49 protein-coding genes (2 of these 49 cut by a window edge) are annotated in these 57,671 nt (G+C 62.1%); 27 read left to right on the forward strand and 22 right to left on the reverse strand.

Annotation, left to right across the window (positions count from 1 at the left end; translation table 11 throughout):
- From BM413_RS24095 to BM413_RS24105, 3 genes are all read right to left on the reverse strand, one after another.
- On the reverse strand, window positions 1–533 hold the 5' portion of the coding sequence (locus tag BM413_RS24095; protein ID WP_244537999.1) for an iron-siderophore ABC transporter substrate-binding protein. Its footprint begins 313 nt before the window's first position; only the first 533 of its 846 coding nucleotides appear in the window; its start codon is at window positions 531–533; its stop codon lies beyond the left edge, outside the window.
- Between the two features lie 106 nt (window positions 534–639).
- Window positions 640–2,817 carry a TonB-dependent siderophore receptor gene (locus tag BM413_RS24100; protein WP_091917403.1) on the reverse strand — a complete coding sequence of 726 codons (2,178 nt, stop codon included), beginning with the start codon at window positions 2,815–2,817 and terminating at the stop codon, window positions 640–642.
- A gap of 148 nt (window positions 2,818–2,965) precedes the next feature.
- Window positions 2,966–3,850, reverse strand: a complete 885-nt coding sequence (locus tag BM413_RS24105; protein ID WP_091917404.1) for a helix-turn-helix domain-containing protein — start codon at window positions 3,848–3,850, stop codon at window positions 2,966–2,968.
- A gap of 172 nt (window positions 3,851–4,022) precedes the next feature.
- Between BM413_RS24105 and BM413_RS24110 the strand changes: the two genes are divergently transcribed.
- Window positions 4,023–4,685 (forward strand): DedA family protein, encoded by a 663-nt coding sequence (locus BM413_RS24110; protein WP_244538000.1) that lies wholly within the window; start codon window positions 4,023–4,025, stop codon window positions 4,683–4,685.
- A gap of 5 nt (window positions 4,686–4,690) precedes the next feature.
- Here BM413_RS24110 and BM413_RS24115 read toward each other — a convergent pair whose 3' ends face one another.
- Window positions 4,691–5,044, reverse strand: a complete 354-nt coding sequence (locus tag BM413_RS24115) for a DUF423 domain-containing protein (RefSeq protein WP_091917451.1) — start codon at window positions 5,042–5,044, stop codon at window positions 4,691–4,693.
- A 201-nt stretch (window positions 5,045–5,245) separates the two neighbouring features.
- Here BM413_RS24115 and BM413_RS24120 point away from each other — a divergent pair, with 201 nt between their 5' ends.
- The 3 genes from BM413_RS24120 to BM413_RS24130 all read left to right on the forward strand — a co-directional run bounded on the left by BM413_RS24120 (window position 5,246) and on the right by BM413_RS24130 (window position 10,964).
- Entirely contained in the window at window positions 5,246–7,561 is a 2,316-nt protein-coding gene (locus BM413_RS24120; RefSeq protein ID WP_091917405.1) for a Tex family protein, read from the forward strand.
- 326 nt (window positions 7,562–7,887) lie between these two features.
- Entirely contained in the window at window positions 7,888–8,856 is a 969-nt protein-coding gene (locus BM413_RS24125) for a sugar-binding transcriptional regulator (protein ID WP_091917406.1), read from the forward strand.
- Between the two features lie 50 nt (window positions 8,857–8,906).
- Window positions 8,907–10,964, forward strand: a complete 2,058-nt coding sequence (locus tag BM413_RS24130) for a bifunctional aldolase/short-chain dehydrogenase (protein ID WP_091917407.1) — start codon at window positions 8,907–8,909, stop codon at window positions 10,962–10,964.
- Between the two features lie 35 nt (window positions 10,965–10,999).
- Here BM413_RS24130 and BM413_RS24135 read toward each other — a convergent pair whose 3' ends face one another.
- From BM413_RS24135 to BM413_RS24155, 5 genes are all read right to left on the reverse strand, one after another.
- Window positions 11,000–11,419, reverse strand: a complete 420-nt coding sequence (locus BM413_RS24135; RefSeq protein WP_091917408.1) for a type II toxin-antitoxin system VapC family toxin — start codon at window positions 11,417–11,419, stop codon at window positions 11,000–11,002.
- Window positions 11,419–11,664: a type II toxin-antitoxin system VapB family antitoxin gene (locus tag BM413_RS24140; protein ID WP_091917409.1), complete on the reverse strand. Its 246-nt coding sequence runs from the start codon at window positions 11,662–11,664 to the stop codon at window positions 11,419–11,421. Before BM413_RS24140 ends, BM413_RS24135 begins: the two co-directional genes overlap by 1 nt.
- Before the next feature lie 106 nt (window positions 11,665–11,770).
- Complete coding sequence (locus BM413_RS24145) at window positions 11,771–12,826, reverse strand: substrate-binding domain-containing protein (RefSeq protein WP_091917410.1); 1,056 nt, start codon at window positions 12,824–12,826, stop codon at window positions 11,771–11,773.
- Between the two features lie 142 nt (window positions 12,827–12,968).
- Complete coding sequence (locus BM413_RS24150; RefSeq protein WP_091917411.1) at window positions 12,969–13,964, reverse strand: ABC transporter permease; 996 nt, start codon at window positions 13,962–13,964, stop codon at window positions 12,969–12,971.
- A 76-nt stretch (window positions 13,965–14,040) separates the two neighbouring features.
- The gene (locus BM413_RS24155; RefSeq protein WP_091917412.1) at window positions 14,041–15,552 is read right to left on the reverse strand and encodes a sugar ABC transporter ATP-binding protein; all 1,512 of its coding nucleotides are present in this window, start codon (window positions 15,550–15,552) and stop codon (window positions 14,041–14,043) included.
- A 143-nt stretch (window positions 15,553–15,695) separates the two neighbouring features.
- Here BM413_RS24155 and mtnK point away from each other — a divergent pair, with 143 nt between their 5' ends.
- From mtnK to BM413_RS24175, 4 genes are all read left to right on the forward strand, one after another.
- On the forward strand, window positions 15,696–16,970 hold the full coding sequence (gene mtnK, locus BM413_RS24160; protein ID WP_091917413.1) for an S-methyl-5-thioribose kinase: 1,275 nt from the start codon (window positions 15,696–15,698) through the stop codon (window positions 16,968–16,970).
- Entirely contained in the window at window positions 16,967–18,064 is a 1,098-nt protein-coding gene (mtnA, locus tag BM413_RS24165; protein WP_091917414.1) for an S-methyl-5-thioribose-1-phosphate isomerase, read from the forward strand. Before mtnK ends, mtnA begins: the two co-directional genes overlap by 4 nt.
- Window positions 18,065–18,207: 143 nt before the next feature.
- The gene (locus BM413_RS24170; RefSeq protein WP_091917415.1) at window positions 18,208–18,447 is read left to right on the forward strand and encodes a hypothetical protein; all 240 of its coding nucleotides are present in this window, start codon (window positions 18,208–18,210) and stop codon (window positions 18,445–18,447) included.
- A 97-nt stretch (window positions 18,448–18,544) separates the two neighbouring features.
- The gene (locus tag BM413_RS24175) at window positions 18,545–20,437 is read left to right on the forward strand and encodes a bifunctional sugar phosphate isomerase/epimerase/4-hydroxyphenylpyruvate dioxygenase family protein (protein WP_091917452.1); all 1,893 of its coding nucleotides are present in this window, start codon (window positions 18,545–18,547) and stop codon (window positions 20,435–20,437) included.
- Between the two features lie 109 nt (window positions 20,438–20,546).
- Here the strand turns inward: BM413_RS24175 and BM413_RS24180 are convergent, their stop codons facing one another.
- Window positions 20,547–21,260 carry a DUF1428 domain-containing protein gene (locus tag BM413_RS24180; RefSeq protein WP_091917416.1) on the reverse strand — a complete coding sequence of 238 codons (714 nt, stop codon included), beginning with the start codon at window positions 21,258–21,260 and terminating at the stop codon, window positions 20,547–20,549.
- 154 nt (window positions 21,261–21,414) lie between these two features.
- Between BM413_RS24180 and BM413_RS24185 the strand changes: the two genes are divergently transcribed.
- Both BM413_RS24185 and BM413_RS24190 read left to right on the forward strand, forming a co-directional pair.
- Entirely contained in the window at window positions 21,415–21,735 is a 321-nt protein-coding gene (locus BM413_RS24185; protein ID WP_244538001.1) for a hypothetical protein, read from the forward strand.
- A gap of 54 nt (window positions 21,736–21,789) precedes the next feature.
- Window positions 21,790–22,686, forward strand: a complete 897-nt coding sequence (locus tag BM413_RS24190) for a sigma-70 family RNA polymerase sigma factor (protein WP_091917417.1) — start codon at window positions 21,790–21,792, stop codon at window positions 22,684–22,686.
- Between the two features lie 51 nt (window positions 22,687–22,737).
- On the opposite strand, the gene BM413_RS24195 is transcribed toward BM413_RS24190, so the two are convergent.
- The 8 genes from BM413_RS24195 to BM413_RS24230 all read right to left on the reverse strand — a co-directional run bounded on the left by BM413_RS24195 (window position 22,738) and on the right by BM413_RS24230 (window position 31,510).
- Complete coding sequence (locus BM413_RS24195) at window positions 22,738–23,547, reverse strand: galactosyl transferase (RefSeq protein ID WP_091917418.1); 810 nt, start codon at window positions 23,545–23,547, stop codon at window positions 22,738–22,740.
- 43 nt (window positions 23,548–23,590) lie between these two features.
- Window positions 23,591–24,598, reverse strand: coding sequence for a polysaccharide pyruvyl transferase family protein (locus tag BM413_RS24200; RefSeq protein ID WP_091917419.1), 1,008 nt, complete (start codon window positions 24,596–24,598; stop codon window positions 23,591–23,593).
- A 60-nt stretch (window positions 24,599–24,658) separates the two neighbouring features.
- Complete coding sequence (locus BM413_RS24205; RefSeq protein ID WP_091917420.1) at window positions 24,659–26,143, reverse strand: lipopolysaccharide biosynthesis protein; 1,485 nt, start codon at window positions 26,141–26,143, stop codon at window positions 24,659–24,661.
- A gap of 667 nt (window positions 26,144–26,810) precedes the next feature.
- Entirely contained in the window at window positions 26,811–28,451 is a 1,641-nt protein-coding gene (locus BM413_RS34045; RefSeq protein ID WP_175544420.1) for a calcium-binding protein, read from the reverse strand.
- 175 nt (window positions 28,452–28,626) lie between these two features.
- Entirely contained in the window at window positions 28,627–28,923 is a 297-nt protein-coding gene (locus tag BM413_RS24215; RefSeq protein WP_091917422.1) for a DUF982 domain-containing protein, read from the reverse strand.
- 142 nt (window positions 28,924–29,065) lie between these two features.
- A complete protein-coding gene (locus tag BM413_RS24220; protein ID WP_091917423.1) occupies window positions 29,066–29,308 on the reverse strand; it encodes a hypothetical protein in 243 nt (80 codons plus the stop codon).
- A gap of 29 nt (window positions 29,309–29,337) precedes the next feature.
- Window positions 29,338–30,504, reverse strand: a complete 1,167-nt coding sequence (locus tag BM413_RS24225) for a hypothetical protein (protein ID WP_091917424.1) — start codon at window positions 30,502–30,504, stop codon at window positions 29,338–29,340.
- 28 nt (window positions 30,505–30,532) lie between these two features.
- Entirely contained in the window at window positions 30,533–31,510 is a 978-nt protein-coding gene (locus tag BM413_RS24230) for an aldo/keto reductase (RefSeq protein WP_091917425.1), read from the reverse strand.
- A 207-nt stretch (window positions 31,511–31,717) separates the two neighbouring features.
- On the opposite strand from BM413_RS24230, the gene BM413_RS24235 reads away from it, so the two are divergent.
- From BM413_RS24235 to BM413_RS24275, 9 genes are all read left to right on the forward strand, one after another.
- A complete protein-coding gene (locus BM413_RS24235) occupies window positions 31,718–32,749 on the forward strand; it encodes a GntR family transcriptional regulator (protein ID WP_091917426.1) in 1,032 nt (343 codons plus the stop codon).
- Between the two features lie 36 nt (window positions 32,750–32,785).
- Window positions 32,786–34,321: an ABC transporter substrate-binding protein gene (locus BM413_RS24240; RefSeq protein ID WP_091917427.1), complete on the forward strand. Its 1,536-nt coding sequence runs from the start codon at window positions 32,786–32,788 to the stop codon at window positions 34,319–34,321.
- Between the two features lie 69 nt (window positions 34,322–34,390).
- Entirely contained in the window at window positions 34,391–35,566 is a 1,176-nt protein-coding gene (locus BM413_RS24245; protein WP_091917454.1) for a M24 family metallopeptidase, read from the forward strand.
- Window positions 35,567–35,615: 49 nt separating this feature from the next.
- Window positions 35,616–36,596, forward strand: coding sequence for an ABC transporter permease (locus tag BM413_RS24250; RefSeq protein WP_091917428.1), 981 nt, complete (start codon window positions 35,616–35,618; stop codon window positions 36,594–36,596).
- 5 nt (window positions 36,597–36,601) lie between these two features.
- Window positions 36,602–37,456, forward strand: a complete 855-nt coding sequence (gene nikC, locus BM413_RS24255) for a nickel transporter permease (RefSeq protein ID WP_091917429.1) — start codon at window positions 36,602–36,604, stop codon at window positions 37,454–37,456.
- 18 nt (window positions 37,457–37,474) lie between these two features.
- Window positions 37,475–38,419, forward strand: a complete 945-nt coding sequence (locus tag BM413_RS24260; protein ID WP_091917430.1) for a succinylglutamate desuccinylase/aspartoacylase family protein — start codon at window positions 37,475–37,477, stop codon at window positions 38,417–38,419.
- A 64-nt stretch (window positions 38,420–38,483) separates the two neighbouring features.
- Window positions 38,484–39,488 (forward strand): ABC transporter ATP-binding protein, encoded by a 1,005-nt coding sequence (locus BM413_RS24265; RefSeq protein ID WP_091917431.1) that lies wholly within the window; start codon window positions 38,484–38,486, stop codon window positions 39,486–39,488.
- Window positions 39,478–40,452 (forward strand): ABC transporter ATP-binding protein, encoded by a 975-nt coding sequence (locus tag BM413_RS24270; RefSeq protein WP_091917432.1) that lies wholly within the window; start codon window positions 39,478–39,480, stop codon window positions 40,450–40,452. Before BM413_RS24265 ends, BM413_RS24270 begins: the two co-directional genes overlap by 11 nt.
- Window positions 40,453–40,475: 23 nt before the next feature.
- On the forward strand, window positions 40,476–41,720 hold the full coding sequence (locus BM413_RS24275) for a metal-dependent hydrolase family protein (protein WP_091917433.1): 1,245 nt from the start codon (window positions 40,476–40,478) through the stop codon (window positions 41,718–41,720).
- A gap of 73 nt (window positions 41,721–41,793) precedes the next feature.
- On the opposite strand, the gene BM413_RS24280 is transcribed toward BM413_RS24275, so the two are convergent.
- The gene (locus BM413_RS24280) at window positions 41,794–42,414 is read right to left on the reverse strand and encodes a TetR family transcriptional regulator (RefSeq protein WP_091917434.1); all 621 of its coding nucleotides are present in this window, start codon (window positions 42,412–42,414) and stop codon (window positions 41,794–41,796) included.
- 85 nt (window positions 42,415–42,499) lie between these two features.
- Here BM413_RS24280 and BM413_RS24285 point away from each other — a divergent pair, with 85 nt between their 5' ends.
- Genes BM413_RS24285 through BM413_RS24295 form a run of 3 tightly spaced genes read left to right on the forward strand, consistent with a single transcriptional unit; the run spans window position 42,500 to window position 47,374 of the window.
- Entirely contained in the window at window positions 42,500–43,657 is a 1,158-nt protein-coding gene (locus tag BM413_RS24285) for an efflux RND transporter periplasmic adaptor subunit (RefSeq protein ID WP_091917435.1), read from the forward strand.
- On the forward strand, window positions 43,657–46,812 hold the full coding sequence (locus BM413_RS24290; RefSeq protein WP_091917436.1) for an efflux RND transporter permease subunit: 3,156 nt from the start codon (window positions 43,657–43,659) through the stop codon (window positions 46,810–46,812). Before BM413_RS24285 ends, BM413_RS24290 begins: the two co-directional genes overlap by 1 nt.
- Before the next feature lie 34 nt (window positions 46,813–46,846).
- Entirely contained in the window at window positions 46,847–47,374 is a 528-nt protein-coding gene (locus tag BM413_RS24295; RefSeq protein WP_244538002.1) for a TetR/AcrR family transcriptional regulator, read from the forward strand.
- 191 nt (window positions 47,375–47,565) lie between these two features.
- On the opposite strand, the gene BM413_RS24300 is transcribed toward BM413_RS24295, so the two are convergent.
- Both BM413_RS24300 and BM413_RS24305 read right to left on the reverse strand, forming a co-directional pair.
- A complete protein-coding gene (locus BM413_RS24300) occupies window positions 47,566–48,687 on the reverse strand; it encodes a porin (RefSeq protein WP_348272932.1) in 1,122 nt (373 codons plus the stop codon).
- 548 nt (window positions 48,688–49,235) lie between these two features.
- Window positions 49,236–50,186: a helix-turn-helix domain-containing protein gene (locus BM413_RS24305; protein WP_091917439.1), complete on the reverse strand. Its 951-nt coding sequence runs from the start codon at window positions 50,184–50,186 to the stop codon at window positions 49,236–49,238.
- 478 nt (window positions 50,187–50,664) lie between these two features.
- Between BM413_RS24305 and BM413_RS24310 the strand changes: the two genes are divergently transcribed.
- Window positions 50,665–51,720, forward strand: a complete 1,056-nt coding sequence (locus BM413_RS24310) for an SEL1-like repeat protein (protein WP_091917440.1) — start codon at window positions 50,665–50,667, stop codon at window positions 51,718–51,720.
- A gap of 67 nt (window positions 51,721–51,787) precedes the next feature.
- On the opposite strand, the gene BM413_RS24315 is transcribed toward BM413_RS24310, so the two are convergent.
- Window positions 51,788–52,372, reverse strand: a complete 585-nt coding sequence (locus BM413_RS24315; protein ID WP_091917441.1) for a TetR/AcrR family transcriptional regulator — start codon at window positions 52,370–52,372, stop codon at window positions 51,788–51,790.
- 78 nt (window positions 52,373–52,450) lie between these two features.
- On the opposite strand from BM413_RS24315, the gene BM413_RS24320 reads away from it, so the two are divergent.
- The 4 genes from BM413_RS24320 to BM413_RS24335 form a co-directional block, all read left to right on the forward strand.
- A complete protein-coding gene (locus tag BM413_RS24320) occupies window positions 52,451–53,452 on the forward strand; it encodes an SDR family oxidoreductase (RefSeq protein ID WP_091917455.1) in 1,002 nt (333 codons plus the stop codon).
- Between the two features lie 143 nt (window positions 53,453–53,595).
- Window positions 53,596–55,671, forward strand: a complete 2,076-nt coding sequence (locus tag BM413_RS24325; protein WP_210188966.1) for a hydantoinase/oxoprolinase family protein — start codon at window positions 53,596–53,598, stop codon at window positions 55,669–55,671.
- The gene (locus BM413_RS24330) at window positions 55,671–57,380 is read left to right on the forward strand and encodes a hydantoinase B/oxoprolinase family protein (protein ID WP_210188967.1); all 1,710 of its coding nucleotides are present in this window, start codon (window positions 55,671–55,673) and stop codon (window positions 57,378–57,380) included. Before BM413_RS24325 ends, BM413_RS24330 begins: the two co-directional genes overlap by 1 nt.
- Before the next feature lie 66 nt (window positions 57,381–57,446).
- Window positions 57,447–57,671, forward strand: the beginning of a protein-coding gene (locus tag BM413_RS24335) for an IclR family transcriptional regulator (RefSeq protein ID WP_244538004.1). The gene runs 576 nt beyond the window's last position; only the first 225 of its 801 coding nucleotides appear in the window; the start codon lies at window positions 57,447–57,449; its stop codon lies off the right edge, out of view.

Here is a 57,671-nt window from a genome sequence, read left to right on the forward strand (position 1 = left end):
CCCGGCATCGAATCGGCACCGAAGGCGCGGAAATGGCGTGCGTCGCCGATGCTGACGACGAAGACCGGGCGGTCGGCATATTCGGCAAGTGCCCGGCGCAGGCCTGCGATCTGGTCGGCGCTTTCGGCGATCAGGCTTTCAGCCTCCGTCTCGTAGCCAAGCGCTTTGCCGAGCGCGCGCGTGGCCTCCTCGGCAAGCGCATAAGGTGGCGTGCCCGGCACATAGACCGGCACGGAAAACACCGGCGCGATGCGCTCCAGGCTGCCGCGCTGGCCTTCGTAGAAATTGGAGCTGAGGATGAGGTCTGGCGCCAGAGTGCGCAGCAATTCGTAATTCGGCGTGCCGCGCAGGCCGATGTCCGCGACGCTTTCGGGAACCTCCGGCTCCACCACGATCTTGCGGAACTGGATGAGTTCGGTCGCAGCGACCGGCACGACGCCGAGCGCAAGCGCGGTTTCCAGGACGGCCCAGTCGATCGCCGCGACGCGCCTGCCGGATGCACGCGCCGCAAGCGGCATGAAAAATGCGCCCATCGCCGCAGCCAGGGCCTGGCGTCTGGTTATCGCAGTCCGGCCTTTTCCATAAGCCATCGGGGACGGTGTTACCCGTCCCCGCGGCAGAGCTTCGGATGATGGCTTGTTACCAGCTGACATTGGCCTTCAGCTTGAACGATCGCCCTTCGGCATAGCCGCAGGAGAGCTCCGTCTGGCAGCTCGCCACATAGGCCTTGTCGAAGACGTTGGTGACGTTGAGGTCGACACCCCAATTGTCCTTCTTGTAGCCGAGCTTGGCATCGAAGACGGTCGCCGACGGCACTTTCAAGGTGTTCTCGTTGTCGGCCCAGGACGAGCCGACATAACGCACGCCGCCGCCGACGCTGAAGCCTTCCAGTGCAGTATCCTGGTCGAAAGTGTAGTCGAGGCTGAGCGATGCCTGCTGCTCCGGCACGATGAAGGGCGTTTTGCCGATTACGTCCGGATTCGTGTCTTTTCTTATCTGAATGTCCATTGCGGTGAAGGCCGCCGTCACCTTCAGATTGTCGGTGATGTTTGCCTTGCCTTCGAGTTCGATGCCGCGTGAGCGGACCTCACCCGTCTGGACTTGCGCGAAGATATTGTTTGGATCGGCAGTCAGAACATTCTGCCGGGTCAGGTCGAACAAGGCGACGGTGAAGAGGCCGTCGAAGGATGTCGGCACATATTTGACGCCGACCTCATATTGCGTGCCGGTTTCCGGCTGGAAAAGCGCACCGGCCGCGTTGGTGCCGATGGTAGGATTGAAGAACGTGGCGATGCTGGCATAGGGCGTGATGCCGTTGTCGAACTCGTAGGCCAGACCGGCACGACCGGACCACTCGCCATCATCACTGTTGATCGTGTTGTTCTGCGTCGGTGCGTAGAATGTCGGACGGTTCTTGGCGTCGGTCCACACTTGGTCATAACGCCCGTTGAGCGTAACCAGCCAGCCGTCTGCGAAGCGCAATTGGTCCTGAACATAGAGGCCAAGCTGGCTCTGCTTGAGATCCTGGTTGAGGTAACTCACGCGAGGGGTTTGCGGCACGCCATAGATGGGGTCGAGAACATCGATCGGCGTGGTCGTGCCAAATATCGCCGACGACTGCACCTGATCGATATTGTAATATTTGTAATCGATGCCGGCCAGGATCGTGTGCTCGATCGCGCCGGTCTGCACCTTCCCCTGTATCTGATTGTCGATGAGGAAGCTGTTGACCTGCGTGTCGTGGCCGAAATTGATCCGGGCGAGTTCGGTGGGGCTGGCATAGCCGTTGGGGTAGAGGCTGACTTCGCTGATGTCGGCGTGGAGGTAGCGGGCGTTCTGCCGCACGGTCCAGTCATTGTCGAAAGTGTGCTCGAATTCGTAGCCGATCGATGCCTGCTTGCGCAGGTAGGAATCGAGGCTCGGCTCCGTGTAGTTGGCGTCACGCGGGATGCGGCCGAACGGTGCATCGACCACGGTGCCGATATAGGGCAGGAAGGCGCCGCCATTGTGAATTTCGTCGATATAGGTGAAGTTCGACAACAGGGTGAAGCTGGTCTGTTCATCCGGCTTCCAGGTCAGGCTTGGCGAAACCGAGCCGCGAAATCCGTCCGCGAAATCCGAATAGGTGTTGCCGCCGGCGATCCGCCCGCTGACCCGGTAATCGACCACGTCGCTGGCCTTGTCGCCGATATCGAAGCCGAGATAGGCATTGCCGGCGTCGTTCACACCGGTTTCGATTTTGCGAAGGCGCTCGCCGGTCGGACGCTTGCTGACATAGTTGATCAGGCCACCCGGATTGCTGCCGCCATAGAGGACCGAGGCGGCCCCTTTGAGCACTTCGATGCGCTCCAGATTGTAGGAGTCGACGAAGACGCCGCCAAAGGCATAGCTGTATTGCTGCAAGCCATCCTGATAGATGCCGGTAGCGGTCGCCTGGAAGCCGCGAATGAAAATCCAGTTGGTGTCGCTGTCCGGGCCGAAGGGCTGGGAGAAGACGCCCGCCGTATAGCGCAGCGCCTCGTCGGCCTTCTGCGCGCCCTGGTCGTCGATTTCTTCGCGGCCGATGACGGAGACCGATTGCGGGATCTCCTTTATCGGCGTGTTGGTCTTGGAGCCGGTCGCCGTGCGCTTGGCGACGTAGCCTTTCACCGGGCCGGTGGCAGAGCCATCCTGCGTCTGCCCCTCGACGACCACCTGGTCGAGGACGATCGCACTATCGGCCTGCTGCGCCGACGCTGCCATTGGCCACAGCGCGGCAAGAGCTGCCGTGCTGCTCAGGAGAACTGTCGCAAAGTTGCGTCTGGAAATGCCCGTCATTGTCACCCACCCCGGAATAGGGCCGAAAGGCCCCGAACCTCTCGAGGGGAACCGTCTGCGGCCTGACTAATATAAGATGAGTGTCTATATCAAGTTATTTGAACGGGATTGAACGTTGCGGGCGCGAATTGAACGTTTTTGGGCTGTTCTATGCAGCGTGACCGCGTTGCCAGCTTGCCGGCGTGGTTCCGACCATGCGCTTGAAAACGCGGGTGAAATGCGCCTGGTCGGCGAACCCGGCAGCGGTTGCCACCTCCGTCAGCGACGTTTCGGGACGCTCGAGCAGTTTTTTCACCCGAGCGATCCGCGCGCGCATCTGCCATTTGTGCGGCGCCATGCCCGTCGAGGCCTTGAAGGCGTGGCTGAAATAGGATTGCGACAGGCCGGTCAGGTCGGCCAGTTCCTGAAGGCGGATGTTGCGCAGGCAATTGTCCTCGATGTAGTCGATCGCACGGCGAAGCTGGCGGGGCGGCAGCTGGCTGCGCTTGCGCTCCTTCCGCTGCCCGATCTGGAGCAAAGCGAAGAACAGCGCCGTCGTCAGCCCATCGCCATAGAGATCGTTGAGGCCGCTTGGATTGGTGCATTCGGCGGCAATCAGCCGGGCGAGGCTCTGCACCCGCTCGTCCGAGAACATCAGGCGCGGCGTCTCGACCGCATAGCCGTCGAGTTCGTCGGCAAAGCGGGTGCCGAGCGTGGCCATGTCGAAATGCAGGTCGAGATGCCTGAGGGCACGAAGGTTCTCCACCCGCGACCAGACCCGCAAGCCGGCCGGAACATAGCAGAGCGGATTGCCGATTTCCGATGGGTTGCCCCGGTAACGGCCCGGCGTCGTCACCACATCGATGCCGCCATCGCCGGTCTTGTCGAGCACGACGATGAGGCGCGGGTCCGGCGAGACATATTCGCCGCCCGCACCCTCAGTGCATTCGACGCTCCAGACATCGGCGATCACCCCGTTCCATGCACGCCAGCGAAGGTCGCCGACGACGGTGATCCCTTCGATCCTGCTCTGCATTTTGGGGTGGAATGTCATTGGCTGCGTTTCCGAACCTGCCTATGTCGATTTTTACTAAAACTAGTGCCTAAAAGTCAAGTTTTTGACTGGCGCATGCGTCCTATAGCGCCTTGACGCGGCGGGCGCGCTTCCCGATTGTCTGCCGCGAACGCGGATCATCCTGGCTCGCGAAACGGCGAGTGGAGAAACAGTGCAGGAATTCGCGGCCGATCTCGGAACCTTCATCGAGGCCAACAAGGCCTGGGCCGGTGTCGTCATGGCCCTGGTTGCCTTCGGGGAATCGACCATCATCGTCGGCGTGCTCATTCCGGCGACGCCGTTCCTGCTGCTGGTCGGCGGCCTGATCGCTTCGGGCGTGATCGATCCGCTGCCGGTCCTGCTTGGCGCTTTTACCGGCGCCGTTGCCGGCGATTTCGTCGGTTATCTGCTGGGCCGCCGTTTCGGCCCCGGCCTCGTCTACCGCTGGCCGCTGTCCAATTATCGCGAAGGCATTGCCAGGGCGCGGCTGTTCTTCCGGCGCTATGGTTTTGCGGCGGTGTTTTTCGGGCGCTTCTTCGGGCCGATCCGGTGCACCATCCCCGTGGTCGCCGGAATGATGGGCATGGACAGCCGGCGGTTTCAGCTTGCCAACATGTTTTCCGCCGCCGTCTGGGCGCCGGTGATGATCGCACCGGGCTTTCTTGCCGTCCATGGCCTGATGGAGGCCAATATCGGCACAATGTCCGAGACGGGCTGGCTCGGCCTTGCCATATTCATGACAGTAGGCGGCACGGTGGCTGCAATCGTCGGCGTAAAGCTTCTTGGACGGCGGCCGACCAGGCGCGCCAAACGTGGATTAGCGCGGGTCGAGTAGGTCGCCTATTCAGTCCTTGTTGGCAGCAGGGCCGACGCCGCGATCAGAACCCAGCCAACAATCAGCAAAGTACCGCCGACGGGCGCTGCGAAGGGAAACAGCCGCCCGCCGAGAAAATCGCGCGCCAGAAGATCGCCGGCAAACAGCACCAGCCCGACCAGAAGCACAATCGCGCCGATGCGCAGGAAACGCCCGCCGGCAAACAGGCCGATCGCGAGAAACACCGGCGCATGCGTCATCAGGAAGGACGACACCGTGCCGGTGAACGCACCGCCGGCATGGGCAGCCGATGCCGCGAGCGCTACGCCGGCGACGCCGCACAGGCCGCCGGCCCCGACTAGAAAACGGTCTTTCTGCATGATCTTTCTCGCTTTCATCGCGTGAGAACGGGTGTCGTTTCAGCTATAGCGTGGCCCCGGGGTGCTGGCACCTGCCGACGAGCGACCACGATGTCGCGGTGCTTTCCTGTGGAGCGGCATTTTGACAGCGCTTTTGCGTGATTGGCTTTCGCCCGCGAACCGACCTATGGTCGCCGCCCCATTGCCGACAGTGAGAAAGACATGGCCGCAGACGTCAAACGCATCGCCGCTATCATCGCCACCGAAGTCAACGCGCGGGCCGAACAGGTCGCGGCAGCCATCGGACTGCTCGATGAGGGCGCGACGGTGCCGTTCATAGCGCGCTACCGCAAGGAGGTGACCGGCGGGCTCGACGATACGCAGCTGCGGCTTCTGGCCGAGCGGCTGATCTATGTGCGCGAGCTCGATGCGCGCCGTGACACCATCATCGAATCGATCCGCAGCCAGGGCAAGCTGACGGAAGAGCTGGAAACGGCGATTGCCGCCATCACCACGAAGGCCGAGCTGGAAGATATTTATCTTCCCTACAAGCCCAAGCGCCGCACCCGCGCCGAAATTGCCCGCGAGCGTGGGCTTGCGCCGTTGGCCGAGGCGATCCTTGCCAATCGAGCGGCGGTGCCTGCGGAACTGGCAGTCGCCTATCTCACCGACGATGTGCCGGACGTGAAGACCGCGCTAGATGGCGCGCGCGACATCATTTCCGAGCAATTCGCTGAAAACGCCGAGCTGCTGGGACGCCTGCGCAACCACATGAAGGAGCGCGCCTTCCTGCGCGCCAAGGTCGTGGACGGCAAGCAGGAGGCTGGTGCCAAGTTTTCCGACTATTTCGAGCACGTCGAGCGCTGGGCGAATGTGCCGAGCCACCGCGCGCTCGCCATGCTGCGCGGCCGCAACGAGGATTTCCTGTCGCTCGACATCGAGGTCGATGCCGACGACACCTCGCCGGTGAAGCCGGTCGAGCGCATGATCGCCGACGCCTATGGCATTGGCCGGGGAGGGGCGGGCGACCAGTGGCTGGCCGAAGTCGCCGGCTGGACGTGGCGGGTGAAGCTGTCGCTGTCACTCTCGCTCGACCTGATGCGCGAGCTGCGCGAAAAATCCGAGGAGGAAGCGATCAAGGTCTTTGCCCGCAACCTCAAGGACCTGCTGCTGGCGGCTCCCGCCGGCTCGCGCGCCACGATGGGGCTTGATCCCGGCATCCGCACCGGCGTCAAGGTCGCCATCATCGACCAGACCGGCAAGCTGCTCGATACCACTACGGTCTATCCCTTCCCGCCGCGCAACGATGTGCGCGGCACGCAGGCCGAACTGGCGCGGCTGATCACAAAGCACAAGGTCGAGCTGGTCGCCATCGGCAACGGCACCGGCAGCCGCGAGACCGAGCGCCTCGTCGCCGACATGCTGTCGGACATGCCGTCGCCCAAGCCGCTGAAGGTGATCGTCAGCGAGGCCGGCGCATCGGTCTATTCGGCGTCCGAAATGGCGGCCAATGAGTTCCCCAATCTCGATGTCTCGCTGCGCGGTGCCGTTTCCATCGCACGCCGCCTGCAGGACCCGCTGGCCGAACTGGTCAAGATCGAGCCGAAGTCCATCGGCGTGGGCCAATACCAGCACGACGTTGACCAGTATCGTCTCGGCCGCTCGCTTGAGGCTGTGGTCGAGGATGCAGTGAACGCCGTCGGCGTCGATCTCAATACGGCGTCCGCCGCCCTGCTGGCGCGCGTGTCGGGCGTTGGTTCCTCGCTTGCCGAAGCCATCATCGCGCATCGCGACGCGACGGGGCCGTTTGCCAGCCGCAAGGACCTCTTGAAGGTCAGCCGGCTCGGCCAGCGCACCTTCGAACAATGCGCCGGCTTCCTGCGCATCCCGAACGGCGCCGAGCCGCTCGACGCTTCCGCCGTCCATCCCGAAGCCTATGGCGTCGCCAAGAAGATCGTTGCCGCCTGCGGCCGCGACCTGCGCACGCTGATGGGCGACAGCGCCGCCCTCAAGGCGCTCGACCCGCGCGTCTTCGTCGACGAGCGCTTCGGCCTGCCGACGGTGCGCGACATCATCGCCGAGCTGGAAAAGCCGGGCCGCGACCCGCGCCCGGAATTCAAGACCGCGACCTTCGCCGACGGTATCGACGACATCAAGGACCTGAAGCCGGGCATGGTGCTGGAAGGCACCGTCACCAATGTCGCCGCCTTCGGCGCCTTCGTCGATATCGGCGTGCATCAGGACGGGCTGGTGCACCTGTCGCAGCTTGCCGACCGCTTCGTGAAGGACGCGCATGAGGTCGTGAAGGCCGGCGACGTGGTCAAGGTGCGCGTCGTCGATGTCGACATCAAGCGCAAGCGCATCGGCCTGACCATGCGCAAGCATGACGATGGCGCGGCGAGACCCGCAGCGCCGTCCCGGGATGATCGCTCGCCACCGCGTGGTGGTGGCAAATCGTTCAGCAAGCCGGCTTCATCCGACAAGGGCGGGCAGGGCGCTTTCGGCGCGGCATTGGCCGAGGCGATGAAGCGGAAGTAGGTCACCGGAAGCCTTGGCGTTGCGTGGGTTTCGCGCTCAATCACAGAGCATCCTCTCCGGAAGCACCCCCACCCCTAGCCCCTCCCCGCAAGGGGGAGGGGGACTTTGTTGCACGCCCGACCAGCCTCAATCGTCAACGTTCGTGGTGACTAAAACGACGAAATCGTCCCCCTCCCCCTTGCGGGGAGGGGCTAGGGGTGGGGGTGGTTCCATCCAGCTCGAGCCATCAGACAACGCACATGCGACCACCCTTCGCTCGACAGAAGCGCGGTCGATTGACTTTTGTCAGCCTCGGTGAATAATGTAAAAAATGGGAGAGCGGAGCGATGGCGATCCGGGCGACAGATCAGATCATCCACAAGGCCGCATGGCTCTATTATACGCATGGCCTTCGCCAGGACGAGGTCGCAAAGCAGCTCGGCATTTCGCGCGCGTCTGTCGCCATGTATCTGCGCAAGGCGCGAGACACCGGCATCGTCACCATATCGACTTCGACGCAGCTTTTCAGCCAGGACGTGCTGGCGCGCGAGGTCGAGGACGCCTTCGGCCTCGACACCGTATGGGTGGTTTCACCCGAGCGCGATGCCCCTGATGCCGCTGCCGAAGTGCCGGTGGTGGCGGCGAGCGTCTTTCTCGAACTGGTCCAGCGCGGCCAGCGCATCGGCGTCGCCTGGGGCCGCACGGTTTACTCCATGGCCGACGTCATGCCCTTCGCCGACCTTCAGGACGTAACGGTCGTGCAGCTCTGCGGCAATCTCGGCGCGCCCTATTCCTACCGGCCCGACCAGTGCACCATGGAGATCGCCCGCCGGCTCAACGCCAAGGGCCTGAACTTTTATGCGCCGCTGGTGCTGAGCTCCGAGCGGCTGGCGCAGGAATTGCGCGACGAGCCGGTTATCCGCGAACAGCTGGCAAGCGTGGCCGACTGCGCCTTGGCGCTCTATTCGATCGGCACAGTCGATGAGGACAGCCATGTCGTCAAATGCGGCGCGATGAGCCCGAGCGAGGTGCATGCGCTACGCGACAATGGTGCGGCCGGCGTCGTCGCCGGCCAGATGATCGACCGTCACGGAAAGTTGCTCGACTGCGATTACAATCGCCGGGTCATTTCGGCAGACCTCAATTCGATCCGGGCAATCAGGCGGCGCATGGTGGTGATCCAGGAAGACAGCAAGCTCGAACCGCTGCTCGCAGCCCTTGCCGGCGGCCTGTGTTCCCATCTGGTTATCACCGCTGAGATGGCGCGGCGGCTGCTGGCACGCGCCGCAAAGCCTTCGGTCAGGGCTTCAGCCTGACTCGACAAATCAACGAACCTTCAAGCGAACACGCAATACGGGAAGAGATAATGAAGAACCTGTGGAATGACGCCGACGCCGAGGCGCTTGTCGAGGTCTATGCCAAGAAAGGCGTCGCGCGCGATCTGGCGCTGCGCGTCTACACCACGCGCCTGCTCGGCGGCGAGCCGCGGCTGGTGCTGCATGGCGGCGGCAACACCTCGGCCAAGATGCGGGTCAAGGACCTGATCGGTGACGAATGGGACGTGCTGTGCGTCAAGGGCAGCGGCTGGGACATGGCCGTCATCGAGCCGCAGGGCCTGCCGGCGGTGAAGATGGGATCGCTGCTCAAGGCGCGTGCGCTCGACAAACTGTCCGACGAGGATATGGTGACGCTGCAGCGCGCCAACCTCATCGATCCCTCGTCGCCCAATCCGTCGGTGGAAACGCTGCTGCACGCCTTCCTGCCGCATAAATTTGTCGATCACACCCACTCGACCGCCGTGCTTGCTATCGTCGACCAGGGCGAGAACAGCGAGGCGCTGATCCGCAAGGTGTTCGGCCCGAAGATGGGTTATGTGCCCTACATCAAGCCCGGTTTCGATCTCGCCAAGGCGGCAGCCGAAGTGTTCGAGGCCGATACCAGCGTCGAAGGCCTGATCCTCGACAAGCACGGCATCTTCACCTTCGGCGACAACGCGAAGGAAGCCTACGATCGCATGATCCATCATGTGACGGTAGCCGAGGATTTCATCGCCAAAAGTGGCAAGCCTGCGCCGAAGCCGATCGAGCTTCCGAAGACGCTCGCCAAGCCGGCCGACTTTGCCTCTTTCCTGCGCGGCGCGGTTGCCTTCGACCGTGGCGAGGGCCGCTTCGATCGCATGGTCAGTGACTTCCGCACCTCGCCCGCGATCATCGAATTACTCAACCGGCCGAACCTTGCAGCACTGGCGAAGCAGGGCGTCAGCACGCCCGATCTGTCGATCCGCATTAAGACCGGGCCGATGGTGCTGCCGGCGCCGGACGCGGAAAAACTCGGCGACTACAAGAAGGCGATCCGCGAGCATGTCGCAGCCTTCGAGAAGGATTACCGCAGCTATTTCGACACCAACAATGCGCTGGACGATGTCGAGCGCACCATGCTCGACCCGATGCCGCGCCTGTCTCTGGTGCCGGGGCTCGGCATGTTCGGCCATGGCCGCACACTGAAGGACGCCAAGATCGCTTCCGATGTCGGCGAGATGTGGATCGAGGCGGTGCGCGGTGCCGAAGCCGTCGGCGACTTCCACCCGCTCAGCGCCGCTGAACTGTTCGGCCTCGAATATTGGTCGCTGGAGCAGGCCAAGCTTGCCTCCAACAAGCCGAAACCGCTGACCGGGCAGGTGGTGCTGGTTACCGGCGGTGCGGGCGCGATCGGGGCTGCGACGGCGAAACTCTTCGCGCAGACCGGCGCACATGTCGTGGTCGTCGACCTTGATGCGGCCAAGGCCGCAGAGGTCGCCAAGAAGGCCGGCAACAATTCCATCGGTGTCGGGGGCGACATCACCAGGCCGGAAGACGTTTGCGCAGCCTTCGACGCGGCGGTGTCCACCTATGGCGGCGTCGATATCGTCGTATCGAATGCTGGTGCTGCCTGGGAAGGCGCGATCGGCGACATCGACGATGCGCTTTTGCGCAAGAGCTTCGAGCTGAATTTCTTCGCTCACCAGAGCGTGGCGCAGAACGCCGTGCGCATCTTTAGGGAGCAGGGCACCGGCGGCGTGCTTTTGTTCAACGCTTCCAAGCAGGCAGTCAATCCGGGGGCGAAATTTGGCGCCTACGGCCTGCCCAAGGCGGCGACGCTGTTCCTGTCGCGCCAATATGCGCTAGAATATGGCGCGCTCGGCATCCGCTCCAACGCGGTCAACGCCGACCGCATCCGCTCCGGCCTGCTCACCGACGCTATGATTGTCAGCCGCTCGACCGCGCGCGGCCTGTCGGAAAAGGACTACATGTCCGGCAATCTGCTCGGGCAGGAGGTGACGGCCGAGGACGTGGCATTGGCCTTCCTGCATCAGGCCCTGGCCGAACGCACGACGGCTGATGTGACCACCGTCGACGGCGGGAATATCGCGGCGGCGTTGCGGTAGGGATACAGCGCGGCGGGTGTAGCGAACCCGCCGTCTCAGGCGAGATCAGTCAAGGCGAAGTCGTTTCCCTTGTAGGCAAGGCGGACGTCGAGCGCCTTGGCGCAGGCGTAGGCGAAGCAGTCGCCAAAGTTGAGGTCGGCCGGATGACCGACTGCCTTGCCGTAGCGCATGCTGGCTTTGACGGCGAGCGCGCCGATTTGTGCCGAGACTGGGATCTCTTCGATCCGCAGACGCGCTACAAAAGCGTCGAGAATCAGATCGGCCTCTTCGATCGCCGCAGCCGAAGGCTTGGCTGAATGACTGGCCTGCTTGCGGGCCAAAGCCTGAACGACTTCGAAACGCACCAGCGGCGAGATGTAAAGCGGCGCTTCGTGCGCTTCGAGTCTTCGGAGCGTTATTTCCCAGTCAGATTCTTTGCTTAGGATGGCCACGATTACCGAGGCGTCGACGAACATCAGATATCGCCCCACATTTCGTCGGTGAAGCGCTTCATGTCAAAGTCCGGGTCGCCGGGTCCAAGTGCTGCAACCCTAGCCTGAAGGTCGGCGACCACTTCGGTCAGCGGACGTTGTCGCCGCGCCCGTTCCAACTCATGCTCCAGCGCAATGCGGACGGCTTCCTTCTTGGTCGAGGTCTTCAATGCGTTCTGCACTTCGCTTGCGAGGCGATCTACGGCTTCGTCCCGGATGAACAGCGGCATCGGATATCTCCTTCAGATATCCAGATATATGCTTTGGATATCCAGCGCGCAAGAAAAAGGGACGGCCCGTGAGCCGCCCCTTCTCGTTCCGTTCAGAAAACGCGTCTTACTTCGCGTTCGGGTTCGGCATCCAGGCCGGCATGGCGACATCGGCATGGGCGAATTGCGGCAGCTTGGCCGACAGGTCTTCCATGTTCTTGATGTCGTTGTCGTTGAGGTCCTTCTGGGTAATCAGCGTCGGCGGAACGATGACGCTCTTGCCCGGATCTTCGCCGGCCAGCAGCTGCGCCAGCGCACGCACCGAGACCTGGCCGACGACGGCCGGGTTGGTGGCGGCGGTTGCGGCCCATGCGCTGCCGCTCTCGCGCATCGCGGCGATGTCGGAGGTCGAGATGTCGGCCGAGTAGATCTTGATGTCGGAGGACAGGCCGGCCTCGTCGACGGCGATCTTCACGCCCTTGGCGAACTCGTCATAAGGGGCGAACATCACCTTGATGTCGGGATTGGCGGTAATCACCGAGCGGGCCTGGTTGGCGACCGAATTGGCGATTGGGTTGTCCAGCGTGCCGAACATCGCCTTCTCCTCGATGCCCGGATATTTCTTCTTGAAGTCCACCCAGGTCTCGTTGCGGCGGTCGAGCGGGGCGATGCCGGCGACATAGACATAACCAGCCTTCCAGCTTTCGCCATTGTCCTTGATCGCCTGCTCCAGCGCCAGCCGGGCAAGGTCGCGGTCCGACTGCTCGATTTGCGGGATCTTGTCGTTCTCGACATTTACGTCGAAGGCCACGACCTTGATGCCGGCATCGACAGCGCGCTGTGCCGCTTCCTTCATGGATTCGGTCAGGCCGTGCTGGATGATGATGCCGTTAACGCCAAGCGCGATCGCCTGGTCGACCATGTCTGCCTGCAGGGCGGCGTCCTGCCGGCTGTCGAGCACGCGCAGGTCGACACCGAGTGCCTTGGCCTGGCTTTCCACGCCCGACAGATAGGCCTGGAAGAAATCGCCGGTCGAGAGATAGCGCACCAGCGCGATCTTGACGTTGCCGGGATTGTCGAAGGGCGCGGGTTTGTCCTGGGCCATGGCCGGCAATTGCATAAGGCAGGTGGCGCCGACCAGGCCCATTGCCATTTTACCGAGAGTTCTGCGATCGATCTTCATGACTTTCCTCCACTGAAAACCTGATTTCAAAGTATCGACCTAGATCGCCGTGCGTCCATTTGGACGCACAAAGGACGATCTAGCACTTAGAATGAGCATCGGATTATTCCGAAAACCGGTACCCACTTTTCGGTCCGATGCTCTATCTCTGGCCACTCCTCGACAAAGCGAAGGTGAAGACCAGCGCAACCACCAGAACCACGCCCTTGACGAAGTCCTGCGTGTAGTAGGGCGCGTTCATCATCGTCAGCCCCTGCAACAGGATGCCGACGAAGAGCGCGCCGATCGCGGTGCCGAAGGCGTTGGGCTTTGCAGCGCCCAGAACGGCAAAGCCGATGAGTGCGGCGGCAACGGAATCCAGCAGCAGATTGTTACCCGATGCGATGTCGCCGCGTCCAAGTCGCGCCGCGAGCAAAATTCCGCCGATTGAGGCGAAAATGCCGGAAATCACATAGGCCCAGATCTTGTATGCCTTGACAGGCGCACCGGCGAGCTGGGCGGCGCGTTCGTTGCTGCCCACCGCATACATCATGCGCCCGAAACGGGTGTATTCGAGGAAGAACCAGATCAGCACCGCGAGGATCAAAAGCACAACGACCGAGACCGGCACCAGGTTGGAAATGAAGAAATCGAAGCGGTGCCGTCCGAGCGCCAGGAAGGCCGGACTGAAGGTGCCGCTCGCCACCGAGCCATCCGGCATGGTCATGCCGGTGGCGATGGAACGGCCCTCGGTCGGGATGCGCTGAAGGCCGACCAGCAGGAACATCATGCCGAGCGTAGCAAGCAGGTCCGGCACGCGCATATAGACGATCAGGAAGCCGTTGATCAGGCCGACGATGACGCCGATGGCCAGGCAGACGATGACGGCGACAAGCGCATTCTGCTCCAGCACCACCATGACATAGGCAGCCGCCATCATCGCCGTCGTGGCGACCGAGCCGATGGACAGGTCGAAGCCGCCGACGACCAGCGTGGCGGTGACACCGAGCGCCAGAACGCCGGTGATCGCGACCGACTGGAAGATGAAGACCGCACTTTGCGGCGAAACGAAACCGCTGGCCGAAATGGCGAAATAGGCGATCATCGCCGCCAGAAGGGCGAGAAAGCCGTAGCGCATTGCAAGGTCACGCACTGTCATTCTGCGCAGCCTCCGCCGGCGCGCGCCGAAATCATCATGAAATGCATTCCGTCCTGGCTCCTGTATATTTCTGCCGTCATGCCGCACCCCGCACCGGCTGGCCGGCGATCTCGGCGAGCAGCCGGTCCATGTCGACTTCGGCATTGCGGTGTTCGCCGACGATCGAGTGTTCGGACATCACCAGAATGCGGTCGGCGGTTTCCAGCGCCTCGTCGAGCTCGGTGACGAAAATGAGCGTGGCGCGGCCGGCGGAACTTGCCCGCAGCTTGGCGGCGATGTCGCGGCGCGCGGCAATGTCGACGCCCTGGAACGGCTCGTCGAGAATGAACAGACGTGCGGTCTGCGACATCCAGCGCGCCACCATCACCTTCTGCTGGTTGCCGCCCGAAAGCGTGCCCATCTCGTCGCGCTCGGTGCGGCAGACGATGCCGAGATCGGCGATCTGCTGACGCGCCGTGACGCGTTCGGCGCCGCGCTTCAACACGCTCAAACGCGACAGGCGCTGGAGGAAGGGCAGGCTCATATTCTCGTAGATGTTGAAGTCGTGGACGATGCCGTTCTCGGCTCGGTCCTTGGCGACGAGAAACACACCGGCATTGATGGCCTCGCTGGTCGATTTCGGCGCATAGGGCCGGCCATTCAAATTCATGGCGCCGGCCAAAGGCTTGCGCAGGCCGAACAGCGTTTCGGCCAGCGCCGTTTTGCCGACGCCAACAAGGCCGGTGATGGCGACGATCTCGCCGTCTCCGAGGGTCAGCGAAAATGGCGTCGATCCTTCGGCGATCCGCAGATGCTCGGCAGAAAAAATCGCCCCGTCGGCATGGCGCACGGCGACCGCGCTAAGGCCGATCTTCTGGCCGAGCATGGCATTGACCGCGCCTTCGTAGTCGAGCGGCTTTTCCCCGAACACGCCGGCAATGACGCCGTCGCGCAGGCTGATGATGCGGTCGGCAAGCCGGCGGATGTCGGACATGCGATGCGAGATATAGAGGATCGCCACGCCGCGCCCGCGCAGATGGTCGATCAGCTTGAACAGGCGGTTCGCCTCGGCGCTGGAGAGCGACGAGGTCGGCTCGTCGAGGATAAGCACCTTCGGCTCATGCGCCATGGCGCGCGCAATCGCCACCATCTGCCGGTCCGCCAGCGACAGGTCGGCGATCTGGGCGTCGAGGTCGATCGACAGGCCCATCGCATCGGCGACTTTTCGCGCTTCACGACGCACGCGGCGTGGATTGAAGAGCAGCGGAGCGCCCTTGCCGTTCAGCCGGTCGAGCGTGAGGTTGGTGGCGACATCGAGGGCCGCGACCACGCCGTCGGCAATGTTCTGGTGCACCGTCACCACGCCGGCGCGAATGGCTTCTGCAGGAGTGGCCGGTTGAAAGGGCTTTCCGTCGAGGGTGATTTCGCCTTCATCGAGGCTGTAGACGCCGCTGACGATCTTCACCAGCGTCGACTTGCCGGCGCCATTGGCGCCCATCAGCACCGTCACCTCACCCGCGTGAAGCTCCAGCCCGACCCCGCCAAGCACCTGAATGGGACCAAAGGATTTCTTCAGGCCCGCAGCGCGGAACACGGCACCCTCGACCATTCATTTCCTCCCAATGACAGGGATGCTATGAAGCGCATCATCAAATGTCAATACGATTGACATTTGACAGATTGGTGAGCTACCCCTTTCATGGTCTTGTCTGGTCCGTCATGCTTGGCGCAGGCAGGCGACGGGAGGAACCGGTGACGAAAGTGATGACATTCGAGGCATTGTCGATCGAGACGCTGGCGTCGCGGCTGGGTGGCACGGAGGCGGTCACCGCACGCATCGGCACCGACACCGGCAAATGGAAAGTACGCGAGGTTGGCGACGGCAATCTCAATCTCGTCTTCATCGTCGAGGGCGACAAGGGCAGCGTGGTCGTCAAGCAGGCACTGCCTTATGTACGGCTCGTCGGCGACAGCTGGCCGCTGCCGCTCAAGCGGTCCTTCTTCGAATATCACGCGCTGACAAGACAGGAAGCCCGCGCCGGCAAGGGCACGGTGCCCGCGATCTACCATTTCGACGAGGCGCAGGCGCTGATCGTCATGGAGTATCTGTCGCCGCACATCATCCTGCGCCGGGCGCTGATCGAGGGGCGCACCCCGCCGAAGATCGCGCGCGACCTCGGCCTGTTCATGGCCCGCACGCTGTTCCGCGGCTCCGACTTCCATATGAAGGCGCGGGCGCGCAAGGAGGATCTGGCGCTGTTTGCCGACAATGCCGAGCTTTGCGACATCACCGAAAACCTCGTCTTCACCGATCCCTATTTCGAAGCGGCGATGAACCGCCACACAACGCCGCAGCTCGACGGCATCGTCGCCGAGTTGCGCGCCGACCGCGATCTTAAGGTCGAGGCGCAGAGGCTGAAGCATCTCTTCGCGGCCAATGCCGAGACGCTGCTGCATGGCGATCTCCACTCGGGCTCCATCATGGTGACCGACGAGGACATGCGGATCATCGATCCCGAATTCGCCTTCTATGGGCCAATGGCATTCGATGTCGGTATGCTGCTGGCGAATTTCTGGATGGCGTTCTTCTCGCAACGCGGCCACGAGCAGGACGGCAATCGCGAGGCTCAGCGCGCCTATCTGCTCGGCGTGATCGTCGAGACATGGTCGGTCTTCCGCACCGAATTCGCGCATCTGTGGCGCACAGAACGCAGCGGCATGCTCTACGCCAAAAGCCTGTTCGAAGATCGCGGCGATGTCTTCGGCAGCGAGCAGGCGCTCGATCATGTGCTGCACGGCATCTGGACCGACATGCTGGGCTTTGCCGGCGTCGAGATCCACCGCCGCATTCTCGGCCTCGCCCACAATGCCGATTTCGAGGCCATCGAGGACGAGGATCTGCGCGCGGCCAGCGAGACGAAGGCGCTGAAGTTCGGCCGGCATCTCGTCGTCAATCGCCGCCACATCCACAGCCTCGATGAAATCAATGCGCTGGCCGGTCTGATCGAAAAGGAGAAAGTCGCGTGAATGTCGGAGACCGCCACTACCGGACGATCTGGCTGAATGAAGACGACCGCTCGGTCGACATCATCGACCAGCGCTGGCTGCCGCATGATTTTCGCATCGAGACTGTCGGTACAGTGGACGGAATTGCCAGGGCTATCCGCGACATGTGGGTGCGCGGCGCGCCGCTGATCGGCGTGACGGCGGCCTACGGCATGGCCTTGCAGACGCTTGACGACCCGTCCGACGCAGCCCTTGATGCCGCCTGGGAAAAGCTCCATGAGACGCGGCCGACCGCGATCAACCTGCGCTGGGCGCTCGATGAAATGCGCAATCTGCTGCGGTCGCTGCCCGCGGCCGAGCGGGCCAAGGCTGCCTACAAGCGCGCCGCCGAAATCGCCGACGAGGATATCGAGCTCAACCGCGGCATCGGCCGCAACGGGTTGGAGATCATCCGCGCGATTGCCGCAAAAAAGAAGCCCGGCGAGACCGTCAATATCCTGACGCACTGCAATGCCGGCTGGCTGGCAACCGTCGACTACGGCACCGCCACCGCGCCGATCTATCTGGCAGCGGAGAAGGGCATTCCGGTCCACGTCTATGTCGACGAAACGCGCCCGCGCAATCAGGGCGCACAGCTCACGGCGTGGGAGATGGTCGGCCACGGCGTGCCACACACGCTGATCGTCGACAACGCCGGCGGGCACCTGATGCAGCGCGGCGCAGTGGACATGGTCATCGTCGGCACCGACCGCACTACGGCGGACGGCGACGTCTGCAACAAGATCGGCACCTATCTCAAGGCGCTTGCTGCGCGCGACAATGACGTGCCGTTCTACGTCGCGCTGCCGTCGCCTACCATCGACTGGACCGTCGGCGACGGCCTGAAGGAAATCCCGATCGAAGAGCGCTCGGGCGACGAGGTTTCGCTGGTCTGGGGCAAGACGGCTTCGGGCGAAATCGCGCAAGTGCGGGTTTCACCAGAGGGCACGACGGCCGGCAACCCGGCCTTCGACGTGACCCCGGCGCGGCTGGTCACCGGCCTGATCACCGAGCGCGGCGTCGCCAAGGCCTCGCGCGAAGGCCTGCGCGAACTCTTTCCCGAACGGCGGGGCTAAGCACGCCGAAGGCTCTGCTCGATATTCGCCGACGCGTTGGCCGCATGCCGCGCCGCGCGCCTTCGCGTTCATGCGTGGCCCGATCAGGCTGATCACGATCGCGGCGGTCGGCCTGATGTGCGGTCAATGCGCGCAGCACGTCGATGATCCTGTCGCCAGAAACGGGCACTCAACTCCTCCCCGAGGCCATACAGCCGAAGCGGCAGTCTGCCGCTCTTGTGTTTGACCGAGCCTCGCCGGTAAATGGCTGTGCTTGCCGTGCCACCTTCTCGAAGATTTTCGGCCGCGATTTCGGCGCTGAGGACCAGCTTGCGCGGCTGCGGCGCAATGCCGTCGACATGGTCGTCCGTTTTGCGACGCGCAGCGAAAACCTTGAGGAGTGATGGCGGCTCGGCTGGTTTTGCATCGCTGCGGGATGCATTTGTGCAGGCGTTGTTCTAGACGAACTGGTTCGTACTTTTATTCGGAGACTTTTGCATGATGAAGACGTCGATAGCGACGGTATCGATATCGGGCGATTTCGGCGAGAAGCTTGCGGCGATTGCGGCGGCGGGCTTCGACGGCATCGAAATATTCGAAAACGACTTTCTCGCTTTCGACAGTTCGCCGCGCGATGTGGGGGAGATGGTGCGCGATGCCGGGCTGGAGATAACGCTGTTCCAGCCGTTCCGCGACTTCGAAGGCCTGCCCGAGCCGCAGCGCGGCCGCGCCTTCGACCGGGCCGAGCGCAAGTTCGATGTCATGCAGGAGTTGGGCACGGACCTGATGCTGGTCTGCTCCAGCGTCTCGCCGGTTTCGCTCGGCGGCATCGACCGCGCGGCGGCTGATTTCTTCGAGCTGGGCGAGCGGGCGGCAAAGCGGGGGCTGCGCGTCGGCTATGAGGCGCTCGCCTGGGGCCGGCACGTCCACGACCATCGCGACGCCTGGGAGATCGTGCGGCGCGCCAATCACCCCAACATCGGTATCATCCTCGATTCCTTCCACACGCTGGCGCGCAAGATCGATGTGGGGTCGATCCGTTCGATTCCGAAGGATAAGATCTTCATCGTCCAGCTTGCCGACGCACCGGCCATCGACATGGATTTGCTCTACTGGAGCCGCCATTTCCGCAACATGCCGGGCGAGGGCGACCTGCCGGTCAAGGATTTCATGCGCGCGGTCGCTGCGACAGGCTATGACGGCTATCTTTCGCTGGAGATATTCAACGACCAGTTTCGTGGCGGCTCGGCCAAGTCGATCTCCGTCGACGGCCACCGCTCGCTCGTCTACCTGATGGACCAGGTGCGGCGCGAGGAGCCCGACATTGCGCTCGCCACGCCGGATATTCCCGACCGGGTCGGCGTTCATGGCGTGGAGTTCGTCGAGTTCGCGGCCGACGAGACTGATGCGGCGAGCTTGGCGACGATGTTTGGCGCGCTGGGTTTCCATAGGGAAGGCCGTCATGTCTCCAAGAACGTGACGCTCTACCGGCAGGGCGGCATCAATCTGGTCATCAACACCGAGCGGGAGAGTTTTGCCCATTCCTCCTTCACCGTGCATGGCACTTCGGTCTGCGCCATCGGGCTGGGTGTGGAAAATGCGCATGCGGCCGTATCGCGTGCGCGGGCGTTGGGTGCCGAACCCTTTGAACAGACGGTTGGGCCTGGTGAACTGACGCTGCCCGCCATTCGTGGCGTCGGCGGCAGCGTGGTTCATTTTGTCGACCGCACGTCGGAACTGGCGCGGGTGTGGGAAGTCGAATTCGTTCCGACCGACGATCCCGTTCCCGCGCGTCCGGTCGGTTTGCAGCAGATCGATCACGTTGGCCAGACGATGGGCCATGACGAGATGCTGACCTGGCTTTTGTTCTACACGTCCATCTTCCGGACGCGGAAGACGCCGATGGTCGACGTCATCGACCCGGCCGGCATCGTGCGCAGCCAGGTCATCGAAAACGACGATGGCTCACTGCGGCTGACCCTCAACGGCGCGGAAAACCGGCGCACGCTTGCCGGCCATTTCATCGCCGAGAGTTTCGGGTCAAGCACCCAGCATCTGGCCTTTGCGACCGACGATATCTTCGCCACGGCCGCCGCGCTGAAGGCGAACGGCTTCGCCACGCTTGCCATCTCGCCGAACTACTACGACGACGTCGAAGCCCGCTTCGGGTTGGAGCCCGAGCTTGCCGACCGCCTGCGCGAGGAGAACATGCTCTACGACCGCGACGAGCATGGCGAGTATTTCCAGCTCTATGCCCCGACCTGGGGCGAGGGCTTCATCTTCGAGATTGTCGAGCGGCGCGGCGGCTACAAGGGCTATGGCGCGGCCAACGCTCCCTTCCGCATTGCCGCGCAGAAGCGGCACATGCGGCCAAGAGGAATGCCCCGGGTCTGAGTTCGGGCAAGGCTCAGAACGCCTCAAGCCAACGCGACGAAAGCGACGAAACAATGCGAGCAAACGTGCCGAAGGGACGGCACATTTGCTCTGAATCCAACGGGCAATTTCAGGCGTCGATGAGCGGCAGGAAGCCGCCATGGACCCGGCGCCTGTTGTCGTAGGGTTCCGCGTCCCCATACATGCGCGGGTCGGCGATCACCTTCTCCCAGCCTGCGTCGCGGACTTCCTTCGATGGCCATTCGATCCAGGAATAGACGACCTTCTCGTCGCCTGCGGCCTTCACCGCGCCCTTGTAGTCGGTGACCTTGCCGTCGGGAATGGCGTCTTCCCAGGTGTCGACGACACGCGTCGCGCCATGTTCCATCAGAACCGGGATAAGCTTGGCCGACAGTTCATGATAGGCAGCCTTATTGCCGGCGGGCACGGGCACCAGCGAGCCATCGACATAGCCCATCTTGCCCTTGGCGTTTTCGTCGAGAACCGACGTGAAGCCACCGAAGATCATGCGCATGCCATCATAGGGCATCGTTGCGCCGAGTTCCTTCATGCGCGGGTCGCTCATGAATTTTTCGTTCGCGGCATCGGCCACTTCCTTCGAAGGATATTCGTGCCAGGCAAAGACGATGATCTCGTCCGGCTTTGCCTTCACCGCGCCCTTGAAGTCGGTGATCGTGCCGTCCGGCACATCGTCGCCCCAGGTCTCGACGACGCGGGTTGCGCCGAATTCCCTGAAGACTGCCGCGGCGTCTGCGGCGTGCTTGCGATAGGCTTCCTTGTTTGCGGCAGGCACCGCAGCGACGCGTCCTTCGATATAAGCCATTCTTCTCTCCTCTTTGTTCGAAGCGGTTTCCTGCACTTGCAGGCCCCTTCACGTGAAAGACGATGCGAATGGCCAAAAAGATTCTCTGGCCTCGAGAATCTTTTTGCGGGCCTCCGGCGTCTTGGTAGCAGGACAAGCATCAGGGAGAACGATGATGGGTTACGCAGTCATTCGCTACAGCGTGAAAGACGGCAGGCTGGAGGAGAACCGCGCGCTGATCGCAGGCGTGTTCGAAGAACTCGACCGGTCCGCGCCGCAAGCGCTGCAATATCTCGCGCTCGAACTGGATGACGGGGAATTCATCCACGTTGTTGGCACGCAGGACGAAAGTGCTGCCTCGCCATTGCCCGGGTTCGCCGCCTTCAAGGCGTTCACGGAAAACCATGCTGAGCGACGCTCTACGCCGGTGATGCGGTCGCAGGCGAAGGTCATGGGCAATTACCGCATGCTTGCAGGGCCGAAACCGACAACCTAGGGTTCCGACCCGGGTGGGGTAAATTGCAGAAAATCGGAAACAGCACGGGACGCAATGAGCTCAACACCGCAGAAACTGGACCGGCCGGCTTTCGAGGCCATGCTGGTCGACCTACGCCCCCGGCTGCATCGCTACTGCGCCCGCATGGCGGGTTCCGTGATCGATGGCGAGGATGTCGTGCAGGAGGTGCTTGCGAAGGCGCTTCAGGCGTTCGACGGCAATGTCACGGTCGAGCAGCCGGAGCAGTGGCTGTTTCGCGTCGCCCACAATGCCGCCCATGACTATCTGCGCCGACGCACCCGGGAAAGATCGCGCATGAGCGAGGCCGACATATCGATGATCGAGGATCCATCCGGTGCCGCCGACAGCCGGCATGTCGCCCAGATCGGCCTTCGCACTTTCATGCATCTCTCCGTGCAGCAGCGCAGCGCCGTGATCCTCGTCGACGTGCTCGGCCTCAGCCTGCATGAAGCCTGCGAGGCGACCGGCGCGACGCTTGCCGCAACGAAAGCGGCATTGCATCGCGGGCGGGCACAGCTTCGCCTGCTGGCGCAGGAGCCGGAAGAGGTCGTCAAGCCGACGCTGGGCGCCGACGACGAGCGGCGCCTTCGCCGCTATGTCGACCTGTTCAACGCACGCGACTTCGACGCGGTGCGGGCGCTCGTCGGCGAGGATATTCAGCTTGAAGTCGTCAACCGCACCCGCATGCGCGGCAAGGCGCAGGTGTCGAACTATTACGGCAATTACAGCCGCGCCGACGACTGGGCCCTGTCGCTCGGCTTCGTCGATGGCCGGCCGGCCATCCTCATCCGCGATCCGCAGGCGCCGGACGCCGGCGTGCGCGGCTTCATGCTGCTTGAATGGCTCGGCGAGAACGTCGCGAACATCCGCGATTTCCGCTACGCGACCTATGTTTTGGCCGACGCGGATATCCAGCCGCTTGACGGCTGACCCGTAGCCAGCGCCTGAGTGAGCCATCCAGCCCGGTCCGGCGCTTTTGCGCTAGATGCGCTGGCCGAAAAAATCGCGCTTTGCGGTCTCGTCGACCAGCCGGAGCTTGCCCAGATTGCGCAGCAGACGGCGGGGCCGCTTGAGCGCTTCCCAGCTCAGGAAATATTTGACCAGGATGCCGGGCGCCTTGCTGTGCGAACCCGCATGGGCAACACGGTAGACGGCGCCACGGAACGGCAGCGTTCCCAATGGCGTGCCGCGCTGCGCGAGAATGTCGGCGATGCGGACATGGCTGCCCAGCATCGTCTTGATCCAGTCGAGCGAGGCATCCTCGAAGCTTTCCGGCAGGCCATAGAGATCCGAGCGGACGATCAATGACGTTCCGCAGAGATGGTTGAACTCGTCATATCCCAGCAGCAGTTTGCCGCCATCGTCCCAGATATAGCCGCGGTCGATCGCCCATCCGTTCGCGTTGGGATTCTCCGACGCATATTGGACGATGCCGGCATTCACAAAATCATCGTCGTCGACGATCATGAAGAAGCGGCTGTCGCGCGCGCGCAGCATGCCCATCAGCACCCGGCGCCCCTTGTCGGCGCGGAAGGCGTCGTAGACAGCCTCGATGTCGGCCTTGTCGATTTCGTGAAGATTGTTTGGCGGAAACGTCACGCGCTCCACCTCGAAGCGCTCCGGCAAATCGGGTAGATCGGCGCCCTCATTCGCCACGATGATGCCGCGCCAATCTCCATTGGTCTGGTTCGAGATCGAGGCCATGGTCTGGGTAAGGTTCGCCTTGAGAAGGCTCCAGTCGCGGGCATTGTCCTGATGGCGGACCGGAATGATGAAGGTGACCGTGGTCATCGGATTTCACCTCCGCGGATATCTGTTCGCATGACACACGACCTCATGCGGCGGCTCCGAGCCCGGCCTGACTGCGCGCCCAGGCGATCCCGTCGTCGAGCGATTCCGCCTTATAGGACAGGTCCGTCCCGCCGGAGAAAGCGTTCATGAAACGGCGCACCTTGCCGTAGCTGTTGTCGAGGACGGCATGCGGCCGGCCAAGCAGCAGCGCGCAGATGTGGACATGCAGGCGGTCGGTGACGATCGCCTGCCCCCGCGAAATCTGCCGGATGCCGCGCCGGAAGCGGTTGTGCGCGGCAGCGTTGAGCTTGGCGCCGCGGATCCGCTCGGGATCCAGCGAAACGACTGCCTTCGCTGCACCGAGCGCCTTGGCGATGCGAACGGGGGTGCGGGATTCGCTGATCCAGTCCTCCACCGGGACATCGGGATAGGCGGAAAAATCGTAATTCGAGGCCTTTTCCTGATCCGCCCGCAGCATCGCCAGCACCGGAAATTCGGTTGCAGCCAGCGGCTGGATCGGGCCGATGCCGAACGCCATGTCCGGGCAGAGATGTACGCGGCAATCGAAGTGCTTTTCGGCGAACGCCTTTGATTCCTCGTCGCGCACGAGCAGCACGAAGTTCTTGTGCTTTGCGATCGCCCGCGCCATCCGATCGGAGTGGGCTTGCGACTTGTAATGAATGGACTGCGGCAGTTGCACGACCAGACGGCCGGGCCAGCGCTCCAGGATGCTCTCGCGAAGCTCCTGATGCCCCGACCAGATATCACCGAACGTTCCACCGCCGGTGATGAGAATCGGCCCGGACGGGGCCGCATCGTTCAGCTTCTCGTGTGAGTGGTCCTGCAGCGACGATATGTAGGTAGGCGCCTTGTCGAACCGGGAAGAGAGATAGGCCATCTGACCCAGCCAGATCGCGGAATCGCCGACATTCTTGTAGTCGGGGAAATCGACCATCGCCACCGGCTCGTCGCCGGAGACATAGTCCTTCAGGCAATCGTGGATCATGTCCTGCAATTCGGCGATCAGGACCAGATTTGATTTCGAGGTCATTTTCTCATTCTCCATCTGGCGTGCAAGCCGTGCATGCGGCGGGAAATTGCAGCGTAGCCTTCAAGCGGGGCGAACTCTCGACAGGATTTTGCCAAGGATCTTCTGGATCTCCATCTCGGGGCCGGGCGGTCGCTTCATCAATATCCAGAGCAGCAGGCTCGACCCGCAATACAAAGCGCCCCCCAGCGTCACCAGGAGCGCCAGTTGCTGCACGAGCATCATCTTGTCGGCCGTGTGGCCCAGATAGCGCGCGGCGAGCGTAACGCCTGCCGCCATCACCACGACGCTCGCAAGCGCGCGCACATTCGCCGAGAGTTGTTTCAGCACCGTGACGCCGATGAAGCGCTTGACGAGGATCATGTTGACGAGCGCGTTGAACAGGCCGGTGAACACGCGGCCGATGACGATGCCCGGAAGTCCGTAGAGCAGCAGGCCGATGACCATGATCGGAACCCGGACCAGCAGCATCTGCGTATCGCGGATGAACAGCAGGCGCGTTTCGCCCTTTGCCATGCCCAGCGGCTGCACCAGCGAGCCCAGCGTCTGGAGCGCGAAGACCGAGGCGAGCGACTGGATGACGAACACGATCGGCACCCATTTCTCCCCCAGCGCGAGCCTGACCAGCGGATCGGCGACCACCGCGACCCCAATGCCGGCGGGAAGCGCGATCGCGGCGACAAGTGCCTGCACGCGCTGATAGGCGGCGGCAAGGCGCGGCGGATCGTGGCTGATGCTGGAGAAGCCGGGATAGATCGTCTGCGTCAGCGGCGCGGTCGCTTCGCGCGTCGGCATCATGGCGAGGTTGCTGCCGACCGAATAATAGCCGAGCGCCGTTCCACCGAGCATCTTGCCGACCAGCAGATAATCAAACCGCCAGTTGAGCGTATTGACGATTTGGCCGGCTGTGAGCCACGCAGAGAAGGAAAAGAATTCCCGCATATGCTGGAAGGTGACCCTCGGCCGGAATGGCAGCACGAGATAGGAGACGATGACGTTCGTCGCCTGTGTCACCAGCGTGCCGATCACCAGCGCCCAATAGCTGTGATAGATCATCGCGATTGCAACTGCGGCGATGAAGCCTGTGAATTTCTGCGAGACGCTGAGAACGAATTCCTGCCAGAAGATCAGGTCGCGCTGAAGCAATATCCGGCGCGGATTGATCAGGCCGCCCATGAACATGCTCAGGCCAAGCGCGAGCATGACGCCGGTAAGCCTCGGCTCTTCGAACAGGATCGATGCCGGATAGGCGCAGACCGCAAAAAGCAGGCAAAGCAGCAATCCGCGCGTGGCGTTGAGCGTCCAGGCGGCACTGAAATGCGACTCGTCGGGTGCCTTGTGGCGAATGAGCGCTTCGGTCAGCGATAGTTCGGTGACGGTGCTGACGATCAGCAGCATCGTCGTGCCCAGCGCGACGACGCCGAAATCGGAAGGCGTCAGGTTCCACGCGAGCACGAAAGTGCTCAGCGTCGCCAGCCCGTTCACGATCGCGCGGGACAGGCTCAGCCACATGCTTCCCTTGATTAGCCGGCCGGTGATGCTCGTCATATGGCGATGGTGATCCTGGTTGAGCGCACCGCGAATCCGATCTTAAATCGATTGATCCTCTTCAGATCGACAGTCGTGAAAGCGATGTCCGCCGGTATCAAACCGTACTCCAATCAGGATTGAACGCGGCGGCAATCCGCGCGTCGGGTACTCGTGCACTCAGCTGACGGTGCTTGCCGATCACGTCGCTGATCGCGCTGCAGCAATTTAATTGCCGCTATGCTGCACTGCAATAGGCGCGCGATCACGCTTGATTTCAGGCGTTTTCCATCGGGCCAGTAGAGGCGAGATGAGGACGGCGACCAGCTTGTCGTTGGTCGTCGGCCCGGCCTGGCAGGGCGTCTCGCCATGGTTCCGACGGCGGTCAAAGTGTTTTCAGGCGACAGGTCCACATTGTTGTCATGTAATTGAAAACATGGCCGCATTGCGGGCTGCTCGTCTTCAACAAGTGTGCCGAAACCGGGAATCAAGCGTGCTTTGAAACCAGGATCGACAAGAATTGATCCGGCATTTGAAGAGGCCCCGCGTCCGATTGTCTCAATCTGTTCGGAGCGGGAACTCGGGGCATGAATCCACCAGATGTCTTGCACGCAGCGCACAATGCCGTCGAGACCGGGCTGTGCCATCACGCTTGCCGCAGCTTCCGATCCCAGGCCGTCTCTGATTTCTACACCACGAAGAAATCCGCGTTGGTCGGCGCAAGGCCGGCGCTGAGTGTTGCAAACTGGACCGCTCCGCCGCCGGCATTGCCGTTTGAATCGTAGGTCAGGGCACCGGTGGTTGGATCGTAGATGATGCGGTCGTCGGCATCTTGCGCGGCCGAGCCGATGTGGAAGGCGTCTGCGGCCAATGCGCCGAGCGTGGTAAATGCCGTGAAGATCGCATTCTCAAGGTTGATCGCGTCGTCGAGCACCGAAAAGTCAGTGATGGTGTCGACATTGCTGACGGCATTGAGCGCTGCGTTGAACAGGAAGGTGTCGCTGCCGTCTCCTCCGATCAGCGTGTCGTTGCCGAACCCGCCTGCCAGGGTGTCGTCGCCCGCGCCGCCAGCGAGCGTGTTGATCCCGGTGTTGCCGGTCAGGATGTTGGCAAGGCCGTTGCCGCTGCCGTTCAAATTGCCCGTGCCGGTCAACGTCAGGTTCTCGATGTCGCCCTTGAAGATCGTGGCGTTGGAGAGCGATACCGAATAGCCCGATCTTACCGTGTCGATGCCGCCGGAAGCGACTCCCTGCGAATCGGCAACACTTTCGTCGACGCGGTCATCGATGCTGTCGATGACATAGGTGTCGTTGCCCGACCCTCCGTACAGCTTGTCGCCCTCGGCGCCGCCATCGAGGAGGTCATTGCCGCTGTCGCCGTAAAGCTTGTCGCGGCCGCTGCCGCCGTCGAGCGTGTCGTTGCCGAGGTCGCCGACGAGCCAGTCATTGCCGCCAAGACCTTTGAGGACGTTGGCTTTCTGGTCGCCCGACAGCGAGTCGCCCGAAGCCGATCCGTCGACATTCTCGATGTTGAGCAAAGCGTCGTCAGGACCGTCGCCGTCGTCTGCGCGTCCGGCCCAGAGAGACACCGACACGCCGATGTTGGAATTGCCGTACGTCGCCGTGTCGATGCCGGCGCCGCCGTCAAGCCGGTCGCCGCCGAGGCCACCCTCGAGACTATCGTTTCCGGCCCCGCCATAGAGCTCGTCGTTGCCGTCGCCACCCTTCAGCGTATCGTTGCCGGCTTCGCCGAAGAGACTGTCGTTGCCAGCGCCTCCGGTCAGCGTGTCTTCGCCGTCGCCGCCCCACAGTTGATCGTCGCCGAAGCCGCCGTCGAGAACGTCGGCGCCACCGAGACCGTGGATCACGTCGTTGCCGCCATTGCCGCGCAGCAGGTTGTAGCCGTCATTTCCCGAGAGTTCGTCGTTGTAGAAGGAGCCTTCGACCGCCTCGATGCCGGCCAGCCGGTCATGCGTGGTGCCACCGGCAGCCATCGCGGTACCGGCCACGAGATCGACCGTGATGGCCGCCCCGGAGCGAACATAGTCGGCGGTGTCGAAACCATCGCCACCGCTCAGCTTGTCGCCGTCTGCATCGCCGATCAGCCGGTCCTGACCTGCCCCGCCGACGAGCGTGTCCACGCCGGCATCGCCCCAGAGATCGTCGTCGCCTTCGCCACCCTCCAGCCGGTCGTCGCCATTGCCGCCCTGGATCACGTCATTGCCGTTGAGGCCGACGAGCAGGTCGTTGCCGCCGAACCCCAGGATCTGATCGGGATCGTTGGTGCCGTATAGCGTGTCGTCATTATCGGTGCCGGGAATGTATGCCATGGCGAATATCTCCTCTTGATCTGCGACGCTGTGTGGAGAACCTGGTTGCCTGGGGCTGGCCTTCGGGCCAACGCTGACCGCGAAGTCGCGGATGCTCATGTTCACCACTGTTCCTACACGCGGGGTGTGACAGTTTTTTTGACTGTTCCGTTTCGGCTATTGATGGAGCAGAGCGTCAGGCGCTCAGTCGTCCCCATTCGCGGGCAAGGCTGCTGGCAGCGCGATCGAGCGCTTCCTCTGAAAGGATACCTTTGTTGCGCGCGAAGTTTTCGAACGCCTCGCGCACATCTGCCGCGGTTCTCTCGCCATTGATGGCCTTGCGGCAAACCTCAAGAGCACCGTGATAGTCGAGGTCGGGAATGCCGTTCCATTCGAGCAGGATATCGTAGGCGTCCAATACGGTTTCGACATCGCGGGGAAAGCCAAGGCCGACGAAGATTGACAGCTGCTGGTCGAATTTGTGAGCGATCATGGGCTCGTAACTCCTTGCTTGATGCCGCTGTTTCAGCCGCAGAAGTGGGCGAGACCAAGATTCGCTTCGTCACAAATGAAGAAAGAGCGATGGGTGAACGTGAACACGCAGGCACAGGATTGGGAACAGGAGCCGCTATTCCTCAGGCCAGGCGGCGCGATTTCTCGCGGCCCATTCGGCAATCTTCGGTGAATGAACCGGCAAGGGCCGGATCGCCGGCGAACAGGCGATACTCCGCCTCTGAAATCGCGTAGTAGGCTTCGAATTCAGCCGCCCTGAACGCTTCGCTTATGGGTGTCGAGAGATAGAAGCCTCCGGTCTCGTTATCGATGCCGAGACTGAAAATCTGTGCTCGAAAGACATGGGTATCCGTGAAACGAGGCATGGCGAACGTATATCAACCTACCTGTGGATTCACAGCGTCCAGTGCTTGGCCAGTGTCCGGGGCGTATGCATGTTGCCGTAGAGATAGGCCCAGAATTCGGAACGTCGCTCGCGGGGCACGGTCTTCCAGACCGCATCGACGGCCATGTCGCCACACCAGTAGGCGTAGACGAAAGGCGCGCGCAGGTCGTGGCCGAGGAAGGCCAGCCGCGAGCGCGCCGTGACCTGGTCCTGAAAGCCGCCTGTGGCAACAACCGGCACGATCTCGTCTAGCGACTTGCCTTGCGCGTGCATCATCCAGGCGGCATTGCAACGTAGCGCGCTCCGCAGGCGCTGCAAGGCGATGCCGAGTTCGTCCTCCGGGCCTTCAATCCAGTCGAGGAAGGCAAGGCCATTGTCGGCTATGCCTTCGAACAGCGCGCTGCTGGCCGAACTGGTGACCACCTGCGCACCATCCAGCGGCATGCGGCCTTCAGCCACGTAACGCTCGCGCAGCGCCAGATGCACGAGATGCCCCGGAAACACCTCATGCGTGGCGAGGTGTTTCAGCGCAAACCGGGTGTAGGGAAAATCTAGGTTCATCAGAACCTTGCGGGCCGGATAGTCGCAATAGGCGGAAAACGGGGTGGCGCGCACGCCCTCCGGCTCCATCCACTGGTCGTCCATCGGGTACATGGTCGCGGTCACCCGGTGGCGGGCCTCAAGCGTCAGCTCGCGCATCGTCTCCAGCACCGCCTCGACCGGCACCCGCACCTTCGCCTCCCAGCGCGCCAGGTCTTCCGCCAGCCCGCCGCCGGAAAAGCCCATTTCGTCGAGTTTTTCGCGGATCGTCGTGCGATAGCCATCGAGGACCACATCGCCGATCAACTGCGTGTCGACGCGGATCTGCCGGCGGACACGATCGGCGAAGGAAATTTCTTCCTCACTGAAGGTGGCAATGAGGGCGAGCAGCGAGTCGATCATCTCCGCCAGATAGTCGCGCCTGAGCGCGCTTTCGGCTTCGCTATCAAGCCGCTTCTGCAGGGAGGTGAGGGCCTCGATGGCCTCGCGGTAGTTGCTCAAGGTGCGCGGCTCTACAGGCGCTACCGCCACCGGAATGAGCCCCTCGCGGTCGAGAAAGCCGTCGCTGCGCGGCGTGGCGCGATAGAGTTGATCGATGCCGGCAGTAAGCTCGGCCAGTTCATTGCCCAGTTTCATGAGACCTCCCGAGTCTTGAATGCCGCCGCTATTGGTGGCCGGCGACCGGCTTTGGCTGGTATGGCGCTTCCATCGCGGCGACATCCTCGTCGCTCAGCTTCACCTCCAACGCGGCAATGGCATCGTCGAACTGGTGCAGCTTGGAGATGCCGACGATGGGCGCGGTGATGCCGGGCCGGCTCGCGACCCAGGCGTAGGCGATCTGCGCCGGCGGCCGGCCATGCCGCTCCGCAACCTTGCGGACGGCGGCGATCACCGCCTCGTCCTGCTCCCTCGAGCGATCGTAAAGCGCGCCGGCGGTCTTGTCGGTCTGCGCCCGCGTGGAGCTGGCCGCATCGCCGGTCCGTCCGGCAAGCCGTCCGCGGGCAAGCGGGCTCCATGGGATGACGCCGATACCCTCCGAGCGGCACAGCGGCAGCATTTCGCGCTCTTCCTCGCGATACATCAGATTGTAATGCGGCTGCATCGACACGAAAGGCGCCCAGCCATTGGCGCGCTGCATGCCGAGCGCCTTCATGAACTGCCAGGCATGCATGGACGACGCGCCGAGATAGCGCACCTTGCCCGCACGGACGACGTCGTCGAGCGCATCGAGCGTCTCCTCCAGCGGTGTTTCGTAGTCGAAGCGGTGCAGCTGATAGAGGTCGATATAGTCGGTGCCAAGGCGCTTGAGGCTGCCATCGACGGCCTCGAATATGTGCTTGCGCGACAGGCCGCGGTCGTTGGGGTCCTTGCTCATCGGATTGTAGAGCTTGGTTGCCAGCACGAGCTTGTGGCGCGGCTGGCCGGCCAGCACGCGGCCGACCACCTCTTCGCCTGCGCCCAGCGAATACATGTCGGCCATGTCGAAGAAGTTGATGCCGAGTTCGACCGCCTTGTCGATGATCGGTCGCGATCCGGCTTCGTCCTGCACCCAGGGCGCCCAGTCGGGTGAACCAAAAGTCATGCAGCCCAAAGCCAGGCGCGACACTTTGAGGCCGGTTCGACCTAGGTTGATATATTCCACTAGAACACCCTTCTTGCAGTCATAAGCTCGCCTTCGGCCATAAGGAATTCGTGGCCCATGGCGTCGTTTCAGCCCCAAAAGCCTTATTTCCTCGGGCATAACTGCATAGAATTTCGGCGAATGCAAACCGTGTTCAAAAAAATCCCAGACCCTATTGCGCTCAGAAAATCAGGTGTTACGGTTAAGTGTACTGAACTGGTAGAACACATGTTTCCCATTGACGCCTCCAGTATCGACAAGTCGCTGCCCGTTCCGGTGGGCACGCAGCTCCATGGCCTGCTGAGCTATACGCTTGCCTTTGGCGACATGCCCTACGGCACCAAGCTGCAGTCCGTTCGCCAGCTCGCAGCCGAGCTCGGCATTGCGCCTATGACCGTCAGCCTGGTCTATCAGCAGCTGCGCGACGCCGGCCTGATAGAGATGCGCCAGGGGCTTGGCGCCTTCACCACCCGCGATCCGCGCATGCAGTCGGACGACAAGCTGCCGATCAACGCGCTGCGCAGCGACATCGAGGCGATCATCGCCAAGGCCGAGGCCCTGGGTGTGTCGCCGATGGCGCTGGTCTCGATGATCAACGCCCGCGCGCAGCTGCGTCGTCCAGGTGCCGCTCTTTCGATTGTCTTCGTCTGCATATTCGAGGGTCCGGGGCGCGACTATGTCGAGCAGATCCGCCCCAAGCTGGGTGCCGGCGACACCGTGCAGCTTGTGACGCTCGATAGCCTGAGCAATCCCGGCCCGGAGCGGGAAGCCTGCATCAAGGCCGATCTGGTCCTTACCTTTCTTCATCGCGAGGCAGAGGTGCGATCGCTGGTTGGCGCGGCCAACATACTGAGCCTTCGCTTTATCCCGTCACAGCGCACCCGGCAGAACCTCGCAGGCCTCGATCCGCGCGCCCGCGTTGCCGCGGTCACCCATTTTCAGGAATACATCGCGATCATGCGTCCCAGCGTGCGCGAGTTCGCGCCGCATGTCTCGGATATCCGGGTGACATGGTCGTCCGCGCCGGATTTGCGCGAGATCATCGCCGGTTGCGACACTGTGATCTATGCCTCCGGCGCCGACCATGTCGCCGACCTGGTGCCGACCAATGTGTCCTGTTTCGAATACCGCCACGCGCCCGATCCGGGCGCGCTGGAAAATGCGCTGATCCCGCATCTCGCCGAGCTTCGGCAGATGAAGATCGCGCAGGACGCCGGCTCTCAGCCCGGCGCGCCATCGGCAATGCCAGTCATTGCCTGAAAGCCGTCTCGCAAAACAAAAAAAGGGGAACAAAAAATGAAGAAACTTCTATTGACCACCAGTGCAGTTCTGGCTCTGGCGTTGGCTGCGATCCAGCCGTCGATGGCCCAGGATGGCAAAGCCATCGTCATCGGCACCGACGTCGATGCCGGCACCCTCGATCCGCGTCTTGCCCGCGATACCACGGCCGCCCGCGTCGGCGATCTTATCTATGCCGGTCTGGTCCACATCACGCCGAAGCTCGAGCCGGTGCCGGACCTTGCCGAGAGCTGGGAGAACCCGGATCCGCAGACCTTCATCTTCAAGCTGCGGCCCGATCTCAAATTCTCCGACGGTTCGCCGCTGACCGCCGACGATGTGGTCTTCACCTATACCACCATCATCGATCCGGCCTTCAACGCGCCGCAGCGTGCGCTGTACTCGCCGATCAAGGCCGTCGAAGCCGTCGATCCGCAGACCGTCAAGTTCACGCTGAGCGCGCCCTATGCGCCGCTGCTGAGCTATCTCGACATCGGCATCGTGCCCAAGAAGCTGGTCGAGGGTGGCGCGGACATCGCCCTCAAGCCGGTCGGCGCCGGCCCGATGAAGCTTGCCTCGTGGAACCGCGGCAGCGAGATCGTGCTTGAGGCCAACGAAAATTACTGGCGCGATGCCGGTAAGGTCGAAAAGGCCACCGTCAAGATCATCGGCGACAATTCTGCCCGCGCGCAGGCTTTCGAAGCCGGCGACCTGGACGTCATCCAGTCGCCGCTGTCGCCGCAGGATATCGAGCGTCTCAAGGCCGACGATCGCTTCGGCAATGTCATCACGGCCGGGCTGGGCGTGAACTATCTCAACTTCAACACTAAGGACCCGCTTCTGGCCGACCCCAAGATGCGCCAGGCCTTCTCGATGCTGGTGGACCAGCAGACGATCGTCAACGACATCTATCACGGCGTCGATCAGGTCGCGCATTCGATCATCCTGCCATCGTCCTGGGCCTATTCGGACAAGATTTCGCAGCCCGGTTTCGACGTGCAGGGCGCGGTCGCCCTGTTCAACGAGATGGGCTGGAAGGACAGCAACGGCGACGGCATCCTCGACAAGGACGGCAAGCCGCTGGAGGTGACGCTCTCCACCCACAGCGAAGACCCCAACCGCGTCCAGACCATCGAATTCATGCAGGCGATGTTCCAGCAGGCCGGCGTGAAGGCGGACGCCAAGATCAGCGACTGGCCGTCCTTCTCGACCAATTACGTGCAAAAGAGCCAGCACCAGATCGCGCTGCTCGGCTGGCTCAACATCGTCGATCCCGACCGGCTGATGTTTGCGCAGCTGACGACGGGCGGCTCGACCAACTGGGGCGGCTACTCCAATCCGGAAGTCGACAAGCTTCTCCAGGCTGGGCGCTCGACGCTCGATCAGGCCGGACGCGCCAAATTCTACCAGGATGCAGCAACCATCCTGGCCAATGACCTACCTTACTTCATCGTCTCGGCCCAGGGCTACCAGCTGTTCTACTCGAAGAAGCTGGGCGAGGTGCAGGCGACGCCACGCGGCAACATGCGCGGGCTGATCGGGCTTGCCGATTGAGCGATGACACCCGCGGTCGGCATCAGCCTTGATGCCGACCGGCTTTTCCAGATTCCAGCGAGATCAGCGATGGCCTTTCATCAAGTCCTCAGCCACGAATACTATGCCAAGGTGCATGCGGACATCCGCGGCCGCATGGACGAAGCCGGCATCGACCTGCTGCTGCTCGATTCCAACGACGACGTGATCTACACGACGGGTTTTTCGCACTACACGACCGAGCGCCCCGTCGTCTTTGCCATCACCCGAACCGGCGCGTTCCTGCTGTTGCCCGAACTCGAGCGCAGCCACGCCGCGCATCAGAACATTGCCGCCGAACCGATCGTCTATTTCGAGTTTCCGGGCGTCGACCGACCCTTCAGCGTTCTGGGCCGAGCCTTCCCCGACATGAAAGGCACGGTTGCCTACAGCCACGCCATTTCACTGGCCCGTGTCGGGCAGATCGAGGCGGCCTTTCCCAATGCTGCCCGCGTGATCCCGTCCGACATCGTCCAGAAGATGCGGCTGATCAAATATCCCGACGAGATTGTGCTGCACCGGGAAGCCGCGCGGATTTCCGACGAGATGGTCACTGCAGGCGTCGGCCTCATCGCTGAAGCCATGCATAAGGGTGGCACGCTGCCGAGCGAAATCGAGATCGAATCCTTCGTTTCGCGCCATGCCATGAAGATCATGCATGAGGACCATGCCGATGTGATGCTGGTGCAGGGACTGGCGAGCGGGCTGGTCTATTCCGGCGCACGTTCCGCCTTTCCGCACGGCATGCCCACCGGCAATCCAGTGAAGCGCGGAGAAAGCATCATCCTGTCGCTCGGCTGCCGCGTCGGCGGACGTGCTGCCGAAAGCGAGCGGACCCTGTTCATTGGCGAACCGACCGCACAGCAGCAGGATCACTATGCCGTCGCGTTCGAGGCGCAGCGGATGGCTACCGCCGCACTGATTGCCGGTCACACCTGTGCCTCCGCCGACAATCTGGCACTCGCCTATATCCGCGACAGCGGCATGAGCGACTATCTGCTCCACCGCGTCGGCCACGGCATGGGCGTGATGTTCCACGAGCCGCCATGGGTCGAGGCGGGCGACCAGACCATCCTGACGCCCGGCATGATCACCTCCAGCGAACCGGCGATCTTCGTGCCCGATTTTGCCGGATATCGCATCGCCGACACCGTCCTGATCACCGCGGAAGGGCCAGACTCCATGACCCATTATCCGCGCCGCATCGAAGACGTCGTGATCGGCTGACCGGGATGATCGCCGTCCTTCAACCGACCAACCAAGGGGAGCCGACGACATGATCGCCTATGTAGTCCGCCGGCTGCTGATGCTGATCCCGATGGCCATCGGCATGGTCATCGTCACCTTTGGCCTGCTGCTGCTCATCCCCGGCGACCCGGCAGCCGTTCTCCTGGGACAGGACGCCACGCCGGAGGCCATCGTCAATCTGCGTAATAGCCTGGGCCTGAACGATCCCTGGTATATCCGCCTGTGGGAGTATTTCGTCGCGCTGCTGCATGGCGATATGGGCCGCTCCATCTTCCAGAACCAGCCAGTGTCGGAAATCATCCTCGGCCGCCTCGGTCCGACGATCGAGCTCGCCGTCGTCTCTCTCCTGCTGGCCGCGATCATCGGGCTCACGCTTGGGGTCTATGCCGCCATCCGACAGGGCTCGTGGGTCGACACCGTCACCATGCTTTTCGCCCAGATCGGCGTTTCGATGCCGGTCTACTGGCTTGGCCTGCTGCTGATGCTTCTGTTTGCGGTGAAGCTGGGTTGGCTGCCGGCGATCGGCCGGGGCGTGCCACTGCATGAGGCCTTGTTTGCCGCTTTCAGCGGCCGGCCGCAGGTGCTCTGGGATTCGCTCAGCCACATTGCCTTGCCGGCACTGGCGCTGGCCGCCAATTCGGCTGCCATCATTTCCCGGCTGGTGCGCGCATCGATGCTGGAAGTGCTGCGCGAGGATTTTGTCCGTACCGCCTACGCCAAGGGATTGCGCCGTCACCGTGTCGTCGTCCGCCATGCCCTGCGCAATGCGCTTCTGCCGGTGCTGAGCATCATCGGCCTGCGCTTCGGCGCGCTGCTGGGTGGTGCGGTCCTGACCGAGAGCATCTTCGCCTGGCCGGGGCTCGGCCAGTTGACCATCGCGGCGATATCGCAACGCGACCTGCCGCTCATCCAGGGCATCGTGCTGACCTTCGCCATCATCTTCGCGCTGGTCAATCTGGTGGTCGATCTCCTCTACGCCGCGGTCGATCCGCGCATCCGCCTGAGCTGACCGTCATGCGCATCCCCAAACCCCTCAGGAACACGTCTTTCGTCGTCGGCGCGGTGATCTCGCTCGTCGTCATCCTGTGCGCCGTCTTTGCTCCCTATGTCGCGACCCATGGCGTCGAGCAGATGGACATGCGCAACCGTTTTGCCGGTCCGTCAGTTAATCACTGGCTCGGCACCGACAATTTCGGCCGCGATCTCTGGTCCCGCACCGTTTTCGGCGCGCGCGTGTCGCTGACAATCGCCGTGATCTCGGTGTTCTGTTCGACGCTCATCGGCACGGTGGTCGGGCTGGTCGCCGGCTATTTCGGCGGCTGGGTCGATCAGGTGTTGATGCGCATCACCGATATCTTTCTCGGCTTCCCGGCGATCGTGCTGGCGTTGGCCATTGTCGCGGTGCTCGGCCCCGGCGTGCTGAATGTCTCCATCGCCATCATCGTCGTCGCGTGGACCGAATATGCCCGCGTCGTGCGCTCGACCACGCTGGTGTTGCGCGAGCAGAACTATGTGCAGGCGGCACGCGCACTCGGTGCCAGTCCGGCGCGCATTCTGTTCAGGGAAATCCTGCCCAACGCATTGGGGCCGATCATCGTGCTTGCCTCGCTGGGGCTTGGCACGGCCATCATCGCGGAATCGGCGCTGAGCTTCCTCGGTTTCGGCCTGCCGCCGCCCACGCCGACCTGGGGCTGGACGCTGTCTTACGGCACCAAGTTCATGCGCGATGCGCCCTGGCTCTCCATCATCGCCGGTGCGGCCATCATGATCACCGTGCTCGGTTTCAATCTCCTCGGCGACGGGCTGAGGGACATTCTCGATCCACGCCAGCTTTCGCGTGGCGAGGCAAAGGCCGGCAAGGCCAAATAACACTGAAGGAATAATCGTATGGTCAAGTCGATCAACCAGCTTCGTCCGAAGTTCACCACCCACGCCGACGGCAGCGACGCCGTCCTGTTCATGCACGAACTGGTGGGCGAGCAGGATGGTCCCACCATCGGCATTTCGGCCTCGATCCACGGCAACGAGAACACCGGCTCGCAGGCCATCCTCGAGCTCTTCCGCATCCTCATGGACACGCCGCTCAAGGGCCGCATCCTGCTGCTGCCGGTCGCCAACCCTCACGCCTTTGCCGTCAACGAGCGCTTCTCCACCATCGACAAGGTTGACCTGAACCGCCAGTTCCCCGGCAATCCCAAGGGCACCTACAGCCAGCAACTGGCCCATGCGCTGACCGAGCGGTTTCTCAACGTCATCGACGTCCATATCGACCTTCATTCCGGCACCGACCGCCCGACCGTCGACTATGTCTATATCTGGAATGACGAGAAACTTTCGCGCGCCTTCGGCTCCAAGCTGCTCTATCGCCCGGTCGACAACAAGCAGGGCACCGTGTTCGGCGGCACCACCAAGACCGTGACCATCGACACGCGCAACATCCCGGTTGCCGTGATCGAGCTGGGCGGCGGCATCGTCGACCAGACGCCGTACCTGAAGCGCACGGTCGATGGCGTGCTCAACATGCTGCGCACCGTTGGAGCCATTCCGGGCGACCCGTGGCAGAACCCGAAGCAGATCGTGGTCAACGAACTGGCCGGCATCCGCCCGACCCAGGCAGGCTGGCTCGAACCGCTGGCTCCGGCCAATGGCGAGGTCATCAAGGGCGGCCAGCTGCTCGGCCGCGTCGTCAGCCCATACAGCTTCGAAGTGCTGGAGGAAATCCCGACGCCCTTCGAAAACGGCGTGATGATCATGCAGCATTTGACGCGCAACCTCGTCGCCAGTGGCGACTATGGCTTCATGGTCGGCAATCTCGAAGGCGCGACCGACTGAACCGACGGCAGGCACCGGCATCGCGGCTTTCCGGCTGCGGTGCCCTCGCAGGGAAAAGACAACGATGAGTGCTGCACCCAACGCGACAACAGCGCCGGTCCTCGCGGTCCAGGATCTCGAAATCCGGATTCGCGGGGCGAACGGTTCGTTCGCGGTCGTTTCCGACATGAACTTCTCGGTTCATGCCGGCGAAACGCTGTGCATCGTCGGCGAAAGCGGCTGCGGCAAATCCATGACGGCGCTGTCGCTGCTGCGCCTGCTTCCCGATGCGGCGGAGGTGGCTTCCGGCAAGATCCTGATCGATGGCGTCGATTTCCTGGCAATGGGCCAGCGGCAGGTCGAGGATATGCGCGGTGAGCAGATCGCCATGATCTTCCAGGAGCCGCTGACGGCGCTCAATCCGGTTCTCAGGATCGGCGAGCAGATTGCCGAAGCGGTGCGGCAGCATCGCAACGTTAGCCGCAAACAAGCCTATGAACGCGCCATCGAGGCGCTGCAACTGGTGCAGATGCCCGATCCGCGCCGCAGGGCAGGGCAGTTCCCGCACGAACTGTCGGGTGGCATGCGCCAGCGCGCCATGATCGCCCTGGCTCTGGCCTGCGATCCCAAGATCATCATCGCGGACGAACCCACGACGGCGCTCGACGTCACCATTCAGGCGCAGATATTGGGGCTGATTTCCGACCTCCAGAAGCGCCTCGGCACGGCGCAGATTTTGATCACGCACGATCTCGGCGTGGTTTCCGAAGTCGCCGACCGGGTGATCGTCATGTATGCCGGCCGCAAGGTCGAGGAAGCCAGCATCTACGATCTCTTCGACCAGCCATTTCATCCCTATACGATCGGCCTGATGGGCGCCGTGCCGCGCGCCGGCGCGTCGAGCGAAGAAGGCGACCGCCTCGCCGACATCTCCGGCACCGTGCCGCCGCTGTGGGATTTGCCCAAGGGTTGTGCCTTCGCGCCACGCTGCCCGAATGCCTCTGCGCGCTGTCTCGAAGAACGTCCGCCGTTCGAAGAAAAGCGCCCCGGCCATTGGGCCGCTTGCTGGGAGCACGCCGATGCAGCCTGATAGCGCCCCGCTTCTCAGCGTCGACAATCTCGCCGTCCATTTCCCTATCCGCGCCGGCGTGTTTCAGCGCCAGGTCGGTTCGGTCAAGGCGGTTGACGGTGTCAGCTTCACCCTTGGCCGTGGCGAAACGCTCAGCCTCGTGGGCGAAAGCGGCTGCGGCAAGTCAACGACCGGCCTTGCGCTCATGGGGCTGGTCAAGCCGACCGGCGGAACCGTGCATTTCGATGGCCAGGAGATCAAGAGCTTCGGCCGGGCGGCGCTCAAGAGCTACCGCAAGCGCATGCAGATCGTGTTCCAGGATCCGTTCTCCTCGCTCAACCCGCGCCAGCGTGTCCGCGATATCATCCGCGCCCCGCTCGACATCCACAATGTCGGAACCATGGAGGAGAGGCGCTCCACCGTCACTGAGCTCATGCAGCGGGTGGGCCTGCGTCCCGACCAGGCCGACAATTTCGCGCATCAGTTCTCGGGCGGCCAGCGCCAGCGTATCGGCATCGCCCGCGCGCTTGCGCTCAAGCCTGATATCATCGTCTGCGACGAGCCTGTCTCGGCACTCGACGTGTCCGTTCAGGCGCAGATCCTCAACCTGCTCAGCGATCTGCAACGTGACCTCGGCGTGTCCTATCTCGCCGTGTCGCACGATCTTGGCGTCGTCGAATACATCTCCCACCGCGTGGCGGTGATGTATCTGGGGCGCATCGTCGAGATCGCTCCCAAGAAACGCATCTTTGCAGCGCCGGTCCATCCCTACACCGAACTGCTGATGAGCTCGGCGCCATCGATGGACCCGCGCAAGCGCCACAAGTTCAGCGCCAGCAATGACGACATCCCCAGCGCCACCCGCAAACCCTCCGGCTGCGCCTTCCACACCCGCTGCGCGCTGGCGACGGAAGTCTGCCGCACTGTCGAGCCGGCGCTGACCGAGCGGGAAGGCGGTCAGCTGGTCGCCTGCCACAACAAGTAACCTCAAGCCCTTCGGAATTTGCCATGACGCAGAACACTCTTTTCACCGGCGGCCGCCTTCTCGATCCGGAAGCAGGCGTGCTGCGCGACGGCCTCGATGTACTGGTCACCGGCGACAGGATCGCCGCGGTCGGCTCGTCCATCGACGCACCATCCGACACGACCGAAATCGCCCTTGGCGGCCGCACCATCATGCCGGGGCTGATCGACTGCCACGTCCATGTCGTCGCCGAAACGCTCGACCTCTGGGCCAACATGACGGCACCGTCATCGTTGGCTGCACTGCGCTCGGCGCGCGTGATGAACGAGGCGCTGATGCGCGGCTTCACCACGCTGCGCGATCTCGGTGGCGCCGACTACGGCCTCGTGCGCGCGGTCAATGAAGGGCTGATTGTCGGCCCGCGTCTGGTCATCTGCGGCAAGGGCCTGACCACGACCGGCGGCCATGCCGATCTGCGCACCCGCTCCGACGATCGGCCCGGCCTGTTCTCCGACCGCGTCGGCTCGATGGGGTTGATCGTCGATGGCGTCGACAATGTCCGCGCCGCCTGCCGCACCATGATCAAGGAGGGTGCGAATTTCATCAAGGTCATGGCCAATGGCGGCGTCTCCTCGCCGAACGATCCGATCCATTCCATCCAGTATTCGCGCGACGAAATCCTGGCGATGGTCGAGGAGGCCGATAATGCCGACCTCTATGTCTCGGCGCATGTCTACACCGACAAGTCGATCGGCCGCTGCGTCGAGCTTGGCGTCCATTCGCTCGAGCATTGCAATCTGATCGAGCCCGAGACTGCGCGTCTCGCTGCCGAGAAGGGTTGCATCGCCGTGCCGACACTGGTTGCCTATGACGCGCTGGCGCTGGAAGGCAAGGCGTTGGGCCTGGGCGCTGCCGAGTTCGCCAAGATCGACATCGTGCGCAATGGCGGCCTGCGGTCGCTGGAAATCATGCGCGATGCCGGCCTGCCCATGGCCTTCGGCTCCGACCTGCTCGGCCAGCTGCGCAAATATCACTGCATGGAATTCGAGATTCTCGCCAAAGTGCTGACGCCCGCCGAGATCATTCGCTCTGCAACCGTCATAGGCGCAAGACTCTGTCGCCTGGAAGGAGAGGCCGGCGTCATCGCAACGGGTGCCGCCGCAGACCTGCTGGTGGTCGATGGCGATCCTCTGTCCGACATCAGCCTGCTGCAGGGCGACGGCGCACACATGTCCGTCATCATGGCGCGCGGCCGGATGGCCAAGAATGGGCTGCGAGTCCCGGCTTGACAGGAAGTGCTCTGGCGAACCTCGGAGAGTCAGCGGCCTGCTTCGGGAAGCACTCAACGACCCGAAGCGCAAATCACCTTGGGCTGACGCCAAAGCAATTCAGGAGGCACCGCAGCGAGCACCGAACGGATTTGGCGAACTCCGAATTGAAATCGTAGCGCAGCCAATCGTTCAACATGCCCGATATGAAGCAATGAAACATGGTCGACGCCGACTTGGCGTCCCAGCCGTTCGCCAACTCACCTCTTGATTCGGCCAGTTCGAATGCGCGGTCGAACACAGCCGCCATCGTGTCGTGAAGAGAGCGCTGCCACACGAGGGCCTCCTGCATCTCACCGACATATTCGCAGCGCGTCACAATAATTTGATAGACCTTGCGGGTGTGCTCGTCTTCCTCGAACAGTCTGATAATCTCGAAGGCGCGTTCCTCGATAAAGCCGAGAGGATCGGTCGAGGTTTCTTCGATCTGCGTTTCCAGCAGTGCGCTGTGAAGCGAGCGCACGCGGTCCGTCATCGCGTTGAAAAGCTGCTGTTTGTTGGAGAAATGCCAGTAGATCGCCCCACGCGTCAGCCCGGCCTCATGGGCGATGCGTTCCAGCGAAGCCCGCGACACGCCCATGTCAAGAAACACCGTCTCGGCGGCATCAACAATATGTTGCCGCGTCTCTTCCGACTCCGATTTCGTGCGTCGCATGATTTCGGCCTCCCTTTACATACATTTCTGTTTGTATATATGTTGCACCGCAATATAGCGACCCCTTCCGTTGACCTGGTGCATCATGAAATTGTTGTCCTCCACTGCTCGAACCATAGCCGTCCTGGCTGTCAGCACCAGTCTTCTAACGGCAGTGCCCAATATTTCCTCGGCCCAGCAAGCCGGTGCGCCCCCGCCGCCCTCGGTCGAGGTCACGACCGTTGCCGCGCGGGAGGTGCCGCTCGACTACACCTATGCTGGCCGTGTCTCCGCCTTCCGTGAAGTCGAAGTCCGTGCCCAGGTCGGTGGTATCCTGAAAGAACGCGCCTATGTGGAGGGTGCCCGGGTGAAAGCCGGCGACGTCCTCTTCCGCATCGACCCGGCCAGCTTCGAGGCAGAAGCAGCGCGTGCCTCGGCGCAGTTGCAGACGGCGCAGGCACAGCTTTCCCAGGCCAAGCGTGATCAGCAGCGGGCCTCAGAACTGCTCGATCGCAAGGTGGGTACGCAAAAGACCTTCGATGACGCGAAATCCGCCGTGGAACTGGCGCAGGCCGCCGTCGCGGTGGCGGCTGCCCAGGTGAAGACTGCCCAGATCAATCTCGACCACGCCACGGTGCGGGCGCCCATCGACGGCGTGACCAGCCTCGACGTCGTGCCGGAAGGCAGCCTGATAGGCACCGGCGGCAGCGACAGCCTGCTGACCCGGATCACTCGTCTCGATCCCGTCTACGTCAACTTCTCCTACGCCAGTGAAGATGCAGCCGAGATCCGGCGCATCATCGACCAGAACGGTTTGGATGACGGCAGGCTTTCGGCCTCGATCGTTTTCGGTGACGGCACGGCACTCGACCGCAAGGGCGTGATCGACTTCACCGCGCCGAGCCTTGACACCCAGACAGGAACGATGCGGGTTCGCGCCGTCTTCGACAATCCCGACTCCCGCCTGATCCCGGGCCAGTTCGTCCGCATCAGGATTGGCGGCCTGACGGTGCCTTCGGCCATCGTCGTGCCGGAGGTGGCCGTCATGCAGGGGCCTGACGGCAAGTTCGTCTATACCGTCGACGATAGCCAGACCGCGGCCATGCAGCCGATTACGACAGGCCGGTCCGTCGAGGATGGATGGATCGTCACCGACGGCCTGAAAGCGGGCGACCGCATCGTCACCAGCGGCGTCATCAAGGTGCGTCCCGGCACGCGCGTCGCAGCCACCAAGTCCATACTCCAGACAGCCCAGGCCGAGTAATGAACCATCGTTTCTTCATCGACCGGCCGGTCTTTGCGGCGGTCATATCGATCGTCATCGTGCTTGCCGGCGTTGTCGCCATGCGCGTGCTTCCGATCGCGCAATATCCGGAATTGACGCCGCCGCAGGTGGTGGTGTCGGCGACCTATCCGGGCGCCAGCGCCGAGGTCCTGACGCAAACCGTTGCTGCTCCCCTGGAGGAGCAGATCAACGGCGTCGAAAACATGCTTTACATGCAGTCGGTCAATTCGGGCTCCGGCACGATGCAATTGACCGTAACCTTCGCCACAGGCACGGACGCCGACCAGGCCACCATCAATGTCAACAACCGCGTGCAGCGGGCTGTTTCGTCCCTGCCGCAGGAGGTCCAGCGTCTGGGCGTCTCGGTCAAAAAACAATCGAGTTCGATCCTGGCGGTCATCTCGCTCAATTCATCGAATGCCCAGTATGATTCTGTCTATCTTGCCAACTACGCGCTGCTCAACGTCATCGACGAACTGAAGCGGACACCCGGCATCGGTGATGCGAGCCTGTTCAGCCGCGAGAACTATTCGATGCGCGTTTGGCTGAGGCCGGACAAGCTCGCGCAATACAATCTGACCACCACAGACGTGGCTACGGCCATAAGCGAGCAGAATGCGCAGTATTCGGCCGGTCGCGTCGGTGATCCGCCGACGCAGAACAAGCTCTCCTTCTCCTATGCTGTGACGACCGACGGACGCCTGCCCGATGCGGAAGCATTCGGCAATATCATTCTGCGCGCCGATGAAAATGCCGCCACGCTGCGCCTCAAGGACGTTGCGCGCATAGAGCTTGGCGCCCAGGACTACAGCTTCCGAGCCATACAGGCGGGTAAGCCTACGGTTCCGATCGGCATCTACCTGCAACCGGGCGCCAACGCGCTCAACACGATGGCGGCGGTTGAAGCACGCCTCGACGAATTGGCGACACGGTTTCCCGATGGGGTCACCTACGAAATTCCCTACGACACGACGCTGTTCGTGCAGGAATCCATCAATGAAGTCATAAAGACCTTCATCGAAGCGCTCGTCCTCGTCGTGGTCGTGGTCTTCGTCTTCCTGCAGAACTGGCGGGCAACGCTCATCCCGCTCATCGCCGTCCCGGTCTCCATCCTCGGCACCTTCGCGGGCATGTACCTGCTCGGCTTCTCGATCAACATGCTCACGCTGTTCGGTCTCGTCCTGGCCATCGGCATCGTCGTCGACGACGCCATCGTGGTGCTGGAGAATGTCGAGCGCATCATGACGACCGAGAAGCTTCCACCGCGCGAGGCAGCCATCAAGGCGATGGGCGAAGTGACCGGGCCTGTCATCGCCATCGTCCTGGTGCTGGTCTCCGTCTTCGTGCCAGTTGCGTTCATGGGCGGTCTTGCCGGCGAAATGTATCGCCAGTTCGCCATCACCATCGCCGTCTCGGTGACGCTCTCCGGTGTCGTTGCACTGACACTGACGCCCGCCCTTTGCGCGATCCTGCTCAAGGCGGGCCACCATGAGCCGTGGGCGCCGTTCCGCTGGTTCAACCGCGCTTTCGATGGCCTCACCTCGGCCTACACGGCAGGTGTCCGCTTCTTCCTGAAGCGCGCGCTTCTTGCCCTCACGCTGTTTGCCATCATGGTCGGCGCGATGGCACATCTGTTCAACACGCTGCCCAGTGCGCTGGTGCCGAACGAGGATCAGGGTGTAATCCTTGCCGTCGGCATCCTGCCACCAGCGGCCGCGCTCTCGCGCACCAATGAGGTGATGTCGACTGTCAGCGACAACGTCATGCAGAACCCGGCGGTCGAGAACGTGCTGGCTTTTTCCGGCTACGACCTGCTGGCCGGCTCGCAATCGCCGAGTGCCGGGGCAGCCTTCATCAAGTTGAAGGACTGGTCGGAACGCAAGGCGCCGGAACTCGACGCGCGTGTCTTGCCCGGAGCGGTCATGGGCATGAACGCCGGCATCCAGGACGGCATGGTCCTCGCCTTCAATCCACCGCCGATCCAGGGGCTGAGCACGACCGGCGGCTTTGAGCTATACGTGCAGGACCGGACAGGCGCGGGCCCCCAGGCTCTCATGAACGCGACGCAGCAGGTCGTTGCCGCTGCTGCGGAACATCCCGAACTCGCCAATGTGCGCACGACGATGTCGATGAATGTGCCGCAGTACAAGATCGACGTCGATCGCGAAAAGGCGACCGCGCTCGGCGTGCCGCTCTCGTCGATCTTCTCGACGATGCAGGCGACCTTCGGCAATGTCTATGTCAACGACTTCACGCTCTACGGCCGCAACTTCCAGGTCAAGCTGCAGTCGGAGGCTAACTTCCGCGAAAAGCCCGAGGACCTGAGCCAGATCTTCGTACGCTCGCAAACCAGCAGCGCAATGATCCCGCTCGACAGCCTGGTAGAGGTCAAGCGCGTGATCGGTCCTGATCTTCTCGAGCGCTTCAACAACTTCCCGGCCGCCAAGATCATGGGCGATCCTGCCCCCGGCTATTCGTCGGGTCAGGCATTGCAGGCGATCCAGAAGGTCGCGGCCACTGCCCTGCCGGAAGGCTACACCGTTGCCTGGACCGGCACGGCCTATCAGGAGATCGAGACCGGCGGCACCGGCATGCAGGCGCTCCTCTTCGGCATCGTCATGGTGTTCCTGATCCTTGCCGCCCAGTATGAGCGCTGGTCGCTTCCGCTTGCCGTCATCCTTGCGGTGCCGTTCGCATTGTTCGGAGCATTGGTGGCAATCTGGCTGCGGGGCTTAAGCAACGACGTCTACTTCCAGATCGGCCTTGTTACGCTCATCGGCCTCGCGGCGAAAAACGCCATCCTGATCGTCGAGTTCGCGGTGCTGAAGCGGCAGGAAGGTCTCAGTGCCTTCGACGCCGCGATCGAGGCTGCGCGCTTGCGTTTCCGTCCGATCATCATGACCTCGCTTGCCTTCATCCTGGGCGTGCTGCCGCTGGCGATCAGCACCGGCGCGGGGTCGGCCAGCCGTCACTCGATCGGCACCGGCGTCATCGGCGGAATGCTCGCGGCAACGTTCCTTGCCATCTTCCTCATTCCGCTGTTCTTCAAGCTGATCGGCGGCCGGGACAAGAAGGGGGTTGTCGCACCGCAGCCAGTCGGCGGCGGGCATGAGGTGGGGGCAAGCATCCAATGACCGGGCGCGGGGTGGAGTTTGCCGGCTACCAGACTTGCTAGAGAAACAGCAGCGCCGGGCTAAGCGACCCGAAGGATCGGCGACGCCGGATGCCGCCCGCAACAGCAGGGGCGGCATCCTTTCCGTTGCCGAAGCGATACTCGCCGAGCGGGGTGGTTCGGCGCTGACCATCGATGCGGTGGCCAAGGCAGCCGGCCTCAGCAAAGGCGGCGTGCTCTATCATTTCCCGTCCAAGGCATCCCTGATCGAGGCGCTGATCGACCGCTCCATCGCAGCGATCGACGCCGTGTTCCTGGTCGCGGAAAAGGGAAGGGCGGCCAGCGAAGACACGACGACGTCTTATGCGGTGATACGCCGGCACCTCGAGAGGCAACCGATAGAGTTGCATTCGTGCCTGATGTCGCTGACGAATGCGAGCGCCCTTGAAACCTATCGCCGGAAGCTTCTTGAGCTTGCCGGGCAGCGGGTGGCAGCCGGCATCGACCGTGCGACAATGGACACGGTCCTCATCATGCTTTTCGGCGTACTCGGCAAAAGGTTGCTGCGTTTCGAGCTCCGCTGAACTAGCTCGTCCGGGCACCTGGCAGCACGAAGCTGTGTGACAGTGCTCAGGTGGCTTGTGCTTTCTGCACTAAAGCGAAGTCAGCATATGCTCGCGCTTTTAGCCCGTCTTGTACTCAAGAAACCATCTTTACAAAAAGGCCCGTGACCTGGTGGTCACGGGCCTCACTTCAACCTTGGCTGTGAAGCCGATTAGAAGTTGCGCTGGAAGCGGAGGAAGCCGCCAACGCCGTCGTCGATCTTGACCTTGTCATCCGTGTGAGCGGAGAAGTAGGTCACTTCCGGGGTGATCTTCAGGCCCGGAACGAGTTCGTAGGCCACGTTGGCAGCAACGGTGACGTCTTCGTTCTCGAAGTACGATGCCTGAACGTTGAAGGTAGCCTTCTCGTTCAGCTTGGCCGAACCGCCACCCCAGACAGCCCAGTTACCGCCCCAGGTCTTGTACCAGCTGCGGGTGACATTGTCGTCAGAACCATAGCCGGCCATGACCCACAGGTTGATGGTCTCCGTAGCCTTGACGTCGAGGCGAACCTTGCCGGCCCATTCTTCGTAGACCGAGTCGTAACCGACGACGCCGGACACGCCGCCCCAGCCCTGCGTATAGGCTGCACCGACCACGACGTGCGGAATGTAGTCGTCGAGCGTGTAGTCGTCGGTGCCTTCTTCAAGAGCGACTGCAGCCGAGAAGCCGTTGGCACCAGTGTAGGTGTAGGAGATCTGGTGCGTGTCCCACGGACCGTAGCCGCCGAGCATGTCATCAGCAATCACGTCGCCTGCATAGAGATTGTTGACCAGCGTCGTGAACATCGAGTCGGTTTTACCAACGCGGAAGCCGCCGAGTTCGATATAGGCGTGGTTCATCTTGGCCGTGGTACCGCCGGCAAACGAATCGCCATACTGAAGAATCTCGCCGGTGTCTTCATCGACGATATTGGCAGTCCTGCGGCTATCCCAATCGAAGTTGAGGTGCATGTAGGCGCGCAGGGTGCCGAGTTCGGTTTCCGAACGCGCATCGAGCTGAATCGCCGCGCGAGCACGCTTGTAGTAGGTGTCGTTCAGCTTGGTGTCGCCATTCAACGCGTCAAGCTTGTCACGGACGTCCGTCAGGCCACCGTAGTCGCCCTTGCCGACGCCGATGTCATAGCGCATGTAGCCACCGACGCGCAGGCAGGTCTCGGTGCCGGGGATGTAGTAGAAGCCGGCGCCGTAGACGTCGCATACGCGAACGTATTCCATCGGCTCCGGCTCGGCGACGACGACAGCGTCGGCCGCGCGGGCGCCTGAGACTGCGGTAAGGGCCGCAACTGATCCCAATAGTAACCCTCTAATATTCATACCAATTAACCTCCAGTTAAAATCGCAAGCGGACCAACCGCCGCTACTCAATGCCTACCTTTAACATTGGCGCTAGATCAAAGGACAAGATTGGGGGTATCTGCTGGAGCACTAAGCGTGACAATTATGCAACGTATCGGAGTGTGGCGAGCGCACCATAAGGTGGATTAAGTGTATGTAATATCGATGAAAATAGACATTTCCTAAAATGGCGAAGGCTGCGGCTTTCATTGGATCGGCCGCTGATCTCCGGAGGCGAAGGCGCTTGGCCACCGCCGCGCACTCAAAGTTGGCCAATCGTAGTCTAACTTATTTCCTCAGGCAGAGTATTTTCTGAAAAACAACAACCAAATATGTCCTTTGACTGGCCATAGGCAGGGGCGCAATATAAGTTTGCCTCTGGCTCACGTAGAAGGACTGCTTGAGTTGGAAGGCGGTTGATGCGTTCTGACCTCCAGTCAACGCACCAAAGCCCCGCTCTTCCCTGAGCGGGGCTTCTTTCGTTTCAGGGTCTAGGGCGAAAGATTCTAATGAACCCGAAATGGGTCTATGGGAAGCAGGTCATAGTCACCATTGGCGAGATGAAGATCGAACTGCGCCCGCGCGACATTCAGTGCAACGATGTTCTCAAAGAAAGCCTCAAGCGGCGGCAATATCTGAACGCGGCGGCCACCGTCTTCCAGCAGGCTTACAAACCCACCGGCCTCCGCCTTTTTCATCAGGCGCCTTACGTGTGTTCTCGACAGTCCAAACAGGGACCCGACTTCTTCGAAGGGGAACTCGACGATATCATCGGCAGTAGATTGGCTCGTACCTTTCAGAGACATCAGCTTGAGCAGCAGAATCTTCCCGCCGTCGGAAGTGTCGAATATCTGTGAGCCTGGAAGGTCGCGGGTAAACGAATTGGTGATTAGTAGAGAATGAATGCTGTTGGCAAAGGAGCGCTCCAGCACGTCCTCATTCGTATCGATCAATTCACAATATCTTCTGGCGGGGAACAGTGCGTCGGCGACGGCGAGATTGGCACGAAGAAAGCCTTCGACCTCCTTTATGAGCTGTTCGGTGGGGCGAATGCTTCGCCACCGGCGATCCCTGGAATTTTCCGTGCGCGTTACCAGGCCGACCCTCTCCAGAAGCACGATGTTTGCTGCGGTGGTATTCCTGCTGCATAGGTTCATCGCGGTTGTCAGGTTTTGTATGGAGGAGAGGAAGGGGCCGGTCTTTTCCGTTTGTTCGAAATAGAAGGACAGGATTGCCGTGCAGATCGTCTGTCGCGCCACGTTGGCGATCGCCCTGTTGATCAGATAGCGCCCTTTGTACAGGTCCACCATATTGCGGGCATAGTCCGATGCCGCCGCCGCGAAAGCGGGATTGCATCTCAGTATGCGCATGCGCTGCTTGAACCACTCCACACCTGTCTCGTGACTGATGAGCCGCTCGGCCTGCGCAGACTCAAGGTAGCGGACAGGTACATTCATCGTGAGCCCTCCATTCAGTGGCGGATGCTGCCTCAACAAGCAACGAAGCCACTGCAGTTATCAAAACGCATTCCGAAGCCGAGCCATGCGCAAGCTCTTGCTGGTCATTCTTCCGGACCCCACTGAACGCCAACAATTGAATCTGACAGCTATGCGACAGCCGCCCGCTTGAAGCTGGATGCTCATCCCCGTATGCGGGATTTAAGTATGGCTTGAACGGCGTTCAATGTTGCGTCAGCAGCGTTAAACGATGCACGGGCATACGCAGGCTGCGCGCGACTGCATGATGACGAAAACGTGTTCAAAAAGTGCTGCAAATCGGGCAGTCAGGAGAACGTTTCCGTGATCAGGCCATGGTGCTTCAACTTCTCGTTACTCTGCCTTGGACGGCCTGATTGTCGCCTTCAGGCTTGCAGGTTCCTACGCGAATCTGTAGGCGCATGACGCCCGATATCCCTAGCGTCATGGAGTGAATACGTTGAAACTGAAGGTTGCGATTCTTGCCGTTGGTCTGGCTTTTTCCCTGGCGACATATGCCCATGCCGATGACGGCATGGTGGCCTTCGACAAGGGTGAATATGAGACAGCACTAAAGTACTGGCAACCGTTAGCGGACAAAGGCGAGGCGGCTGCGCAATATGGTCTCGGGCTTTTGTACGAAGGCGGCACCGGTGTCGAGCAGGACGCCGCCAAGGCGCTCGATCTCTACAGGAAATCTGCGGACCAAGGATATGCCCTGGGGCAGAACGCGCTGGGTCATATGTATCAGATAGGGCTCGGCGTCGAAGAAGATCCGGCACAAGCCGTCGCCTGGTTCCGCAAGGCTGCAGATCAGGGACTGGCCAAGGGCCAGCGTAACCTCGGCTTCATGTATTCGAACGGCATTGGCGTCGAGGAGGATGATGCGCAGGCCCTTACGTGGTTCAGCAAGGCCGCAGACCAGAATGATGCATGGGCTCAATACTATCTCGGCAACGTCTATTTGAACGGCTACGGCGTGGAGCAGGACGACGCGCAGGCGGTGACCTGGTATCGCAAGGCGGCCGAGCAGGACAATGTCGAAGCCCAGAACGCTCTTGGGCTTTCCTATGAGCTTGGCAACGGCGTTTCCCAAAGCGATGAAGACGCGGTTATCTGGTACCGCAAGGCAGCGGAACAGGGCGATGCCCGCTCGCAGATGAGCATCGGCAACATGTATCTCGAAGGGCGCGGCGGATTGTCGGAAGACGCAGCCCAAGCTGTCGAATGGTATCGAAAGGCGGCTGACCAGGGTTATGACGTAGCCCAGGACAATCTGGGGCTCCAATATGCTGCCGGCAATGGCGTCTCCAAGGACGAAGCCCAGGCGGTTACCCTGTTCCAGATGGCGGCCGAGCAAGGATATGCGAAGTCGCAATACAATCTCGGCGTGATGTACAATCTGGGGCTGGGGGTCGCCCAGGATACGGACCAGGCGATCTATTGGTGGCGCCAGGCAGCCGATCAGGATCTTGAAAGCGCGAAAGAAGCCCTCGACGCCGCCGGGGCCAAGTAAGCTGCGGCGGACTTCCCTCCATGCTGACCCGAAGACTCGGGGTCAGCATGGGGGAGGGCATAGAGACCTATTCGCCCTTCACCAACTGCTCGAACAATGGCGCGAGCAGCTTTGCCAGGACCTCCGGATCGGCCTCAGCCAACGCGTCGAGGCGGATCGACTGGCGCATCATCTGAAACCCAGCGACCAGCGACAGGATCAGAGCGGCACGCTGCTCTGCGTGGCGCCCTTGAAGTGCGTTCGCGATGGTTTTCTGGTGGCCGGCTTCGATTGCCGCTCGCCCGATCTCGGCTGCGCGTGAACTCGATGCCGAATTCAAGAGAATAAGAAAACCTTCAAGCGGCGTGTCGCCTGCGCGGGTGATTTCGACCAGCGCGCGCGCTATCGCTTCGCCCGGATGTTCCGATCCAAACACAGCGTCCGTGGCGATCGTGGGCGTGGCGTTTGCCGCCGCAATCGCCTCGGCAAACAGCTGTTCCTTGCCGCCGAAGTAACGGTTGACCAGCATCGCGGTGACGCCGGCTCCCGCCGCGATTTCGCGCACGCCTGCCCCATCATAGCCGGCCCGGGCGAAGACGTTGCGCGCCGAGGTTAGGATCGCCTCGCGCGTGGATGCGGCGTTGCGTTTGCGGGATTCGGGTCTGATCGTCATCTTGAAACTCTACAGGTGTAGACTTATTTGTCAAACAGAAGTATACACATGTAGACTTATCTAACAATGGTGAACGTGATGACGCAGACGGTGCTGGTGACGGGCGGGAACGGATTTGTCGGGGGATGGTGTATCGTCGAGCTGCTCCGGCAGGGCTTTGCCGTTCGAGCCACCGTCCGGGACATGCGCAAGGCAGAAGCGGCGCGCGTAGCGGTTGGCACGCAAACCAGCACGGACCGGCTGAGCTTCGTGGTGGCCGACCTGATGCAGGACGACGGTTGGGACGCGGCGATGGTGGGCATCGACTACGTGATGCATGTTGCCTCGCCGCTGCCGATGGGCGCCTTGCTCGATCGCGAGGCTTTGGTGCCGGCGGCAAGGGACGGCACGCTACGGGTCTTGCGCGCAGCGGTTAAGGCTGGCGTCAAGCGGGTGGTGATGACGTCGGCTTCGGCGACGACGCGCCAGCCGCTGAACTCGAACACGGTGAGCAACGAAACGATGTGGGCCGACCCTGCCGACCCGCAGTTCGATGCCTATCGCGTCTCAAAGATCAGGGCCGAGAAAGCGGCGTGGGAATTCATCGGCGCCTCGGGCGGCAAGACCGAGCTGGCGACGATCCTTCCGGGAGCGGTGTTTGGCCCGGTACTCACGACAGACAGCATCGGATCGGTGAAGATCATCAAGGACTTGCTGGCAGGGCGACCGGCCGCGATGCCGCAGCTCGGCTTCTGGGTCGTGGACGTGCGCGACCTGGCGGACGCACACGTAAGGGCTATGACCTCAGCGAAGGCAGGGAATGAGCGGTTAATCGTTGCCGGAAGCTTCCTGTGGATGGCGGAAATCGCAAAGATCCTGAGAGAGAAGCTCGGTGCAAAGACGCCGACGCCGGTGCTGCCCAATTGGGTTGTGCGGCTCCTGGTGCCATTCATGGCCGATCTTCGAACCCTGGCACCCCTGGTCGGGCGAAAGTTCGAGATGGATACCGGTAAGGCGCGGCGGGTGCTCGGCATCGTCCCGCGACCGATAGAAGAGACCCTGGTGGATTGCGCGGGCAGCCTGACCGCAGCGAGCGACTGACTAGGCGAGCTTCCATCTCAACCCCGCAATGCGCCGGGCGGCACTCCAGTTGGGATGGCCGGTACAGTTTTGCTCAGGAGCCGGCCAGCCGTTGACTTTTTCTTTCTCGTGAAATATTTCACGAGAAAATGGAGGACTCAACAGTGGACAATCAGGCGACCAGAAAACTTCGTATCGCGGTCGACATTGGCGGGACATTTACCGACCTGGCGGCCTTCGACGAAAGCGGCAAAACCTTAGCTTTCGGCAAGGCGCTTTCGACTTACGACGATCTTGTGCGCGGCATCGCCGACACAATGTCGGAGGCCGGGGTCGATGCCGGCGAGGGGGTTCTCTTCCTGCACGGGTCTACGATCGTCATCAACAATCTTCTTGAGCGCACCGGCGCCAGAACCGCTCTCCTGATTACGGAGGGGTTTCGTGACATCTACGAGATCGGGCGCATCAACCGTCCCGATGCGTACAACCTCCATTTCAAGAAACATCAGCCGCTGGTGGCCCGCGCGGATCGCTTCGAGATCGAGGAACGGCTGCTGGCAAACGGCGCGGTCTTCAAGCCGCTCAATGAGGATCAGGTTCGCTCCGTCGCCAAAGAACTGAAAGAGCGTCGCGTCGAGGCCGTGGCGGTTGCGCTTCTGCATTCCTACCGAAATGCCGCGCACGAAAATCGGGTAAAGGAAATCCTTTCCGAAGAGCTTCCCGGCGTTTTCGTTTCCGTATCCTCCGAGCTCAGCCAGGAGTACCGCGAATTCGAGCGGACCTCCACGGTCGTGGCGAATGCCTATGTCGGTCCGCGGGTGCAGGGCTATCTCGGCGAACTGGAATCTCATCTTACCGATGATGGCTTCAAGGGGCGGTTCTTTGCCGTTCAGTCCACCGGAGGTCTTTTCCCGGTCTCGGATGCGCGCCGCATGTGCGTGAACATGCTGGAGTCGGGGCCTGCCTCCGGTGTCATCGGCGTCAGCGCCGTGGCCAAGCATCTCGATCTCAAGAATGCCATCGCTTTCGACATGGGCGGGACAACGGCCAAAGCCGGCCTGATCCGCAATGGACAGCCCCTCACGACGAGCTCCGCAAAAATCGGCGCTTACGGCAGCGATCTGCCGATCCAACTGCCCATGATCGACATCTTCGAAGTGGGAACCGGCGGCGGCAGCATTGCGCGCGTCGAGGCCATGAATGCGCTGCGCGTCGGACCGCGTAGCGCCGGTTCGGCGCCCGGGCCTGCCTGCTACGGCCGAGGCGGGACCGAGCCGACGGTGACCGACGCGAATCTGGTGCTGGGCCGTCTCGATCCGGACCATTTCCTGGGCGGTGCCATGAAGCTCAATCACGAGGCGGCGACCGAGGCCATCAGGCAAAAGATTGCGGATCCTCTCGGCATTTCCATAGAGGGGGCCGCCGAGGGCATCCTGCAGATCGCGGCGACGACCATGTCTTACGCGGTCAAGGGCGTGACCACGGAGCGGGGCCTCGATCCCGGCGGTTTCGCCATGCTGGTCTATGGTGGCGCAGGGCCGCTGCATGCTTCGGCCATCGCACGTGAACTCAGCATCGGCCGAGTGATCATTCCCTATTCGCCAGGGCATTTCTCGGCCTACGGCATGCTGTTTGGCGATCTTCGCTACGATTTCGTGCGCTCGGTGTTCCGGACACTCGATCCAACGATCCTTGGTGAACTGGAGGATGCATTCCTGGTGCTCGAGGAGCAGGGGCGATCCGCCGTCGACAACGCCAGTGCGGGCGAACTGCCGGTGGTTTTGGCGCGCTCGGCGGATATGCGTTACCGCGGTCAGGAACACGCCGTGACGGTCGACCTTCCTGCCGAACTCAGCTTCTCGCGCGACGCCGATCGCATCAAAGCTGCCTTTGATGCGGAGCATCTACAGCGCTACGGCACATCCGCTCCCCGCGAGGAGGCAGAAATCGTGAGCCTCAGGGTAACCGCCTATGGGCGCATGCTGGCCCCGGAACTCAAGCCGCGCCCGCTTTCGGACGTGCCCGGCGATATCGTCCCCTCGCGCGTGAAACCTGTGCACTTCGGCGCGGCAGGCTGGCTTCAGACTCCGGTCCACCTGCGGGAAAGCCTTGTACCCGGCGCCAAGCTCGAGGGCCCGGCGCTCATCGAGGAGCACGCTTCGACAACCGTCATCTGGCCCGGCGATGGGCTGGTCATCGATGCCTTCGGCAACATCGATGTAACGATTGGAGAGATCTGATGCTGCTTGTCAAACAGGAATCCATGCTGCCGGCAGCTTCGGCCGACGTCAGTCCCGTCATCGTCGAAATCGTGCGCAACGGCATCATCTCCTTGACCGAAGAGATGAAGATCAACCTGATGCGCACCGCCTACAACATGATCATCTATGAGGCGCTGGATTTCACCGTCGGCCTCTATTCCACTACGGGCGAAACGGTATCGATCGGCCTGGGGCTTCCGAGCTTTGTTCGGGGCATGTCAGAAACCGTGAAAGCCAAGATTGCGCACTTCGGACCGGACGGCATTCACCCCGGGGATGTTCTGGTCACCAATGATGCCTACGTTACCGGAAGCCATCTCAACCACATTACCTTGACCAAGCCGATTTTCTGGAACGGGCAGATCGTGGCCTACGCCTGCTGCATGGCGCATTGGGTGGATATCGGCGGAGCCAAAGGCGACATCACCTCCGACATCTTCTCCGAGGGGCTGCAGGTTCCGATCTGCAAATATATCTCCAACGGCCAGGTCAACGAACTGCTGGTAGACATCATCCGCATGAATGTCCGCATGCCGGATCTGGCGATCGGCGATCTTCGGGCACAGCTATCCGCCGTGGAAACCGGCGAGCGGCGTATGCTCGAGATGATGACCCGCTACGGCGGCGACAGCGTGCTTAAGTCCATCGACGCCATCATGGACCACAGCGACCGGACGGCGCGAGCCCGTGCAGCGGAAATTCCAGACGGCATTTATGAAGCTGAATCTTTCATGGACGACGACGGCATCAGCAAGGGTGTTCCGATCCCGATCCGCGTCAAGGTCATCGTCAAAAAAGGCGAGGTGACGATCGACCTTTCCGGTCTCAGCCCACAGGTCCGCGGTTACTATAATTCCGCTGGCGCAACAGGCATCGCCTGCGCGCAGGTTGCCTATAAATGCCTGACCACGCCAGAGGTCTATCCGGTCAACGATGGCGCTTTCCGGAACCTGAAGGTGATCTGCCCTGAAGGAACCGTGGTCAGCGCCAAGCGTCCTGCCGCCATGCGCTGGTGGATGGCCATACCGATGACTGTGGTCGACACGATCATCAAGGCTCTTGCGCCGGTTATACCGCAAAGAGCCGCAGGAGGGCATCACTCCGACCTTGCCGTCATCGAGTTTCGCGGCATCGATCCCCAGACCGGTCGATATTTCGTGGCTGCCATCGGCCCGACTGGTGGCGGGTGGGGCGCCAAGGCCCAGGAAGATGGCCACCCCGTCACCGTCGCGAGCAATGACGGCGATACGCATAACAGTCCGACCGAGCGCATCGAAGCGAAGTATCCCCTGCTCGTGGAACGGTATAGCCTGCGCGAGAACAGCGGCGGAGCCGGTCAATATCGCGGCGGCCTTGGTGCCGACATCATAATCCAGGCGCTCTCGCCGGTGGAGGTCAGCACACCTGTCGAGCGTACGCGGTGTAAGCCGTGGGGCATCCTTGGGGCCGGCGATGCGATGGCCAACCGCGTGACGCTTTACCGAAATGGTGAATGGCAGGAGCTGGATTCTGGCAAGGTCGCAAACGTGCTTCTCAATCCCGGTGACAAGATCAGGGTCGAGACGGGCGGGGGTGGAGGTTTTGGCGATCCGCGCACCAGAGCGCACGAAGCTATTGAAGCTGATATTCGTAACGGATACATCAGTCTCAGCCATGCCATGGAGGCGTACGGGTACCAGCCGGGTTGACGTCGCACGCTCCATAAGGGACGAGAGACAATGTCAATACGCAGTCCCATGACAAGCTTGGCGCCGGTGCGTGGACGCCCCCGCGCCAGTGACGACAATCCTTCCGGAATTGCAGCGCTGGATGTTGGTCTCGAGATACTCCGGGTGATTTCGGAACATCACGGCGCGATAGGTCTCTCAGATTTGTCGCGCCTGACGGGGGAGAAGCCGAACAGGCTCCACCGGTATCTGGTAAGCTTTCGGGAGAGGGGCTTTCTTTCCCAGGCCGAGAACTCCGGTCTTTATGATCTT

This window comes from Mesorhizobium sp. YR577, from assembly GCF_900116595.1.
Classification (GTDB): Bacteria; Pseudomonadota; Alphaproteobacteria; order Rhizobiales; family Rhizobiaceae; genus Mesorhizobium_M.

Excerpts from the sequence above, each read along its gene's own strand:
- BM413_RS24100 (WP_091917403.1), bottom strand. The coding sequence starts at position 2,817 with ATGACGGGCATTTCCAGACGCAACTTTGCGACAGTTCTCCTGAGCAGC.
- BM413_RS24105 (WP_091917404.1), bottom strand. The coding sequence starts at position 3,850 with ATGACATTCCACCCCAAAATGCAGAGCAGGATCGAAGGGATCACCGTC.
- BM413_RS24115 (WP_091917451.1), bottom strand. The coding sequence starts at position 5,044 with ATGCAGAAAGACCGTTTTCTAGTCGGGGCCGGCGGCCTGTGCGGCGTC.
- BM413_RS24120 (WP_091917405.1), top strand. The coding sequence starts at position 5,246 with ATGGCCGCAGACGTCAAACGCATCGCCGCTATCATCGCCACCGAAGTC.
- BM413_RS24125 (WP_091917406.1), top strand. The coding sequence starts at position 7,888 with ATGGCGATCCGGGCGACAGATCAGATCATCCACAAGGCCGCATGGCTC.
- BM413_RS24130 (WP_091917407.1), top strand. The coding sequence starts at position 8,907 with ATGAAGAACCTGTGGAATGACGCCGACGCCGAGGCGCTTGTCGAGGTC.
- BM413_RS24135 (WP_091917408.1), bottom strand. The coding sequence starts at position 11,419 with ATGTTCGTCGACGCCTCGGTAATCGTGGCCATCCTAAGCAAAGAATCT.
- BM413_RS24140 (WP_091917409.1), bottom strand. The coding sequence starts at position 11,664 with ATGCCGCTGTTCATCCGGGACGAAGCCGTAGATCGCCTCGCAAGCGAA.
- BM413_RS24145 (WP_091917410.1), bottom strand. The coding sequence starts at position 12,826 with ATGAAGATCGATCGCAGAACTCTCGGTAAAATGGCAATGGGCCTGGTC.
- BM413_RS24150 (WP_091917411.1), bottom strand. The coding sequence starts at position 13,964 with ATGACAGTGCGTGACCTTGCAATGCGCTACGGCTTTCTCGCCCTTCTG.
- BM413_RS24155 (WP_091917412.1), bottom strand. The coding sequence starts at position 15,552 with ATGGTCGAGGGTGCCGTGTTCCGCGCTGCGGGCCTGAAGAAATCCTTT.
- BM413_RS24170 (WP_091917415.1), top strand. The coding sequence starts at position 18,208 with ATGATCCTGTCGCCAGAAACGGGCACTCAACTCCTCCCCGAGGCCATA.
- BM413_RS24175 (WP_091917452.1), top strand. The coding sequence starts at position 18,545 with ATGAAGACGTCGATAGCGACGGTATCGATATCGGGCGATTTCGGCGAG.
- BM413_RS24180 (WP_091917416.1), bottom strand. The coding sequence starts at position 21,260 with ATGGCTTATATCGAAGGACGCGTCGCTGCGGTGCCTGCCGCAAACAAG.
- BM413_RS24185 (WP_244538001.1), top strand. The coding sequence starts at position 21,415 with ATGGGTTACGCAGTCATTCGCTACAGCGTGAAAGACGGCAGGCTGGAG.
- BM413_RS24190 (WP_091917417.1), top strand. The coding sequence starts at position 21,790 with ATGAGCTCAACACCGCAGAAACTGGACCGGCCGGCTTTCGAGGCCATG.
- BM413_RS24195 (WP_091917418.1), bottom strand. The coding sequence starts at position 23,547 with ATGACCACGGTCACCTTCATCATTCCGGTCCGCCATCAGGACAATGCC.
- BM413_RS24200 (WP_091917419.1), bottom strand. The coding sequence starts at position 24,598 with ATGACCTCGAAATCAAATCTGGTCCTGATCGCCGAATTGCAGGACATG.
- BM413_RS24205 (WP_091917420.1), bottom strand. The coding sequence starts at position 26,143 with ATGACGAGCATCACCGGCCGGCTAATCAAGGGAAGCATGTGGCTGAGC.
- BM413_RS34045 (WP_175544420.1), bottom strand. The coding sequence starts at position 28,451 with ATGGCATACATTCCCGGCACCGATAATGACGACACGCTATACGGCACC.
- BM413_RS24215 (WP_091917422.1), bottom strand. The coding sequence starts at position 28,923 with ATGATCGCTCACAAATTCGACCAGCAGCTGTCAATCTTCGTCGGCCTT.
- BM413_RS24220 (WP_091917423.1), bottom strand. The coding sequence starts at position 29,308 with ATGCCTCGTTTCACGGATACCCATGTCTTTCGAGCACAGATTTTCAGT.
- BM413_RS24225 (WP_091917424.1), bottom strand. The coding sequence starts at position 30,504 with ATGAAACTGGGCAATGAACTGGCCGAGCTTACTGCCGGCATCGATCAA.
- BM413_RS24235 (WP_091917426.1), top strand. The coding sequence starts at position 31,718 with ATGTTTCCCATTGACGCCTCCAGTATCGACAAGTCGCTGCCCGTTCCG.
- BM413_RS24240 (WP_091917427.1), top strand. The coding sequence starts at position 32,786 with ATGAAGAAACTTCTATTGACCACCAGTGCAGTTCTGGCTCTGGCGTTG.
- BM413_RS24245 (WP_091917454.1), top strand. The coding sequence starts at position 34,391 with ATGGCCTTTCATCAAGTCCTCAGCCACGAATACTATGCCAAGGTGCAT.
- BM413_RS24250 (WP_091917428.1), top strand. The coding sequence starts at position 35,616 with ATGATCGCCTATGTAGTCCGCCGGCTGCTGATGCTGATCCCGATGGCC.
- nikC (WP_091917429.1), top strand. The coding sequence starts at position 36,602 with ATGCGCATCCCCAAACCCCTCAGGAACACGTCTTTCGTCGTCGGCGCG.
- BM413_RS24260 (WP_091917430.1), top strand. The coding sequence starts at position 37,475 with ATGGTCAAGTCGATCAACCAGCTTCGTCCGAAGTTCACCACCCACGCC.
- BM413_RS24265 (WP_091917431.1), top strand. The coding sequence starts at position 38,484 with ATGAGTGCTGCACCCAACGCGACAACAGCGCCGGTCCTCGCGGTCCAG.
- BM413_RS24270 (WP_091917432.1), top strand. The coding sequence starts at position 39,478 with ATGCAGCCTGATAGCGCCCCGCTTCTCAGCGTCGACAATCTCGCCGTC.
- BM413_RS24275 (WP_091917433.1), top strand. The coding sequence starts at position 40,476 with ATGACGCAGAACACTCTTTTCACCGGCGGCCGCCTTCTCGATCCGGAA.
- BM413_RS24280 (WP_091917434.1), bottom strand. The coding sequence starts at position 42,414 with ATGCGACGCACGAAATCGGAGTCGGAAGAGACGCGGCAACATATTGTT.
- BM413_RS24285 (WP_091917435.1), top strand. The coding sequence starts at position 42,500 with ATGAAATTGTTGTCCTCCACTGCTCGAACCATAGCCGTCCTGGCTGTC.
- BM413_RS24290 (WP_091917436.1), top strand. The coding sequence starts at position 43,657 with ATGAACCATCGTTTCTTCATCGACCGGCCGGTCTTTGCGGCGGTCATA.
- BM413_RS24305 (WP_091917439.1), bottom strand. The coding sequence starts at position 50,186 with ATGAATGTACCTGTCCGCTACCTTGAGTCTGCGCAGGCCGAGCGGCTC.
- BM413_RS24315 (WP_091917441.1), bottom strand. The coding sequence starts at position 52,372 with ATGACGATCAGACCCGAATCCCGCAAACGCAACGCCGCATCCACGCGC.
- BM413_RS24320 (WP_091917455.1), top strand. The coding sequence starts at position 52,451 with ATGACGCAGACGGTGCTGGTGACGGGCGGGAACGGATTTGTCGGGGGA.
- BM413_RS24330 (WP_210188967.1), top strand. The coding sequence starts at position 55,671 with ATGCTGCTTGTCAAACAGGAATCCATGCTGCCGGCAGCTTCGGCCGAC.